Source organism: Actinophytocola sp., from assembly GCF_050699915.1.
GTDB lineage: Bacteria > Actinomycetota > Actinomycetes > Mycobacteriales > Pseudonocardiaceae > Actinophytocola.
The window spans coordinates 1-56197 of record NZ_JBOHGA010000013.1; the positions used below are offsets into that span (position 1 = coordinate 1).

Consider the following 56197-nt stretch of genomic DNA (forward strand, 5'->3'; position numbering starts at 1 on the left):
GGGCTGGGCGCCGGCGAGGGCCTCGGAGGCTCCGCGGTCTCCGGGGCCTGCGACGTGCACGACACGAGGAGCGCGCGCTGGCCGAGCGGGTGCGAGCCCGGTTCGATCGGGTCGACGTGGTGGTCAACAACGCGGCCACCACCTACCGAGCGGCGCACGAGGACCTCGACGCGCTGACCGACGAGGCGTTCCTCGGCGTGCTGGACGTCAACGTGCTCGGCCCGCTGCGGGTGGTGCGGGCGTTCGCCGACGACCTTCGCGCGGCCGGCGGCGCGGTGGTGAACATCGCGTCGATCTCCGGCTACCGGGCCGGCGGCTCGTCGATCGCGTACGGCGTCAGCAAGGCCGCACTGCTGCAGCTGACCCGCAACCTCGCGGTGGCGCTGGCGCCCGAGGTGCGGGTGAACGCGGTCGCGCCCGGCACGGTGGCCACCCGCTGGCAGACCGACCTGCACGGCGTCGACGGGTTCGCCGAGCGCGCCCGGGTCGAGCGCGAGTCCGTGCCGCTGCACCGAACCTCCGGCCCGGAGCACGTCGCCCAGGCCGTGCTCGGCGTCCTCGCCATGGACATGGTCACCGGCGAGGCGGTGATCGTCGACGGCGGCAAGCACGTCATGTACTAGCTCCCGACCCTCGGTAGGCTCGACGTTTCCCCGACCCTGGGAGGGCAGCGCATGTCGCAGCTCGCACCGATCGCGTTCGTGCTGTTGTTCGCAGCGGTGATCGGGCTCGTGGTCTGGCTCGTGGTGCGCACGGTCCGGCGCAACCACGCACCCCGCGACCCCGCGGTAGGCCAGGAGCTCGCCCGGCTGGCCGCCGCCAGAGGTTGGCGGTTCAGCCCGCGCGACGACGGCATCCTGGCGCGGTTCGACGGCTACCCGTTCGGCCGCGGCGGCCGGGCGCGGCCGGCGCTGGACCTGGTCACCGGGACGCACCGGGGCCGCACGTTCGCCTGCTTCCAGTACGTCCCGCCGCGGTCGCTGCCGGCCGGCGAGTACTCCGCGGAGATCGACTACGCCCGAGTGTTCGCGGTCGCGCTGCCGACGCCGGTGCCGACCGTGCTGGTGACCGACGCGCGCTCGGCGCCCCGCTGGACCCGCCGCTACGTCGTCGGCGACGACGACTTCGACCGGGCGTTCGCCGTGGGCACCGAGGACGAGCCGTACGCGAACCGGCTGCTGTCCGCGCCGGTCCGGCACTGGCTGCTGGCCAACCCGCCGGCCGGGTCGCTGCGCTTCGGCGGCCCCGACCTGATCACCTGGCACGCCGACGACGGCGGCTTCGAGGCGAGCATGGTCGAGCCGGCCGTGGACCGCCTGTGCGACCTGCTCGACCGCCTCCCGGCCGAGGCGCTGCGCTAGTCGGAGTCGGAGTCGGAGTCCGAGTCGGAGTCCGCGGCACGGACGCTGCGCACGAACTCCTGGAAGTCCTCGAACACCTCGTCGAGCTGGGCCGGCGTGCACGTCAACACCAGCTCCAGCACCGCACGCCGGTTCGGGTCGTCGACGTCGTGCATCGAGACGTAGACCTGGCACTGGACCAGCTGCTGGTCGGTGCCCACCTCGATGTCCAGCACCTGCGTGATGCCCGGCGCCGACTCGGAGCCGACCTCGACGCGCCGGCGGACCGACACCGAGCCGGCCGCCTCCGCGAGCCGGCGCACCGACTCGTCGGCGATGTCGGCCATCGTCAGCTGTGGCTCGCGGAACTGGCCGGCGATCGTGAGGTTCGCGGTGAAGCCGTTGGCCGAGCCCGGGTGCAGCGCGACGAACGCGACCCCGGGCGCGCCGACCTCGTCCGGCGGCGCGGCCTGCCATCCCCGCGGCAGCGAGAAGTCGATGCGCACGGGTAGCTGGGTGACCATCAGTGGCTCCATCCGCCGGTCAGAACGGGTTCAGCGCTCCGGCCGCGTCGACGACGGAGTCCTTCAGCTCGCCCGGGTCGACCGTGACCTCGAAGCCGACCTTACCGCCCACCCCGAGGCCGGCTCCGGCCTCCGCGCCGATAGTCCAGCCACCGTCCTCGTTCTTGCCGAAGGTCGCGTTGGCCTCGGCGCCGGCACCCGCCCACGCCTCGCCCGTCGCGCCCGCGCCGAGCCCGCCGAGGTCACCGTGGACCTCGCCGACGGCCTTGGCCCCGGCGAACGCGTCCGCGCCGACCCGGACCCCGTCCAGGCCGACCGAGCCGTGAGCGCCGGCCTCCGCCCCGACGAACCCCTTCGCCGAACCGCCGACCTCCGCAGGCCCGTAGTGCGCCGAGCCCTCCGCGCCCACCTGTGCCACGTACGCGTTGACCTTCGCCTGCGCGTTGATGCCGTCGCGGCTGATCCCCGCGTTCGCGGACGCCTCGGCGCCGAGGGCCTTGGCCTCGGCCTGCCCGCCGAGCGTGACGTCGCCGAACTGGGTGGCGCCCACGGCCCGTGAGGAGAACAGGCTGCCCTCGGCCTTCGCGCCCACCACGGTCGCGTTGACCCCGGGGCCCTGGCGCCGGTCGAACTCCTGGCCCCACTGGCCGTACCGGGCGAACCGGCTGCCCTCGGCCTGCTGGCGCTCGCCCTTCTCCAACCAGCTCTCGGTCTGCTTGATGTCGACGGCGACCTTCTGCGGGCCCTTCTCCTGCACGAACTGGGCTGGCCCGGTCAGCCAGGTCGGTGCGCCGTCGGCCTTGCCGGCCAGCTGCTCGATCGCGCTCGCGTGAGTGTCGCCGGCCTTGCGGAGCTGTTCGCGGGCGCGGTCGAGGAGGTCGACGGCCTGCCGGCGCAGCCCCGCGCCCGGGTCGGTCAGCCCCAGCATGCTCGGCTGGGCACCGAGGGGCTGCGCGCCGAACGGCTGACCGAACGGCATCCCGCCCGCCATCGCCTGCCGGGTGGCCTGCTCCCCCTGCTCCCACATCGCGATCGCCTCGGCCGCCTGTCCCTGGGCCCAGCCCAGCGACGAGGCGTGGCCGTCGAGCGAGCGGGCCGCGGCGGTCATCGCGTCCCGGCCGAGCCGCCAGTTGGCCGCCTCCGGACTGAACTGGTCCCAGAACGCGCTGCTCGCCGGGCCCTCCCAGTCGGGAATCCGGACGCCGGCGAGGCCGGCGGCGACGTCGTCCATGATGCGCGCGCGGGCTCGCAGGTCGTCGGCCGCGCCGGTAACCGCTTCGGGTTCGCCCGGGATGAGCGCCTTGGGGTCGTCGGTCTGGCCGAGCTCCGCCATCAGGGCGTCTCCCGCGGGGTCGGCGCCGGACCCGGCGTGGGCGAGGGCTGCGGGTGGGCCGGGTCGAACGTCGAGACGCCCCGGGCCTCCTGCTCCTCGTAGACGCGGGCGTCGTCGTCCAGCGCCGTACCGGCGTCGGCAGAGCGCTTCTGCAGGATCTGCTTGGCCAGCTCCCACGTGGTGCCGAAGGACTTCACGGCCGCGGACACCTTGTCGTGGCCGTAGGCCGCGCCCTTGCCGTGGATCTCCTCGAGGTTCGTGTCGTCCGCCGCACCGATGGCGTCGCCGATTCCGGTCGCCGCCGTGCGCAGCTGCTCGGGTTCTACGCGGTAGCCGTCCATCGTGACCGGACCGTAACGACAGAAGGCAACGGGTCGGCAGGGTAATTCGTCGGGTGTTCACCTGCCCTTTGTGTGAGCGGGGTCACGCAGGCTGGCCGGCGAAGGCCGGCATGACGTGGTCGTGGACCAGTTGCAGCTGCTCGCGCATGGTGGCCACGCCGGGCAGCTCCATCCCCGAGAACGCCTTGACCAGGGCCGCGTCGGTGATCGCGAGGATCAGATGGTTCACGCCGGTGGACGCGATCTCCGTCTTGATCTTCTCCGCGCACTCCTCGGGCGTGCCAGCCACCGAGAGCTTGTCGGCCAGCTCCGGCGGGGTCAGCTCGAACGCGCGGTCCACCCGGCCCTCGCCCACCGCGGCGATGATGTCGGTCAGCTCGGCCGGGTCCACGTCGTTGCGCTCCAGCTGCTCGACCGGCATCGACGACGCGTACAGGCCGACCATCGCCCGGGCGGCGTCCTTCGCCGCGCGGGAGTCCGGGCCGGTGGCGAACACGATCCAGGCGCCCAGGTCCAATGTGGACGCGTCCCGGCCGGCACGCTCCGCGCCGATCCGCACGTTCTCCACCATGTACTCATAGGCCCGCTTCGTATAGCTCAGCGCGTGGTGGACGCCGTCGGTCAGCTCGCCCGCGGCCTGGAACGACTTCGGCCCGCGCATCGCGCCGAGCTTGACCGGCACGTGCTCCTGGACCGGCCGGGCGAACGTGAACAGGCCGCTGTACTTGAAGAACTCGCCCTCGTAGTTGATCAGGCCCTCGTCCAGCAGCGTGCGCACCACGTGGTGCGCCTCCTTGAGGCGGGACAACGGCTTCGTCTTCGCCCAGTCGATGCCGTACTGCGCGAGCAGGCCGAAGTTGCCCGACCCGAGCACGCACTCCGCCCGACCGCCGGTCAGCTCGTCGAGTGTCGCGGTCGCCTGGGCGATCAGTGACGGCTCGCGCAGCGTGATCGCGGACAGGCTGGGGCCGAAACGGATGTTCTTCGTCTTGTCCGCGGCGGCGGCGAACAGCAGCCAGAGGTCCTTGTGCCACGTCTCGTCCGCCGCGTAGCAGCCGTAGTAGCCGAGCTCGTCGGCGAGCTTGATGGACTCGATCGTGTCGTCGAGCGGGTAGTCGGGCAACATCACGTAGCTGAAGCGCATGGCACTCACCTTCCTGGAGCGTCTACAGTGGACCTGACAGCGTCTCCTGAAACAGCGTGGCTGTGCCGGTACGGCCGTAGCGCGGCCATCAGCACCAGCCCCGCACCGACCACGACGACGCCGGAGAGCAGCACGAGATAGTTGTCGTACCAGGGCGCGTCCGGCGTGCGCGGCCACACCATGTTCACGATGGCCGCGACCCCGTAAACCAGGGCAGCGACGTTCACCGCGAAACCCCAGTGCCCCAACGTGAAGGTGCCGGCGGGCTGCCAGCCCCGCAGCCGTGCCCGCAGTGCCGCGAGCACGACCATCTGGAACGCCAGGTAGATGCCGAGCACGGCGAACGAGACGATCTTCACGATCGCGTCCTCGGAGAACCGCGAGACACCGACGACCAGCGCCGGCACGATCGCCGCGACCAGCAGCGTGTAGGGCGGCACGCCCCGGCTGCGCGAGAACCGGGCGAGCAGGCCGCTGCCCGGCAGCATCCGGTCCCGCGCGTAGGAGTACATCAGCCGGGACGCCGCGGCCTGGAGGCTCAGTGCGCAGGACAGGAACGACACGAGCACGACGGCCAGCACGACCTTCGCGCCGGTGTCGCCGAACGCTGTGGTGAGCACGCCGCCCACCGGGTCCGCGTTCTCGCCGGAGATGACCGCGCCGAAGTCCGGCACCGCGAGCACCAGCGCGAGGCACACGAACGTCGCCGCGGCACCGCCGACGTAGATCGTCATCCGCATCGCCTTGGGGATGCGCCTGCTGGCGTCAGGCACTTCCTCCGCGACGTCGCCGCAGGCCTCGAACCCGTAGTACTGGAAGATACCGATGAGGCTCGCGGCGAGGAAGGCGGCCAGGTAGGAACCCTCCGACGCGGCGCCGAAGCTGTCGAACAGCACACCCAGGCCGTGCTCCCGCTCGGCGAGCAGGAGCCACCCGCCGACCACGAGCGCACCGAGGATCTCCGTGGCGAACCCGAACAGCGCGGCGATCGCGAGCACCTTGGTGCCGCCGAGGTTGATCAGCGTCACGAGCACGATCATCACCAGCGCGCAGGCGATCGTGGTGTTCGTCGACACCGTGAGGTCCAGCAGCGACGCGACGAACGGTCCGGCGCCGTAGACCACCGAGGCGATCGTGACCAGCAACGCGATGGCGTACACCCAGCCTGTCAGCCACGCCCACCTCTGACCCCACAGCCGGCGCGCCCACGGGTAGATCCCGCCCGCGATCGGGTACTGCGACACGATCTCGCCGAACACCAGGGCGACGAGCAGCTGGCCGACGCCCACGAGGACGAGGCTCCAGATCATCGGCGGGCCGGCCACCGCGAGCGACACGGCGAACAGCGTGTACACACCCACGACCGGCGACAGGTACGTGAAGCCGAGCGAGAAGTTCGCCCACAGGCTCATGTCCCGGTGGAACTCGGAGGTGTAGCCGAGCTCGGCGAGGCGGCTGGCGTCCGGGTCGGTGTGACCGGGCGCGGCGGGGTCGACGGTATCGGTCATGTGGCTTCCCGCTCGATCTCGTCGAGCAGCTCCTGTCCGGAAAGGACGGAGTCCGCCCAGTGCCGGTGCATCCACTCGAGATGGTCCAGGCGGCCGGCGGCGATGCGCAGCGTGTCCCAGTTGGGGAACAGCTGTTGTGCCACGTGGACGGTCATCAGCCGCGGGTCGACCTCGAAGATGTGCTCGAACCGCTCCACCGCGACCTCGGAGACCTGCCGCGCGGGTGGCGGGTTGTGCTGCTCGTCGTACCGGAAGCTCATTCCGCCTCCCCGGAATTCACAGTGTTGGTTGCGTGAGGGAAAGCAGGTTCTGTTTGGTCACGTACTTGTGGCTGGCTTGCGTCACGTTCCCCTGAGGTGCGGTTGAGAATGCCCTCGCCTGAGGTGCACAGAAGGTGTCTCACAGCCCACCCTCCTCGTAGGCACGCTGCAGGCCGTACTTGCCGGGGTTCATGATGTTGTTGGGATCCAAGGACTTCTTGACGGCGAGCATCACGTCGTAGCCGCCGCCGAGCTCCTCCGGTACGAGGTCGACCTCGCCCTCACGGCACGACCCGTGGCAGGCGCTGATCGAGCCGCCGTGGCGCAGCGCGACGGCGGCGATCTCCCGCTTGGCGTCGACCCACGCGGCCCACGAGGCGTCGTCGAGCTCCTGTTCCCAGATGCCGACGTCGATCTCGGTGAGATAGTCCACGCCGGTGTCGGCGCTGGTGTAGAAGAACATCCCCCAGTCGTCGAAGATCGGGTGCTTTTCCTTGAGGCGGGCGACGATGTCGTGCCACGCGGTGCGGACCGCGGCCAGGTCGGTGTAGGCGATGGCCGCGTCCTCGCAGTGCCAGGACATCGGGGCGACCTGGCCCTGCGCGGTGCGCCCGTGCAGCGGCGTCGCGTAGCGGTCGTGCCGGGCGGCCCAGTCGCCCTGGGAGATCTCGTCGCCGAGGTATCTGGCACCCTGGTCGCGGGCGATGCGCATCAGCCGCTTGCCGCCGGCGCGCACCTCGTCGGAGTTGCCGTAGCAGACCGCGCACACCAGCGCCCGCACGTCGGCCGGCTGCGGGATGTACGCCTCGTCGTCGCGGCGCAGGTAGTCCACCTTCCACTCGTCGAACAGGACCGCGCCGGCGAACGTGGCGACTCCGGCGCGGGCCAGCTTCCCGACGCAGGCGTAGGCACTGTCGAAGTCGGCGAAGGCCCAGAACGGCGAGAACTCCGCCTCCGGCTTGGGATACAGCTTCAGCGTCGCCTCGGTGGCGATGCCAAGCGTGCCCTGGTGGCCCATGAACAGGTGCTTGAGCTGGTAGCCGCTGGAGCTCTTGGACACCTTGCGCCCGCCGCCGTCGCCGACGCGGATCACCCGGCCGGTCGGCAGCACGATCTCGAAGCTCAGCACCAGGTCCCGGGTGTGCCCGTACCGGGAGCCGACGAGCGACCAGCCGCTGGTGCCGATCCGCCCGCCGACGAGCGAGCACGGGTAGGACGCCGGGTTGTCGGGGTAGATCAGCCCGTGCCGGGCGAGCACCTCGTTGAGCTTCAGCATGTTGATGCCGGGACCGACCGTGCAGGTCCGGTTCTCGAGGTCGATCTCTTTGATGTCGTCCATCCGCTTGACGTCCACGACGATGCCGCGCCGCTCGGGCACCGCGCCGTCGGTCAGCCCGGTGCCGCCGTCGCGCGGCACGATCGGGATCCGGTTCGCGTTCGCGATCCGGACGACGCCGGCGACCTCCTCGGTGGTGGCCGGCATGACGACGAGGTCGGGCACCCGCTCGGGCCAGCGGTGTACCGGGAACGGCGCGGGCACGCGGGCCCGGTTCATCCGCGCGGTCTTCGACGTCAGCACGTAGTCCTTGCCGAGGATGTCCACCAGCTCGTCGAGGGTCCGGTCGCTCAGCTGCGTGGTCATTTGCCCGTGCTCCCGCCCACCTCGATGCCCACCGACTCGGCGAGCAGCTCATGGAGGTCGACGACGTCGATGTCGCGTGCCGCGCCGGCCTCCGACAGCGGCCGCTCCGACCACGGGCAGGCCGACACGAGCGTGTCGACCTCGAGCTCGGCCGCCTTGTCCAGCCGCGCGGCGCTGATCTTCGCGGTGAGCTCCGGCTTCTCCACCGGCAGCCCGCCGCCCGCACCGGAGCAGTAGGACCACTGCGTGACCCGGTCGACGTCGTGGAACGTGAGGCCGGGAATCGCGCGCAGGATCTGGCGTGGCTCCTGCCAGATCCCCTTGCGTTTGTTGAGCCGGCACGGGTCGTGGTAGGTGATCGTCCGTTCGATCGGGACGGTCGGCGTCAGCCTGCCGCCGGCGAGGAGCTGGGCCAGCAGCTCGACCACGAGCACGATCTCGATGTCGAAGTCCGCGCCGAAGTAGCCCGGGTAGTCCTCGGTGAAGGTGATGTAGTCGTGCGGGTCGAGCACGAGCACCCGCTTCACCCCGTGCGCCCGCCAGTCCGCGAGGTTGTGCTCGGCGAAGCGGCGGGACTGGTCGCGGTAGCCCATCTCGGCGGCCGGCCCGCCGCAGCACCACTGCTCGCCCATGAGGCCGAACTCGTAGCCCGCGTGCTGCAGCAGCTGAGCGACCGCGCGCGGCACTGAGGTCCGGTAGAAGGCCGCCTCGCAGTCGACGAACAGGATGGTCTCGCCACCGACGGGAATGCCGAGCCCGTCCGCCCAGTCGCGCACGTGCTCCTGGCTCACCGGGACGGCGTCGTCGGAAGTGCCGAGCACGGGCTCGTGCGTGCGCTCGTCGGTCAGCTCGTTCCACCGCTGGTAGCCCGGCTGGTGCACGCCGTTGTCCACGGCGAGGGCGCGCATCTGCTTGACCAGGTCCACGGTCCGGGTGCGGAAGCGGTAGAAGTCGCCGGTGAACAGGGTGTTGGGGCAGCGCAGCTCGCAGGCGCCGCACTGGGTGCAGTTGACGTAGTCCTCGGCGACGTCCTCGACCGTCAGCTCACCCTGCTCCATCGCGACGACGTTGGCGTGGAAGGCGGTCGGGGTCCACGACTCGTTGCGGGTCACCTGCATGACCGGGCACACCTCGCGGCAGAACTTGTGGCCGGAGGAGAAGCAGTTGTACGCCGCGTTTCGCCACTGTCCCAGGAACTCGACGGTGACCGGGGCGTGACCACCCCCGTTGGCGGAACCGTCCGTAGTGGGCTGGGTGTCAGTCATCGAGCCTCCATCATGTGACGGCGGTCACGTAAACTAAACATATGAGACCATATTTCAAATCGCAAGCTCCGCCCAACGCAACCTCAGGGGCACCGTGACGGCACCCAGCCACAAACCACCCCGCCACCCGCACCGTTCGCTGGAAAGGGACCCACACTTAGAAACGCGGGGAGGCGGGCTAGCTTCGGGCGCCGCGCGGCACGTCGTATTCGCGCCGTTGGCGGACGGCGGTCGGGTCGAGGTCGTCGCCCGCCGGATCGGCGAGGCCATCGGCCTGGGCCTGGTCGCCGACGGCGAGCAGTTGCCCAGCGAGCTGGAGCTGGCCGGCGCGCTGAACGTGTCGACCGTGACGCTTCGCGAGGCTCTCGCATTGCTGCGCCAGCGCGGGCTCGTGGAGACCCGGCGCGGGCGCGGCGGCGGTTCGTTCGTGCGGGCGCCGGTGGACGCCTCGGTGGAGCGGCTGCGCACGGTGTTGCGCGAGACCGGCGTGCACGAGCTGCGCGAGATCGGTGATCACCTGCTCGCGGTCACCGCCACCGCCGCCCGGCTCGCCGCGTCCCGGGCCTCGGCCGACCAGATCGAGCGGCTCACGGAGCTCGTCGACCAGCTGGCCGTCGCCGAGACGGTCGGCGAGCGAAGACGGGCGGACGGCCGGTTCCACATCGAGATCGCGGCCGCCGCCCAGTCGACCCGGCTGACCCGCCAGGAGATCGACCTGCAGGGCGAGATCGGCGAGCTGCTGTGGATCCCGTTCGGCGAGGCGATCGAGCGCGCCGAGCGGGTCGAACGGCACCGGGCGGTCCTCGCGGCCATCGCGAACGGTGACGGCGACCTCGCGCGCCGGCTCATCGAGGAGCATGTGGAGCTGGCCATCTCGCGGTTGATCGAGTTCCACCTACAACTCAGCCAGCATGAGCCTTAGAGTGAGCGAGGACGCCTACCGTGGAGCTGCCGTGAGTCCGTATGCCGGTGTCGCCGCCACGACGGTGGAGGGCCTGCTGCGGGACACCTTCGCCGGCATCGAGACGTTGCGCACCTTGACGATCGACGTGCACCGCCGCGCCGTGGCCGAGGGACGCGCGCCGACCACGACGGACCTGTCGACGATCCGCCCCACTGTCCTGGATCACCTCTCCGCCCACGCCCGGCTCGCCGGCACCGGGGTGATCGCCGCGCCGGGCATGCTCGCCGACCAGCCGCGCTGGCTCGAGTGGTGGCGTCGCCCGCCGGCCGGTTCGATACGCCATGACGCTCCGCTACCGCTCGCGGTCGACCTGGACACCGGCAACATCGGCAGCTACGACTACCCGCTCGCGCCGTGGTTCGAGGTGCCGTGCCGAACCGGCCGGCGCGTGGTGGTCGGCCCGTACGTGGACTACGCCGGCACCGACGAGTACATCCTGACCTTCGCCGCGCCGATCAGCTCGGACGCGGGCTTCTTCGGGGTCGCCGCCGCGGACATCCGCGCGAACGACCTCGAGCGCGCGATGCGGCCGATGCTCGACGCCGAGGGGCCCGCGACGTTGCTCGTCAACGCCACCGGCCGGGTGCTCGCGTCGAACACCCCGGCGACGATCGTCGGCTCGATGGTCCGCCCGGACCACGGCGACCGCCAGGAGCTGCTGCCCGGCGAGGACTGGGCCGACTGCGTCGGACTGCCGTGGTCGCTCGTGCGGTACCAGCCGACCGGGCGGGGCTAGTCGGTCGTCTCCGCCCGGGGTTCCCCGGCGGCTCGGGGTTTCTTGGCGGCGTCGGCGCAGCTCGCGGCCACCAAGAACACGAAGCCGACCGGGATGAACACCCACCAGGCGCCGAGGAACACGGTCAGCAGGATCGCGCCCGGGATGCCGAGGACGAAGGTCAGCCCGGCGACGGCTTCGAGCGCCTTGCTGGCCTCGGTCTCGACGAGCTCGTTCTTCTTCCTGCGCGAGCCGGTCGGGTCGGTGACGAGCTGACCCGCCTTCTGGATCAGCGGGGCGGGCGGGGTCGCCGAGCTGAGGTCGGGGTGTGGTGCGGGGAGGTCGCCGAACAGCGCCTCCAGCTCCCCGCGCGTGCGGGCCGCCGCGGCACGCGCGCAGCGCTCGTCGAACTCGTCCAGCTCGAGCCGGCCGGTGGACAGGTGCTCCCCGAGCGTCGAGACGGCCTCGTTCCGCTCGGCGTTGCTGATCCGGATCTCGGCGTCGCTGGCCTTCTCCATGGAGAAATTGTATGGGCGCGACAGCCCGTTTCGACCCCGCGTGAGCGGCCCGGTCGTACCGCGCCACGGGTCAGTCGCCGGAGAGGAGCCTCGGGGCGTGGCGGACCGGGTTCGCGGTCTCGAACTCGGCGGCGTACGCCAGCACCGTGGCGTCCTGCCAGCGGCCGGCGAAGAAGGAGACGCCGATCGGGAGCTCACCGGCGTAGCCGGCCGGCACGGCGATGTTCGGGTAGCCCGAGACCGCGGCCGGGGCGGAGGACTCCAGCAGGAAGCCCTCGTCGCCGTCACCGTAGGTCGTCTGCCAGGCCGGGCCGTTGGTGGGCGAGACGATCGCGTCCAGGTCGTGCTCGGCCATCGTCTCGTCGATCGACCGGCGGGCCAGCGACGTGGCGGTCGCCCGCTGCAGCAGGTACTCCGGGTCGTCGGTGCCCGGCGCGGTCAGCGCCTGCTCGAGGAGCTCCTGCCCGAACTTGCTCAGCTCCACCGGGTCGCGACGGTTGAACTCCACGATCTCGGCGATGGTCCTCGGCACCCCGCGCCGCCCCTTCAGGTAGGCGGGCAGGTCTCGGGCGAACTCGGTGACCAGGGCGGGCAGCTCGGCCGCGCCGATCTCGTCCCGGTAGGGCATGTCGACGTCGACCACGATCGCGCCCCGGGCGCGCAGCGTGGCGACCGACTCCTCGACGACCCGGTCCACGTCGGCGTCGAGGCCGGCCTGCCGCCAGACGCCGATCCGCGCGCCGTGCAACGCATCGGGCGACAGCAGTGCCGCGTAGTCGCGGGGCTGGTCCGCCGGGTACTCGCCGGTGGCCGGGTCCGCCGGGTCACGACTCTGCAGTGCGGACAGCGTGATCGCCGCGTCCACCACGTGCCGGGCCATCGGCCCGGCGGTGTCCTGCTCGGCGGAGATCGGCACGATCCCGGTGCGGCTGACCAGCCCGAGCGACGGCTTGTGCCCCACCACGCCGTTCGCGCCGGCCGGGCACACGATCGAGCCGTCGGTCTCGGTGCCGATCGCCACCTGCGCCAGCGACGCCGCCACGCCCGCGCCGGACCCGGACGACGAACCGCACGGGTTGCGGTCGAGCACGTAGGGGTTGTTGGTCTGCCCGCCGACGCCGGACCAGCCGGACGTGCCGTTGGTGGAGCGGAAGTTCGCCCACTCGGACAGGTTGGTCTTGCCCAGGATCACCGCGCCCGCCGCCCGCAGCCGGCGGACCAGCCAGGCGTCGTTCGCCGGCGGCTTGGCCCGCATCGCCCGCGAGCCGGCGGTCGTGGCCTGCCCCTTGGTGTCCACGTTGTCCTTGAGCAGCACCGGGATGCCGTCGAGCGGGCCGAGGGTGTCGCCGCGGTCGCGCCGCCGGTCGCTGGCCGCCGCCTGCGCCACCGCCGTCCGGTCCACCGCGAGCACCGCGTGGATCTTGCCGTCGAGTGCGCGGATCCGCGCCAGATAGGCCTTGGTCAGCCGCACCGAGCTGAGCCGGCCGCGATCCATCGACGCCTGCAGCTCGGGGATGGTGGCCGCGTCCAGGGCCACCCCCGTCCGGTCCTCCCCCACGCCCGACGCGCTGGCCGGCACCGGCCCGACCGCGAGCGCGAGCAACACCAGGATCGAGACCACCCGCAGAATCCGCACACCGCACCTAATCGCGTGCGCCGGGACGCCGTCAACCGAGCGCCGTTCGCGAGCCCTCCAGCTCCCCGAACAGGTCGCCGAGATCGCCGGCTCGGTCCAGCACGTCGTCCGCGGTGAACGTCAGCTGGTCGGGCCGCCGGCAGGCGCGGACCTCGTCCCAGGTCACCGGGGTGGACACGGTGGGCCGGTCGCGACCGCGCAGCGAGTACGGGGCGATCGTCGTCTTCGCCGGGTTGTTCTGGCTCCAGTCGATGAACACCTTGCCCCGCCGCAGGTTCTTGGCCATCTTCGCGACCGCCAGCTCGGGCGTCTCCTCCGCCAGCCGCTCGGCCAGGCCCTTGGCGTACGCGGACGGGCGCTCGCGACCGCGCGTCCGGATGCCCGCGTAGAGCTGCATGCCCTTGCTGCCGCTGGTCTTCGCGACCGGGGTGAGGCCGTCGCCGGCGAGGATGTCGTAGAGCCGCTCGGCGATCCGGCAGCACTCGACGACCGTGGTGTCCGGGCCGGGATCGAGGTCGAACACGAGCCGGTCCGGGGGCCGTGCGCCACCGTCCGGTTTGACTGTCCACTGTGGAACGTGCAGCTCGAGCGCGGCCAGGTTCGCCGCCCACACCAGCGTCGGCAGGTCGTCGATCACGACGTGGTCGATGTGGTCGCCGTGGCCGCCGCGCGAGCCGGAGCTGGGCAGCCGCACGGTGCGCACCCACTCCGGCGCGTGTGACGGGACGTTCTTCTCGAAGAACGCCTCGCCGCGCACGCCGTCCGGGTACCGGATGAACGTCACCGGACGGGCGGCCAGGTGCGGCAGCAGCACGGGTGCGACCCGGCTGTAGTAGTTGATCACCTCGCCCTTGCTGAACCCGTCCGGGTACAGCTCCTTGTCCAGGTTGGACAGCGACAGCTGCCGCTCCCCCACCCGCACCGCGACCCGCTTGCCCACAGCCCGCTCGCCCGCAGCCACGTCCGCACCTCCCGCGCGCCGGCCGAGTGTCGGTTCCGGCGCGGTGATCTCGTCGGGTACCCGGTCGGGCCGCAGGCCACGCCAGGCCGCGTGCCGCAGCCGCCGGTCGCTCCGGGTGAACTGGCGGTACACGACCTCGCCCACGAGCACCGGCTGGACCCAGCGCACGTGCCGGGCGTCCTCCCGCGACAGCTCGGTGGCGAACGGGCTGGCGTCGCGCTCGATCGTGTCCAGCCGCGCCCGCAGGTCGTGCAGCGCCCGTTCGGTGAACCCGGTGCCGACGTCGCCGAGGTAGACGAGGTCGCCGCTGCCGGGGTCGTGCGCGCCCAGCAGCAGCCCGCCGACCATCCCGTCGCGGCGGCCCTTGCCCGGGCGCCAGCCGCAGACGATGACCTCCTGGGTCTGGATCAGCGGGTGCTTCTGCCACTCCAGGGTGCGCCGGCCCGGGTAGTACCGCGACGCCAGCCGCTTCGCGATGAGGCCCTCGTAGCCGGCCTCGGCGGCGCGGGCCAGCAGGTCCTCCGGCGTCAGGCCGTCGGCCGCGAGGTCGGCGTGGGTGTACGCGGGCACGACCGAGATCGGCTCGGCGAGGTCGAGCTCGGCGAGCCGGCGCCGGCGCTGCTCGTAGGACTCGCCGGTCAGGTCCGCGTCGCCGAGCCGGAGCAGGTCGAACACCAGGAAACGCACGGGCAGCTCGGCGACCGACAGGCGCTGCTGGTAGCGGCCGCGACGCTCCTGCATCAGCGCGAACTCCGGCTGGCCGAACTCGTTCAGCACGACCAGCTCGCCGTCGAGCACCGCGGCGAGCCCGCCCAGCGCGTCGCCGAGCCCGTCGGCGACCGAGGCGAACTCCGCGGTGATATCGATGTCGTTTCGGCTGGTCAGCGCCATCGCGCCGGTAGCGGACACACGCATGACGGCCCGGTAGCCGTCGTACTTGTACTCGTAGCCGAACCGGGGATCGTCGGGCAGCCGGCCCCGGCCGGGCGAGGCCAGCATCGGCGCCACCGGCCGTGGGAGACCGCGCGCGGCGGCCGAGGCCGTCATGACCGCACCCGGACATTTAGCCGATGTTGAGCCATTCGGGTGGTTGACGGGGTAGCGTTCCAATTGGGACGGGCGTGGTGGGAGCGCCCGCCGGGGAGACGGGGGACCGCCATGGCGGACCAAAGCGTGATGGACACACCCATCTTCGATGCGCTGCTCGCCGAGCTCGGCCTCGAAGTGACGACTACTGACGAGCGCACACCGACATCGAACAGCACCGCCCGGCCGGACGCCAACCCGGTGCCGAAGGCCGGCTGACCAGGTCGGTCCCGACAAGACGAGCCCGCTAGTCGCGGGCGTCGGTGCTTGCCGCGCGGGTCAGGGCCGCCACCGTGCGCTCCAGGTCCGCCTGGACCTCGCCGCCCTCGGCGACGCGCACGCTGTGCAGCGAGACCGTGATGCGGCTGCGGTCCGGCGCGACCTCCTCGACCCGCAGCTCGCCGCGGTAGTCGTCGGGGCCCTCGGCGCCCCACTCGAGGCGGCGCGCCTGCTCGTCCGGGCGCACCCAGGCCTCCCCCTCGACGTGCTGGCCGTGCACGTCCGCCTCGACATGCACGGTCTCGCCGCCCTCGGGCTCGGCCGTGGTCATCTGCGGGAAGTACCGGGGCAGGTTGCGCGGATCGGCGAGGAAGCGGAACAGCGTGTCGGCCGCGAGGTTCGCCTCGGCGGAGTGCGTGTAGGTCGTCATGGCTCCCGCGTACCCCCTTCGGCGTAGCACAATCCGTCGCATGCCGGTACGGGAGTTGGTGGGACGGGCAAGCGAGCTGGCCGAGCTCGCCCGGGCGCTCGACACCGCCCGGGCCGGGCGGGGCTCGGTCGTGCTGGTCGGCGGGCCGGCCGGGATCGGCAAGAGTCGCCTCGTCGACGAGCTAGCCGACCTGGCCGGCGCGGCCGGCGTCCCGGTGCTGCGCGGCCGGGCGATGGCGGAGGAGGGCACGCCGGCGCTGTGGCCCTGGTGGCAGGCGCTGCGGCCGTACCCGGACCTGGCCGACGCCCTCGACGTGCACACCGGCCCGGCGGCCACGCTGACACCCGAGGTGCCGCGAGGCGAGCGGCTGCGCGCGTTCGAGCTGCTGCTGGCGGCGCTCGCCGAACGGGCGGCGGGCTCGGGGCTCGCCGTCGTCCTCGAGGACCTGCACTGGGCGGACGAGTCGTCGCTGCGGATGCTGGGGCTCAGCGCGGGGCGCGCCGGGCTCCTGGTCGTCGCCACCTACCGCGACGACGAGCAGACCGACGCCCTGCGCGCCACGCTCACCCAGCTGCGGCGGGACGGCTCGACGGCGGCGATCACGCTGCACCCGTGGGACGCCGCGGAGCTCGCGTCCGTCGTGGACGGTGCCGCCCACCCCTCCTGGCTGCCGCTGCTGGCCCGCGCCTCCGGCGGCAACCCGCTCTACGTGCAGGAGATGCTCGGCGCGCTGACCGACGCCGGCCTCGCCGACCGCCCCGCGCCGGAGTCCGCCGAGTGGCCGCTGGGCGTGCCCGAGCAGCTGCGCGGGATCGTCGCCGAACGCCTCGCCCGGCTGCCCGAGCCGGTCCGCGAGGTCGTCCGCGCGTGCGCGGTGATCGGCGCCGACTGGTCCGTGCCGGCGGTCGCCCTCCTGTGCGAGACCACGCCCGAGGCCGTGCTCGACCACGTCGACGCCGCGGCCGGGCTGCTCGTCCCCGGCCACGAGCTGGTCCGCGAGGCCGTCTACGCCACCGTCCCGACCGGGCGTGCGGTGGCCTGGCACCGCCGGCTCGCCGAGGCGATCGAGGCCGGCGAGCTGCCCGGCGAGGCGGTGACCCACCGGCTGCGGTCGATCACCGACGACGCCGGCCGCGACGCCGCCGTCGAGGCGTGCCGCACGGGCGCCGCGCTCGCGATGGGTCGGCTCGCCTTCGACCGCGCCGCCGGACTGCTCGACGCCGCGCTCGACGTGCTGGCCGGCCAAGAGCACCCGGACCGCCTCGTCCGCCGCTGCGAACTGCTGCTCGACGCGGCCGACGCCGACTACTCCGCCGGGCTCGTCGAGGCCGCCACCCGTCGCTGCCAGGCCGCGGCCGAGCTGGCGAGCCGCGCCGACCGTTCCGACCTGCTCGCCCGCGCCGCGCTCGTGGTGCGCGGGGTCGGCGGCCCGGTGTCCGCGCCGATCATGGTCCTGTGCGACCGCGCGCTGGCGGCGTTGCCGGAGTCGGCGCGGGCATGGCGCGCCCGGGTCCTGGCTCAGCGCGCGCTCGCCGTGGCCGACGCGCTGCGCCCGGCCGACGCCGACGAGCCCAGCCGGGAGGCCCTCGCGCTGGCCGAACAGACCGGTGACCCGCTCGCGATGGCCGACGCGCTGCGCGCCCGCCAGCAGGTGCTCAGCCACCCCGACGGGGTGACCGAGCGCCTCGAAGTGGTCCGCCGGATGCTGGAGCTCGGCGCCGCGGGGCCGCCGGACGGCGAGCTGTGGGCCCGGCTGTGGCGCATCGACGCCGCGCTGCAGCTCGGTGCGCTGTCCACTGTGGACGAGGAGCTGGCCAGGATCGGGCTGCTCGCCGATCGGCTGGGCTGGCCGATCGCGCACTGGCACCTGCACAAGCTGCGCACGGCCCGCGCGCTGCTGCTCGGCCACTTCGCGGAGGCCCAGCGGGAGACCGAGGAGATGCTGCGGGCGGCGGTGCGGACCGAGGACGCGTCCGCGCAGGCGCTGGTGCTCGCGCTGCGGTTCGAGCTGTGCGAGCTGCGGGGCGGCCACGCCGAGCTCGTCGACGCCGCCCAGATGTTCGCCGAGCTCTCCACCGAGCTGCTGGTCGCCCAGTCCTACGTCGGACTGTTCCTGCTCCACGCCGGCGACACCGACGGCGCGTGGCGATGCCACGGCCGGATCCGCCCGGCGCTGGCGGAGCAGCATCGCGACGCGCGGTGGCTGCCGACACTCGCGAACGCGGGCGTTCTCGCGGCCGGGCTGGGCGATCTCGACGTCGTCCGGCACTGCTACGACGAGCTGCTGCCGTGCGCCGGCTACTACCTCGCGTCCGGCTCGGGCACGCTGTTGTGCAGCGGCTCGGTCTCCCGCCTGCTCGGCACGATGGCGGTCGCGCTCGACCGGCCGGCCGACGCGGAGCGCCACCTCACCGAGGCGATCGCCATGGACGACCGGATCGGCGCGCTGCCCTACCGGACGCTCGCCGAGATCGAGCTGGCCGGCGTGCTGGCGGACGCCGACCCGGCCCGGGCCGGCACGCTGACGAGGAACGCGGCGACCTCGGCCCGGCGGCTCGGCATGGCGCCGGCGCTGCGGACGGCCGACGAGGTGCTGCGGCGGGTCGACCGCGCCCGCCGGGAGGCGGTGCCACTCACCGCGCGCGAGCGCGACGTCCTGGCCCGGCTGGCCCGCGGCGCGTCGAACCGCGAGATCGCCGAGGAGCTGGTGCTCTCCGAGCGCACCGTGGAGACCCACGTGCGCAACGTGCTGGCCAAGGTCGGCGTGGCCAACCGCGCCCAGGCCGCCGTCTGGGCGGTCGAACAGGGAATCGCGGCTCAGTAGCCGACTTCAGTAGCCGGGTTCGGTACTTCCCCGGATCCCGGACGCCTCCGCGGCGGCCAGTCTTGAGCCACCGAACGACATGGAGGTGAGCGCGATGTACGCGCGAATGGGAAGAACCGAAGACGGCACCGACAACGCGGCCGAGCTGTTCACGTTGCACCGGCTGGCGGGGTCCGACGAGATCGTGCTGAGCCTGTGGGAGACCGTCGAGCAGGCCGCCGCGGACCCGACCGCGGAGTGGTACCTCCTCGTCTCCGACCGGTCCGGCGGTTCCCGGGGCGAGGAGCCGAAGGTCGCCGCGCTGATGACCTTCGACGGGCCGGTGAGCGAGCCGGTGCGCGCGGCCGCGGAGCGGGCGGGCAACGAGCGGATCGGGCCGCGCATGGCGACCCACGAGGGCTCCGTGCGGACCTTCGGCCTGTGGCAGCCGGAACGGCGTGTCCTGCGGGTGATCCTGCTCGCCACGTCGGTCGAGGCGCTCGAGGACGCCCAGCGGGTGGTCATGTCCATGGAGCTGCTGCCGGACGAGGACCCGGCCCTGCTGCCCGGCCCGGACCACGTCGACCTGTACCGCGTCTTCGCCACGGCGGCCGTGAAATGAGCGCGCCGGCCATCCTGGAGCTGCCGGTTCGCGGCGCCTACCGCGTCGCCCCCACGCGCAGCGAGGCCAGGTTCCGCGCGCGCGGGCTGTTCGGGCACACCGTGCGCGGGACGATCCCCATCCGCTCCGGCTCGGTGACCATCCGGGACGGGCGGGCGGAGGTGACCGCCGAGCTCGACCTGGCAGCCGTCGCCACCGGTAACCGCCGGCGCGACAAGGACCTGCGCTCGCCGCGGCTGCTCGACGTGGCGCGGTTCCCGTCGATCACCTACACGGGCACGTTCGCCCAGGAGCGTTCCTCCGTGCGCGGCACGCTGACCGTGCACGGCGAGAGCGTGTCGACCACGCTGGACGTCCGCGAGGTGCACCGGCACCCGGGCGGTGTCGACGTCGTCGCGACCACCCGGGTGGACCGCCGCGAGTTCGGGGTCACCGCCGCGCCGTGGGTGATCCAGTCCTACATCGACGTCGAGCTGGCCGTCGCCTTCGTCCCCTACGAGGACTGAGGCCGGCGGCGGCTGAGGATGATCAGCAGGAGGACGCCGGCGGCGAGGAACACGCCGCCGGCGATCCACAGCACCACCGGCCAGAAGGTGAGCAGCTCGAGGCGGCCGGCGTTGTCGGTGGCCTGCTTGACGTTGTTGGCGACGGTCTCGTCGTCGAGGTTCATCGTGCCCTCGTAGACCGTGGTGCCCTCCCCCGGACTCTGGCCGGGCACCAACAGTTCCTGCCGGCCCTCGTCCGATACCGAGATCAGCACGCCGGTCGCCGGCTCGACCCACATGGTCCGCCGGGCCTCGTAGTACCGGTCCACGGTCACCGAGTTGTCGTCCACGCCGACCAGCGAGCCCGGCACCTCCTGCGTCTCGACCTTCGAGGGCTCGGACTCGGCGACGAAGCGGTACACGTCGACACCCTCGAGGGTCTCCTCGCCCTCGAAGCGCGCCTCGATCGCCTGTTCCAGCGTGGTGTCGTAGTACTCGTAGGTCCGCTTCTCGGTGCCGAACGGGAACTTGAAGCTCAGTCCGGGCTGCTGGACGATGTACGCGTCAGCGGTGACGCGCTTGCCCTCTTCCTTCGAGATGTACTGGCCCTCGCACGGCGCCACCGCCTCGCCGGTGAACCGGTCCAGGCACAGCTCCCGCAGCGACGCGTCCACGAGGATCCCGCTCTCGTCGTCGACCGTCCGCCGCGCCTCGACCCACGCCGCGACGTCGCCGCCCTCGACGACCTCCGGCTGGGTGAGGTCGCCGCTGACGTAGGTCGTCGACGTGAGGCTCAGGCCGTGCCGGATCTGCGGCGTCGGCACGTCGTCGACCTCGTCGATCACCACCGACGTGACGCCGTCGCCCCGTGCCACCGAGACGTTGTCCACGTTCAGCGGGATCTTCGCCAGCCGCGGGTAGGCGTAGAACCGCAGCAGCAGCCCGAGCGCGATCGCGAACACCCCCAGCCCGATGAGGACGTAGCTGACGACACGACGCATGGCTCACCTGCTTCCGGACGGCATTATCCGGCAGTCCGCCGACAGACCGATGATCGTCTCGGCAGGTGGGGCGGGAATACCGCCGAACGCCGTAGCGGTGCCGTCACCCGTCGTGCGCGGATGTGGTCTCCTCCGTTGCGTCCAGCCTGTCGGGGGCGTGCAGTGGCAGGCGGACCTGGAAGCGGGTGTCGCCGGGCTCGGAGTACACCTGCAGGTCGCCGCCGTGCCGGTTGGTGATCACCCGCCACGAGACGTCCAGGCCGAGGCCGGTGCCGCGGCCGACACCCTTGGTGGTGAAGAACGGCTCGAACACCCGGCGGCGCAGCTCCTCCGGCACGCCGGGCCCGGTGTCGACCACCTCGACGAGCGCGCTGTCGCCGTCGCGGCCGGTGCGGATCGTCAGCGTGCCCACGTCTCCCATCGCGTCCAGCGCGTTGTCGATGAGGTTCGTCCACACCTGGTTGAGCTCGGCCGGGTAGGCCGGCACCCGCGGCAGCGTCCGGTCGAAGTCCTTCACCACCCGCACGCCGGGCGGGATCTTGCCGGCCATCATGATCAGCGTGGCCTTCAGCCCCTCGTGCAGGTCGGTCTCCTGGTGCGGGGAGCGGTCCAGCTGCGAGTACATCTTGGCGGCGTTCACCAGCTTGGAGATCCGCGTGGTGCTGTCCTTGATCTCCGACAGCAGGTTCTCGGTCTCGACCGTGTACGCGAGCCAGCGCAGCGCCGGCTCGAAGAACCCGGGCTCGACCGCCTCCGCGATGTCGTCGAGGTCGCCGGTCGTGAGGCCGGCCCCCACGAACACCGGTGCGAGGTCCCAGCCGCCGGGCACCTCGCGCTCGTCGAGCCACTCCCCCAGCTCGTCCTCGAGGTCGGACTCCTGCATGGGCGTGAGCGGCTCCGCGGTGGCGATCCGGCCGACGAACTTCTCCTGCAGGATCGTCAGCTCGTGCAGCTGCTCGCCGTCGAACCGGCCGTCGGCCAGCATGGCCAGCTTGTGCCGCATGCCGGCGAAGCGCTCACGCAGCGTCTCCGACGCCCGGACCGCGGCGGCCGCCGGGTTGTTGAGCTCGTGGGTGAGTCCCGCGGTCAGCTTGCCGAGTGCCAGCAGCCGCTCCCGCTGGGCGATCAGCTCCTGGGTGTTGCGGAAGCCGACGAACATGCCGTCCAGCAGGTGCACCGCCATCGAGAACCACTGGCGGAACTTCGCGGCGAACTCGGCCACCGGCAGCGCGAGGAACTCGCAGTCGGTGACAGCGCGGACGGTCGCCGGATACTGCTGGTCGACCTGGTCGCCGAGGTAGAACTGGATGGCCCCGGAGTAGACGCCGCGCTGGTCGGTCCGCGTGGTCTCGACCTCGTCGCCGCGCACCGTCCGCACCATGCTCAACGTCCCGGACAGCAGCACGAAGAAGTACTCCGCCGGCTCGCCCTCGACCGACACGGCCGCCCCGCTCGGATAGGCGACCAGCTCGCCGGTGTCGGCGATCCAGTCCAGCTGCGCGTCGGTGAGGTCGGCGAACAGGAACAGCTCGCGCAGCTGTGCGCGCGTCAGGTGGTTGGTGCTCAACGCTCCTCCAGGTACCGATGCACGAGCGTCACGGCCATCGCGCCCTCGCCGACCGCGGAGGCCACCCGCTTCACCGACTGGGCGCGGACGTCGCCGGCCACGAACACGCCCGGCACGCTCGACTCGAGGTAGTACGGGTCGCGGCCGAGCACCCACCCGGGTGGGCGGCGACCGCCGTCGACGAGCAGGTCCGGCCCGGTCCACACGAACCCGCGCTCGTCCCGCTCGACCACACCGTCGAGCCACTCGGTCTTGGGCAGCGCGCCGATGAAGATGAACAGGTGGCTCGTGTCCACCTTCTCCGACGTGCCGTCGGACTGGTCCAGCCGCAGCCCTTCCAGGTGATCGTCGCCGTGCGCCTCGCCGACCGTCGTGCGCGTGCGGACATGGATGTTGTCGATGGTCTCGAGCTGCTGGATCAGGTAGTGCGACATGGACGACCGCAGCGACTCGCCGCGCACCACCAGCGTCACCGACCGCGCGTGCCTGGAGAAGAACACCGCCGCCTGGCCCGCCGAGTTCGCGCCGCCGACGATGTAGACGTCCCGGTTCGCGCACTCGGGCGCCTCGGTCATCGCCGACCCGTAGTACACGCCCCGCCCGGTCAGCTCGGCGCACCCGGTCGCGGCCAGGCTCCGGTACGACACGCCGGTCGCGAGGATCACCGCGTGCGCGGCGATGGTGCTGCCGTCGCCGAACCGCACCGCCCGCGCCGAGCCCTGCACCTCCAGCGCCGTCACGTCGCGTGCGGTGAGCATCTCGGCGCCGAACTTGATCGCCTGCCGCCGGGCCCGGTCGGTGAGCTGTGCGCCGGACACGCCGTCCGGGAAGCCGAGGTAGTTCTCGATGCGGGAGCTCTGCCCGGCCTGCCCGCCCGCGGCCTGCCGTTCGACGAGCAGCGTGCGCAGCCCCTCGGAGGCGCCGTACACCGCGGAGCCGAGTCCGGCCGGGCCGCCGCCGACGACGATCAGGTCGTAGAAGTCGGTGGCCGGGTCGACGGTGAGGCCGACCGCCGCCGCGATCTCCGCGTCCGTCGGTGCGAGCAGCGTGCGGCCGTCCGTGGTGATCACCACCGGTATCTCCGTCGGGTCCGCGGCGGCCGCGTCGAGCAGTCGCCGGCCCTCGGGCTCGTCGATGCTGTAGTACCGGTACGGCACGGCGTTGCGGGCGAGGAAGTCCCGTGCCTGGTACGTCGGCGCGGACCAGCGGTGGCCGACGATCTTGATCTCCTCGACCGCGGAGTCTGCGGAGCCGCGCCACATCTCGATCAGCGCGTCGACGACCGGGTAGAGCTTCTCCTCCGGCGGGTCCCATGGCTTGAGCAGGTAGTGGTCGACGTCGACCAGGTTGATCGCCTGGATCGCGGCGTCGGTGTCCGCGTAGGCGGTGAGCAGCGCGCGGCGCGCACGCGGGAACAGGTCCATGGCCTGCTCGAGGAACTCGATGCCGTTCATCTCCGGCATGCGGTAGTCGGCGAGCATCGCGGCCACCGGGTCGCCGCGCAGCTTGAGCTCCTTCAGCGCGTCGAGCGCCTCCTTGCCGGAGGACGCCCGCACCACGCGGTGCGCCTCGCCGTAGCGGCGGCGCAGGTCCCGGGCCACGGCGCGGGACACCCCGGGATCGTCGTCGACGGTGAGCAGGACCGGCTTGCCCATCACCACCTCACACCGCGGCCTGGTCGACGAAGCACCAGCGCCAGTCCTCGCCCGGCTCGAACGACCGCATCACCGGGTGCCGGGACTGCTCGTAGTGCGCGGTCGCATGCCGGTTCGGCGAGGAGTCACAGCAGCCGACGTGCCCGCACGTCAGGCACTCACGCAGGTGCACCCAGTGCCCGCCCGTCGCGAGGCAGTCCGTGCACCCTTCGGTCGAGCTCGCTGTCACGTCCTGGATCTGGTCGACGTGCGTACATCCATCCATGCCCCAATCTTGCACCTGAAACGCGCGAGACGGGGGCGCCGACTCAGCCGCGCGGCCGGCCGACGTCCGGCCGGCGGTAGTCGCACACGCCGGTCGGGAAGATCAGCTCCAGCCGGGTCCGCTCCGCGGCGGTCGGGCGCCACGAGCCGTAGACGCCGCGGGCGAGCGCCGTGCGGACCGGCTGCAGCGCGCACTTGTAGTGCTGCTCGTCGAACGGTCCACCCGCGACCGTGCGGGACGTCCCGCCGATGGCGAAGCGCTGCGTGCACGGGCCGGCCGGGCCGCGGTCGAGGATGCCGCGCCACGCGTCGCGGCCGCGGTGGATCAGCGTGCCGTCCGTCGCGAAGCAGCTGTCCACCGCCTCCGCGGGCTTGTTGCCCGCCACGCCGCGCGCCGGGTGGGCACGCAGGTTCGCCACCCACTGGTCCATCACCGCGAGCGCCATCGGCGTCTGGTCGAACGCCCGGGCCGGCCGCGCGTCGGTGAACCACACGACCTGGTTCGAGGCGTTGCCCTGGCGTTCGACGATCCGCTGCCGGGCGGCGAACGACTGCCGGGCGTTGTGCATGTCCAGCTCGGCGTCGAGGTAGTGGCGCCAGTCGATGACCGGGATGTCGATGCGGCCGTCGAACACAAGCCCGGACCGGTACGCCGCCCGCATCGCCTCGACGCTGCCCTCGGTGCGCGGGGCCACGCCGTCGGCACCCGGCGGGCTGATGTTCCGCGCGCTCCACACGTCGATGTCGCCGGGGCAGGCCGCCTGGATGAACGGGCAGCCCTCCTGCACCGCCTGGCTCGGGTCCTTCCAGCCGCCGACCGTGGCGTTGAGGTCGAGGAACTCCGCGGGCGGGAGGTTCCCGTCGACGAGCGCCTCGAGTCCGTACTGGACACCCACGTTGTCCCAGGTGGACCGGGCGAACCCGGTCACCGGGTCGCGGCCGTACACGTTCACCGCGTCGTTCCAGTGCGTCCACTCCACCCGCGCCTGCTCCTCGGGCGTGATGCCCGGCGCGGTGCCGAACTTCGGGTTGAGCGCCAGCGGCGAGAGCCCGCGCCAGCCGTTGACGCACTCGGTCGAGCCGGGCGTCGCGAGCCACGGCGTCAGCGGCTGGTACTGGTTCGCCGCGGTGTCCGACGACGCGAGCCCCTCCAGCTGCGAGCGGTTGGACCACTGGCGCCACTTCGAGGTCGGGTCGGCGCGCACCTTCAGGTCCATCCAGCGCTCGAGCAGCTCGCAGTCGCCGACGTGGATCGTCTGCGTGACCATGTCGGGATAGGAGTACTGCGGGACCGCGGCGTCCAGCAGGCCCTCGTGGTTCTGCCCGTAGACGTACTGCTGGATGCCGCCGCCGGAGCCGCCCAGGCCGACCGTGTACCGCGGGTCGCCGTACTCGGTCACGAATCGGGACTTGACCATGAGCGCGGTCTCGCCGCCCAGCACGAGGTTGTAGTGCGTGTTCGTCTTCGTGCCGGTCGACCAGGCGATCGCGTAGCCCTGCCCGAGGCCGTAGGCGTAGCGGGACTCGTTCTGGTTGTTCGAGCCCTGGTAGTGGCCGACCGCCACGCCGCCGCCGAAGTAGTAGATCAGCTTGCGGTTCCAGTTCGGCAGGTTCGCCGGCCCGCTCGCGGTCGGGTCGAGCACCGCGATCGTGTAGACGAAGCGGTTGATCGTGCCGCGTTCCCAGCGGATCACGAAGTCGACCGTGTCGCCCTCGCTCGTGGTGGTCGTCGTCATGTCGGGCGGGCGGGGCGCGGCCGGGTCGTACGGCTTCCAGGTGTTGTCGGCGGCCCGGTAGTAGTGGCCGACCCGGGTCTCGAGCGAGCAGTCGTCGTCGAGGAACGGCTCGGCGAGGTCGAAGCCGGCGAGGTGCTGTGGAGTGGAGCAGAAGAAGTCCGGCTGCCGCGGGCCGGAGAACATCGGCCCGGTGACCGGGTGGTTGACCAGCCGCAGGGTGGCCCGGTCGCGGCCGGGCACCCGCGCCCGCACGGTGCTCTCGCCGAGCGGCAGCCCGGTCAGCACGCCTTCGAGCGCGTGCGGAGCCTGGTCGTCGGGGACGAACGAGGAGCTGACGTCCTCGCCGTTCACGGCCACGGTCGCCGCGTCCAGCGGTACCGACCGCGGCACGACCACCCGTACCCGGGCCGACCCGCCACTGACGTAGCGCGCGGGTCCGGACAGCATCTCCAGCCGGAGCTTGTCATGCCCGCCGTTCCCGCTGGGCGGTGCCGCCGCGGCGACGGATCCGGCCAGTGAGCCGGCCACCAGGCCGGCGACGACCATCGCGGTAATGGTGATCCGACGCTTCATCGCGCCCTCCCGGACTCGCGCCACCCCAGCTGCGAGTGCCCGGCGACGTGCCCGGGTCACCGCCCCGGAAAACGCTAGGCCCGGCACGCGGCCACCGTCAACGCGGCCGTTCGGCGCATTCTCGACGACTGGCGCGGCCGTGCCCCACCCATGAGGTGCCTCTCGGGCCTGCTCGCGGGCTCCCTAGCATGACCGCGTGAGTACGACGTTGACGCAGGACACGCCTTCGGACTCGACGCCGGAGACGACCGCCACCGACACGCCGGAGCCGGCCGCCCGCCGGTTCCTCTCGAGCCGGTGGCTGCCCCGCCTCGTCGCGCTGCTCGCGGTGGTGCCGGTGCTCACGACGCTGCGGGACGTCGCCAACTCCGGCCGCCTGCAGCACCTGGACTACCTGTTCCAGCTGACCCGCATCACCAACCCGGACGGCTCGTTCCGGGCCTTCGACCTGCGGAACTACCTGTCGAACGAGCACATCCTCGGGCTGCCGTCGGTGCTGTACTGGATCAACATCAAGCTGTTCGAGGGCGACAACCGCACGCTCGGCGTGTTCGTCGTGGCCGTGGCGGTGGCCACGATCGTCGCGCTCGGCCTCGCGCTGCCGCGGACGCTGCCGCCGCTGGTGCGGGCCGGCCTCGTGGTGGCCGCCTCGGCGCTGATGTTCAGCCCGCACGGGCTGTGGAACTACACGCGGGCGATGAGCGGCACGGCGTGGCTCACCGCGAACCTGATCGTGGTCGTGGCGTTCGTGCTGGCGCTGCGCGGCAAGTGGTGGCCGGCGTGGGTGCTCGCGCTGGTGGGGAGCTTCTCCTACGCAACGGCGTTCGCGGCGTGGCCGGTGCTGGCGGCGATCGCGATCGCCCGGCGGGAGCCGTTGTGGAAGCGGCTGTTGCCGCTGGTCGTCGGCGGTTCGGTGGTCTTGCTGTGGATGACCTACCGGCCGTCCGCGCCGCTGGCCGGGAAGCCGACGAGTGACCCGGCCGGGATGCTGTACTACTTCCTCGCCATCGTCGGCAAGCTGTGGTCGGTCGACAGCGGCGCGGTGGCGGCGATCGCCGGCGTGGTCGTGCTCGGTGTCTACCTCGTGCTCGCGTCGAGCCCGGTCGCCCGGGACAGGTCGATGTGGTTCTGGTGGGCGCTCGCCGCCCACGGGCTGCTCGGCGCCGGGATGATCACCGCCGCTCGGGTCGACTACGGCGGCGAGATCGGCATGGACACGTCCCGGTACACGTCGGTGTCGGTGCTGCTGGCGCTCCCCGCGCTGGTGATGCTGGCGGTCGTGGTGCACCGGCGCCTGCCCGCGCGCGCCTACCAGCTCGCGGGCGCGATCGTCATGGTCGGGATGCTGGGCTTCGCACTCGGCGGGACCGCCGGCAAGGAGGAGCGGGCGAAGAACGAGGAGCACTTCGTCGAGGCGGTCGCCATCCGTGCCGGGTACAGCGACGCGTACCGCCGCTACCCGGCCGCGCGCGACCTGGTGCCGCGGCTTCGGTCGATGGGCCACTACCCGTTCACCGACGACTTCACCCTCGGCTGCGGCGGACCCGAGCTGGGCTCGAAGCTCGACGTCGACGCGATGACGGCCCTGCCGCCGGCGGACGGCAACAAGGTGCCGGACCACCCGGCGGGCGCCGTGGAGTGGACCGAGCCGGCCGACCCGGACCCGTTCTTCGACGGCAGGCGAGTCCCGATCTTTCACGGCTGGGCCGCGGACAACACCGACCCGGTCCGCTGCGTGGTGATCGTCGACCGCGAGGGCACGGTGGTCGGCGGCGGCGTGAGCGGCCAGCAACGCCCGGACATCGCGTTCCGCTACGCGGGCATCATCCCGAACTCGGGCTTCGCGGTGATCGGCCCCATCGACGAGGAGAGTCGGATCGTCGTGATCCACGAGAGCGAAACGATGCGGTGGCTCCCGGCCCAGATCCCCACGGAGGCCAGGCCGGGCTGACGGCTCAGAGGCGGTCCGGGCCTACGCGGACGATGCGCTTGCCCACGTTCTCGCCTGCCAGCAGCCCCATCAGGGCGCGCGGGGCGTTGTCCAGGCCCTCGACCACGTCGAGCAGCTCGATCAGCGAGCCGTTGCGGACCCACTCCGCCAGGCTGGCCAGGCCCTCCGCGTAGCGCTTGGCGTAGTCGAACACCAGGAAGCCCTCCATGCGCAGCCGCTTGGTCACCACCAGGCCGGGCACGCCGTCCGGCCCCGCCGCCGGAGCGGCGGTGTCGTACTGGGACACCACGCCGCAGCAGACGATCCGGCCGTGGGTGTTCATCCGGCGCAGCGCGGCATCCAGCACCGGGCCGCCGACGTTGTCGAAGTACACGTCGACCCCGTTCGGGCACGCCTCTCGCAGATCGTCGGCGAAGGTGGGGCTGCGGTGGTCGATCGCGGCGTCGAAGCCGAGCCGTGACGTGAGCACCTCGTTCTTCGCCGCCGAGCCGGTCACACCGACCACCCGGCAGCCGTGGATGCGTGCGAGCTGCCCGACGACACTTCCCGTCGCGCCGGCCGCCGCGGACACCAGGACCGTCTCCCCCGCCGCCGGTCGCCCGACGTCGAACAGTCCGAAGTAGGCGGTCAGTCCGGTCATCCCGAACACGCCGAGGTGATGGGTCAGGTCGCCGACGACCTCGACCGGCGCCACCCGCTTCGCCGGCAGTACCGCGTACTGCTGCCAGCCGCCGTCCGCGGTCACGTAGCCGCCGACCGGGATCCCGGCGCCGTTCTCCGCGACGACCTCCCCGAGGACCAACCCGGCCATCACGTCGCCGGGCCGCACCTGCTCGCGGTAGGTCCGCCCCTGCAGCCACGCACGGTTCGCCGGGTCGATCGACAGCAGCACCGAGCGGACCAGCACCTCGCCCGGCCCCGGCTCACCGGCCACCCCGTCCTCGGCGCGGAAGTGCGACTCGGACAGCTCCCCCTCAGGCGTCGCGGCCACCATGATCCGGCGGTTGGTCAGCTCGGCCATCGGTCATCACTCCTCGCTGTGGAACGGGCAGCACGAAGCTACCCGGTGGCTCGGAGGTGTGCGGCCGGGTGGACCTGTAGTACGCCGCGGTAGCTGGGTACGGTTTCTCCTGTTCGTAGGCTCAAACCACGCGAGGAGCAATCGATGGAAGCAAAACGCCGTGCCGTACTGATCGGCGGTCTTGCCGCGGCTGCGTCGGTAGTCGGCGCAGCCGGAGCCAGGGCATTTCCGCTGGGCGACGTTGCCGGACGGCACGGCAGCCCACCGTCTGGCCTGGACGGTGAGATCCGCTTCGACCAGGCGACACGCGACGCCGCCGCCGACGACTTCGGGCACATCGTGCACAGAACGCCCAGAGGCGTGCTGTTACCGGGGTCCGCCGACGACGTCGCGAAGACGATCCGCTGGACGAGAGCTGTCCGCGGGTCGTTCGCCCCGCAGGGCCAGAGCCACTCGCTGTGGGGCCGCTCGCAGACCCGCGACGGTCTCGTGGCGGACATGTCGACCCTGCGCACGATCCACAGCGTGCAGAGCGACCGGGTAGTCGTGGACGCCGGCGCCAAGTGGAGCGAGGTGCTGGCCGCGACCCTGCCGCAGGGCAAGACCCCGCCGGTGCTGACCGACTACCTCGAGCTCTCGGTCGGCGGCACGCTGGTCGTCGGCGGCGTGGGCGGCACGACCTCGCGCTACGGCCTGCAGAGCGACACGGTGCTCGAGATGGACGTAGTCACCGGCCGGGGCGACAAGGTCACCTGCTCGCCGAACCGGAACTCGGACCTGTTCAACGCGGTCCGGGCGGGCCTCGGCCAGGTCGCCGTGATCACCCGGGCGACGATCAAGCTCGTCGACGCGCCCACATCCGTGCGCCGGTACCAGCTCTCCTACCCCGACCTCGCGACGATGCTCCGCGACGCGCGGCTGGTCTCCGCCGACGACCGGTTCGACGTGGTGCAGGGCGCGGTCGCGCCGCTGCCCACCGGCGGGTTCGGCTTCCGGCTGGACGCGGTGAAGTACTTCACCACCACACCGCCGGACGACGCCGCCATGACCGCGGGGCTGTCGGACAACCAGGCCATGCGCCAAACCACCACGCTGGCCTACCTCGCCTATGTCAGCAGGCTCGCCGCGCTGGAGGCGGCGCTGCGGGCGAACGGCCAGTGGTTCTTCCCGCACCCGTGGCTGACGACGTTCATCGGCGACTCCCGGGTCGAGGCGGTCGTCGACGACGAGCTGTCCCGGATCAACCCGCCGGCGGACCTGGGTCAGTTCGGCCAGCTCGTGGTCTCCCCCATCAAGCGGAGCGCGATCAAGAGCCCACTTTTCCAGCTGCCGTCCGACGGTCTGTGCTACGCGTTCAACTTCCTCCGCATCCCCACCACCGACGACACGGCCAACGCCAACCGGCTCGTGGACGCCAACAAGGCGAGCTACGGCAGGATCCGGGCCGCCGGCGGCACGCTGTACCCGGTGAGCGCCATGCCGCTGGACCGCGGCGGCTGGCGCCAGCACTTCGGGTCCGACTACGGCCGGCTCGCGAGCGCCAAGCACCGGTACGACCCCAGTGAGGTCCTCACGCCGGGCTACGAGGTCTTCTAAGTCCACAGTGGACTCAACCCCCTCCGGGCGCGAAATTCGATCGCCAGCGCCGGTGTGGTCCGGCAGCATGGACGGACCGCGCTCGGAGGGGGTGACCCGCGGTGCCTGGACGCAAGTCGGCGGTTCTGCTGGCGCTGCGCTACTACCGGCGAGAGCTGGCCAGCCGCAAGCGGGTCGCCGTGCCCGCGCTGCTGCTGCCGGCGCTCGGCAACATCTGCCTGTTCTATCTCCCGCCGCTCGTCGTCGCCGACCTGGCCGGCCGGCTCGCGGACGGCGCCGAGGTCGGCGTCGCCACCGTGCTGCCGGCCGTGCTCACGTTCGCCGGGCTCATGCTGTTCGCCGAAGCCATGTGGCGGGTCGGCGTGCACTGTCTGAATAGGACAGATGGGCGCGGGATGGAGCACCTCTACGTGCTCGGCATGAACGAGCTGCTGGCGAAGGACGCCACGTTCTTCCACGACAACTTCGCCGGCGCGCTCACCAAGCGGGTGATCGGCTTCGCCCGGCGCTTCGAGGAGTTCGTCGACACGATGGCGTTCTCGGTGATCGCCAGCATCGTGCCGCTGGCGTTCGCTTCGGTCGTGCTCTGGCGCTACGACCCGCTCCTCGTGGTCGCGCTGCTGACGCTGATCGTGTTCACCGGATGCGTCGTCGCGCCGCTCATTCGGCGCCGGCAGGCACTGGTCAACCAGCGGGAGGCGGCCGTCGCGAGGGTAGCCGGCCACGTCGCGGACAGCCTCACGAACATGGCTACCGTCCGCGCGTTCGCCGCCGAGCACCGGGAGGCCGCCGAGCACCGGACCCGCGTCGCCGAGCAGCGGCGGCTCGCGATCCGGTCCTGGGACTACGCGAACCTGCGCATCGACACGGTCGTCGCGCCGATGTCGGTGCTCACCAACGCCCTCGGGCTGCTGCTCGCCATCGGACTGGGCGGCGGCCGGCTCGGCGTCGAGGCGATCGTGGTCACCTTCGCGTACTTCTCCAGTGCGACCCGGATCATGTTCGAGTTCAACCAGGTCTACCGGAGACTCGAGAGCTCGCTGACCGAGGCGGCCCAGTTCACCGAGCTGCTGCTGGAGGAGCCGACCGTGCTCGACCCCGACTCGCCCGAGCCGCTGCGGCCGGCGGCCGCGGACGTCCGGTTCGAGCGGGTCGGGTTCGCGCACGCGGGCGCGCCGGTGCTGTTCGCCGGCCTGGATCTCGTCGTCCCGAGCGGCACCAAGGTCGGGCTCGTCGGCCGTTCCGGCGGCGGCAAGACCACGATCACGCAGCTGCTGCTGCGGATGATGGACATCCAGTCGGGCACGATCCGCGTGGGCGGCCAGGACATCTCCCGGCTGCGCCAGGCGGACCTGCGCAGCCTGATCGCGTACGTGCCGCAGGAGCCGGCCATGTTCCACCGGACGCTGCGGGAGAACATCGCGTTCGCCCGGCCGGCCGCCACCGACGCCGAGATCGTCGCCGCGGCCGCGGCGGCGCACGTCACCGAGTTCGCCGAGACCCTGCCGGAAGGGTTCGACACGCTCGTCGGCGAGCGCGGGGTGAAGCTCTCCGGCGGGCAGCGTCAGCGGGTCGCGCTCGCCCGCGCGATCCTGCGCGACGCGCCGATCCTGCTGTTGGACGAGGCCACCAGCGCGCTGGACTCGGAGAGCGAGATCCTCGTCCAGCAGGCCCTGTGGCGGATCATGGAGGGTCGGACCGCGCTCGTGGTGGCACACCGGCTGAGCACGGTCGCCCGCATGGACCAGCTCGTCGTCCTCGACCACGGCGAGATCGTCGAGCAGGGCAGCCACGAGGAGCTGCTCCGCCTCGACGGCGCCTACGCCCGGCTCTGGCGGCACCAGTCGGGCGGGTTCCTCGACGAGGCCGTCGAGGAAGCCGAGGCCGCGGCCCGCTGAACGGTCAGCCGACCGTCAGCAGGGCCTGGACCGGAAGGTGGTCGGACGGAAACCGGCGGTCGCGGGCGAAGGTGTTGATGCCGGCGCACTCCACGACCGCTCCCCTGGTCAGGATCCAGTCGATCCGGGGACCGTCCGGCACAGGCCGGCGGTAACCGTGCCAGGTCGCGTACAGCGAGGTGGCGTGCTTGCGCGCGGCCGGCCAGGTGTCGGTCAGGCCGGCGCCGTCCACCAGCACCTCGTACGCGTCCGACTGCTCCGCCGGGGCGTTGAAGTCGCCGGTGACGATCACCGGGTGCTCGGGCGGTAGCGCGGCGACCCGGTCGCGGAGCAGCTCCGCGCTGCGCAGCCGCGAGTTCTTCGACATGTGGTCGAAGTGGGTGTTGAGGACCGTGAGCTCGGCGCCGGTGCCGCGGTCGGCGAAGCGGGCCCAGGTGACCATGCGGATGTTCCGGTTGCCCCACGACCGCGAGCCCGCCACGTCCGGGGTGTCCGACAGCCAGAAGTCGCCGGACTCCACCGGGTCGAGCCGGCGCGTGTCGAAGAAGATCGCGCAGTGCTCGTCGCGGGTGCCGCCCGCCCGACCCTGCCCGATCCGGTGGTAGTGGCCGGGCAGGTCGGCGGCGATGTCGAGCAGCTGGCCGTGCAGCCCCTCCTGGGTGCCGAGCACGGTCGGCTGCTCGACATCGAGCAGCTCGGCCAGCACCGGCCGCCGCCGCGGCCAGGCGTTCGGCCCGATTCGCATGGCGAACTTCAGGTTGAACGACATGACATGCAGCGAGTCGCCCGGCGCCGGGCCGATCATGGGAGCCGTCACGGCGCGACCCTACGGCCCGCCGGTCGTTGCCCTAGAGCCGAATGGCCTTCTTGTTCATGAACTCCTCGATGCCGGCCGGGCCGAGCTCGCGGCCGATGCCGGATCGCTTGACGCCGCCGAACGGCAGGTCTGCCTGCGAACCACCGGCGCTGTTGAGATAGACCATGCCGGCCTCGATCCGCTCGGCCACCCGGCGGTTGCGGGCCGCGTCGGTGCCCCACACGCTCGCGCCGAGTCCGAACGGGCTGTCGTTGGCGATCGCCACCGCCTCGTCGTCGTCCGCCGCGCGGAAGACCACGATCACCGGACCGAAGATCTCCTCGCGGTAGGCGTCCATCTCCGGCGTCACGTCGGTCAGCACCGTCGCCTCGAGGAAGGCGCCCGGGCCGTCGACCCGACTGCCGCCGGCCCGCAGCGTCGCGCCCTGCTCGACCGCCTTCGCCACCTGCGCGGCCACCTCGTCGGCGGCGGACGCGGACGACAGCGGGCCGAACTTCACCTTGGGGTCGGCCGGGTCGCCGGGCACGAACTGGTCGGGCACGAGCTTCGCGAGCCGGTCCACGAAGGCGTCGTAGATGTCGGCCAGCACGATCATCCGTTTCGGCGCGTTGCAGGACTGGCCGCAGTTGCGCATCCGGGAAGTGGCGGTGGCCTTGACAGTCTCGTCGATGTCGTCGGTGTCCAGCACGACCAGCGGGTCCGACCCGCCGAGCTCGAGCACCGTGCGCTTCAGGTTCCGGCCCGCCTCGGCCGCCACGGCGATGCCCGCCTGCTCGCTGCCGGTGAGCGACACCCCGACGACGCGGTCGTCGGCGATGACCGACGGGATCTGCTTGCTGGACGCGAAGACGTTCACGTACACGTCGTCGGGCACCCCGGCGTCGCGCAGCACCTGCTCGAAGGCGCCGGCCGACCGCGGGCAGATCGAGGCGTGCTTGAGCAGGATCGTGTTGCCCAGTACCAGGTTCGGCGCCACGAACCGGGCGACCTGGTAGCACGGGAAGTTCCACGGCATGACGCCGAGCAGCGGGCCGATCGGCTGCTTGACGATGACCGCCTCGCCGCCCTTGACCGACATCGGCTCGTCGGCCAGCAGCGTCGGGGCGTTGTCCGCGTAGTAGTTGAAGATGTCGACGACGATGCCGACCTCGCCGCGCCCCTCGTTGATCCGCTTGCCCATCTCCAGCGTCATGATCTCGGCCAGCTCGTCGGCCCGCTCGGCGAACAGCTCCGCCGCGCGCGACACGATCTTCGCGCGCTCCGCGACCGGGCGTTGCCGCCACGACGCGTACCCGCGGTGCACGCGGTCGACGGCCGCCCGGACCTCGTCGTCGGTCGCGTTGGGGATCTCTTCGATCAGGTCGCCTGTCGCCGGGTTGGTGAGTGTGTACATGGGGGCGTGAGCCTCCGTTTCTCTACGACACCGTGCCTGGTCCAGGGGCCCACTCTAGTGCATACCGTATACACGGCACAGGCCCGCGTTTCCGGGTGGCGGTTCAGGGTACGAGTCAGGGGTCTCACCGAGGTCGGGAGACATGCGCGAAGGGATGGTGGAGACATGACCACGATGACGATGAGCAGGCCCCGGACCGGCAAGGTGATCGCGGGCGTGTGCGCCGGGCTGGCGGACCGCTACGGCTGGAGCGCGGGCAAGGTGCGCCTGGTGTTCGTGCTGTCCTGCCTGCTGCCCGGCCCGCAGTTCGTGCTCTACCTGGTGCTCTGGGCGTTGATGCCGAAGCGTCCGTGACACCCGTTCTGGCTCACACAACTCACACGCCGTAGCGGTACGCGCCGCGACCCGGTGCCGGTGGGCGGCTGCCCGCGGCCGGGCGCGGCCGGCGCGGATGCGCGCTCGGATAGGCCGCCGGCCCGCGCACCTGGCGCCAGGACACGGACAGCTCGACCGGCTCGCCGCCGGCGCTCGACGCCACCGCCGCGGCCGATTCGGCGCGGGCCGGCCGACGCCGGTCGCCGACCAGGCAGGCCAGCGCGATCATGCTGATCGCGAGCCAGAGGTTCAACAGGTCGTCGGTCGTGCTGAGCTCGATCGGCGCGGCCGCGCCGAAGTGCCACAGGAAGAACACGACGCCGCCGACGAGCAGGAATACCCGACCGCCGCGGGGACTGCGTGCCGCCGCGAGCCCGATCAGCCCGAGCGCGAGATGGACGGCCTCGGTCGCGGCGATCGGTGCGCCGAGCCGATCCGAGGACACCCCGAGGACCCCCGCCACCACGAACAGCCCGGCGATGACCTCGACCGCCAGCCGGCCCGGATTCCAACGTGCCATGCGGGCATGATCCACTATTCGCGCACGATCGCGGTGGACCGACACGGGATCTCTCCCGATCTGGTTACCGAGTGTGTGGGGACTCACCAGCTTCGGCCGCCCTTGTTGTGCCACGATTTCCGTGTCGAAGGGAATCCATGAGCGCCTCGGGAACCGTGCCCGCCGTCCAGGTCGTCGACACCGACCGTTATCCCTTGTCAGATCCGGATGACCCGGCCTGGCACGCCGTCGTCGCCCGTACCCGCGACGAGCTGGCCGAGCTCGGCTGCTGCGTCCTCCCCGACTTCATCAGGCCGTCGCTGCGCGAGGCGCTCGAGCGCGAGTGCGCGGAGATCGCACCGATGGCCCACACCACGGTCGAGCGGGTCAACGCGTACAACATCGCGGTCGACACCCCGCTGCCCGAAGGCCACCCGGCCCGGGTGGTCATGGAGCGCGGCAACGCCTTCGTCGCCCGCGACCACGTCCCCGTGGACGCGATCATCCAGCAGCTCTACACCAGCCCGCTGTTCGTGCGTTTCGTCGCCGACTGCTTCGCGCTGCCGGAGCTGCACCAGCTCGCCGACCCACTGTCGGGCCTGTGCCTGAACGTGGTCGGGCCGGGCCGGGCACACCCGTGGCACTTCGACACCAACGAGTTCACCGTCAGCATGCTCACCCGCCAGGCCGACGAGGGCGGCGTGTTCGAGTACTGCCCGAACATCCGCTCGGCCGAGGCGGAGAACTTCGCCGACGTCGCCGACGTGCTGGCCGGCCGCGGCGAGCACCTGGTCCGCCGGCTCGAGCTGCGCCCCGGCGACCTGCAGCTGTTCCGCGGCCGCTTCTCACTGCACCGCGTCAGCACGGTTCGGGGCGAACGCGCCCGACACACTGCCATCTTCGCCTACAGCAAGCGCCCCGGTGTGGTCGGCAGCGCCGAGCGGACCCGCCAGCTCTTCGGCCGCGTCCTGCCCGAGCACCACGCCGCGGACGCCGTCCGGGGCGACCAGCTCCTCGACTAGACGGGACCGGCCTGTGCACCTGGATTCGACCGGCAAGCTCTCCTTGGACCACATCTACGCCGAACCGGATCCCCGGGCCTACTTCCGCACGCTGCGCGCGTTCGACTACCACCTGCCGCAGCTGGCCAAGCCGTACCTCGCGAAGCTGATCGACGAGCGCGGCACGCCGACCGTGCTCGACGTGGGCTGCTCCTACGGCGTCAACGCCGCGCTGTACCGGTGCGACACGACCATGGACGCCCTCTACGCGCACTACGCGACCGAGGAGGCCACCCGGCTCGACCGGGCCGGGCTCATCGAGCGCGACCGGGCGCTCGTCCGCTCCCGCGACGTGCGGTTCGTCGGGCTGGACGTGTCGGCACCGGCGCTGGAGTACGCGCACGCCGCCGGCTTCCTCGACGAGGCGATCCACGCGGACCTCGAACAGGACGCGCCGACGGAGCAGCAGAGCGCGGTGCTCGCCGAGGCGGACCTGGTGATCTCGACCGGCTGCATCGGCTACGTCACCGAGCGGACGATCGGCCGGCTCGCCGACCTGCCCGGCGGGCGGCGCCCGTCGATGGCGCACTTCGTGCTGCGGATGTTCTCCTACGAACCGGTCGCCGACGCCCTCGCCGGCCTCGGCTACGACACCGTCGCCGTCGCCGGGGTGTTTCGGCAGCGCCGGTTCGCGTCGACGGAGGAGCGGGAACGGATCCTGGACGCCCTGCGCACCGCCGGGGTCGAACCACACGAGCTCGAGACCGAGGGCTGGCTGTGTGCCGAGCTCTTCCTCTCCCAGCCAACCGAAACCGTCGAGACCCGAGGACAGGCGTGACCACCAGCTCCCACACGTTCGCCAACGAGGACCAGCTCCCCCGCGTCCCCGTGCCGACCCTGACGCAGACCTGCCAGCGGTTCCTCGAGTGGTCCGCGCCGTTGCTCACCGACGAGCAGCGGGCGACGACCGAGCGGGCGGTGGCGGAGTTCCTCGCACCGGAGAGCCCCGCGCACGAGCTGCAGGCCGCGCTGGAGAGCTACGACCGCCGGGCCGGGGTGGCGAGCTGGCTGGACGACTTCTGGGCGTACCGCTACCTCGGCCGGCGCGACCGGATCGCGCTCAACGCCAACTTCTTCTTCCTGTTCCGCGACTCCGGCGAGGACCAGGTCGCGCGCGCGGCCGGGCTCGTCGGCGCGGCCGTGGACTACAAGCTGCGGCTCGACGACGAGGAGATCCCGCAGGTCGAGCTGCGCGGGCGGCCGCAGTCGATGGTGCAGAACAAGTTCCTGTTCTCCAGCACCCGGATTCCCGGCGCCGTGCAGGACACCGTCCGCGCGCCCTACAGCGCGGACCACCCCGGGCCGGCGAGCGCGAGCCACATCGTGGTCTTCCACCGCAGCACGCCGTACCGGCTCGACGTGCTCGACCCGGACGGCCGGCTCTACGACCACGAGGACCTCGCCGGCGCGCTGCGGACGATCATGAAGACCGGCGCGGCGCTGGACGACCCGAGCGCCGCGCCCGGCCACCTCACCACGATGGCCCGCGCGGACTGGGCGGCGTCGCGGCAGGCGCTGCTCGACGGCGGACCCGGCAACGCCGCGGCGCTCGAGGAGATCGAGACCGCGCTGTTCTGCCTGTGCCTCGAGGACGTCTCCCCCGCCGGCACGCAGGAGGCGTGCGACCAGCTGTTGCACGGCGACAGCGGGAACCGGTGGTTCGACAAGTCGTTCTCGCTGATCGTGTTCGCCGACGGCACCGCGGGGATCAACGTCGAGCACTGCAAGCTGGACGGGACCACGATCCTCAGCTTCGTCGACGCGCTGCTCGGCGCTTCGCCGGTCCGACCCACCACCCGTGGGCTGCCCGAGATCACGCCGGTGGAGCTCGCGCTCGACGACGCGCTGCGGGGCACCGCCCGCGCCGCCGCGGAGTCGTTCGCCGACTACGCCCGCGCGACCGCGACCCGCACGGTGTCCTTCGCGGACTTCGGGTCGACCCGGGCCAAGCAGCTCGGCATGTCACCGGACGCGTTCGTGCAGCTGGCGTACCAGCTGGCGCACCGCCGCGCGAAGGGGATGACCGGCGCCACCTACGAGTCGATCGCCACCCGCCAGTACCGGCACGGCCGCACCGAGGCGATGCGCGTCGTGACGCCCGAGGCGCTGACCTTCGTGTCCATTATGGACGATCCGGCCGCCGACCGCGCGGCCCGCCGGGCGGCCTTCGAGGCGGCGGCCGCGGCGCACGTCGCGCGGGCCAAGGAGTGCCAGGCCGGCGACGCACCCGAGCAGCACCTGTGGGAGCTGCAGCTGATGGCGCAGCGCACCGGCATCGCCGAGCCGACGGCGTTGTACGAGAGTCCCGGCTGGCTCGTCATGCGCGACGACTACCTGAGCACGAGCTCGGCGCCGTCGAGGAACATCCAGTTCTTCGGGTTCGGGTCGACGAGCCCGCAGTGCATCGGAGTGGCCTACGTGCTGCTGCCCGACCACCTGAACCTCTACCTGAGTACGCCGTCGCACGTGGCCGGGCAGATGCACGACTTCGCCCGCGAGCTGACCGCCGCGATGGCGGAGCTGCAGGCGTTGTTGACGTAGTCGCCGCGCTGGACACCCGCGCTGGTCACCGCGAGATCGCGTCGATGGCCGCGATCTCGTCCGGGGTGAGCGCGAAGGTCGACGCCGCGAGGTTCGCCCGCCGGTGGTCCGGGTCGGCGGACCTCGGGATGACTACGACGTCGTGGTGCAGATGCCAGCGCAGCACGACCTGCGCCGGCGACACGCCGTGCGCTTCGGCGACCGCCGCGAGCGTCGGGTCGGCCAGGTCGGTGCGGCGCAGCGGGCCGTAGCCCATCACGACGACGTCCCGTTCCCGGCTCGCCGCCAGGGTTTCCGGGTCGTGCCGCCGCGGGCTCCACGGCACCTGGTTCACCGCCGGCACCGCGCCGGTCGCGGCGATGAGCTCGTCGACCTGGGCGAGGGAGTAGTTGCTGACGCCGACCGCGCGCGCCTTTCCGGACTCGCGCGCGGCCAGCAGCGCCTGCCAGGTCGGCACCGCCGCGGCTCCTCCGGGCGGCCAGTGGATCAGCCAGAGATCGACGTAGTCCAGGCCCAGCGCGCTCAGGCTGGCGTCGAGCACGGCCGACTCCCGGCCCGCCTCCTCCGGCGGCAGCTTGGTGGTGACGAAGACCGCCGACCGGTCGAGGCCGCTGTCCCGCACCGCCCGCCCCACCTCCGCCTCGTTGCGATAGCTGGTGGCGGTGTCGATCATCCGGTAGCCGGCGTCGAGTGCGTCTCGCACGCTCGCGTACCCGGAGGCGCCGAGCAGACCCGCGGTGCCGAGGCCGATCACCGGCAGCTGGACATCGTGCGGCAGTCGAACGGAAGGAATCTCCAACACGGCGGCCATTCTGCCCGACCGCTCGGTTGACTGACCGGTCAACTACTCACTAGCCTCGTGCCACATGCAGACACGGGACCGGATCGTCCGGTCCGCGGCCAGGTTGTTCCTCACCCGCAGCTACCAGTCCGTCGGTGTCGGGGATCTGTGTGCGGTGGCCGACGTCCGGAAGGGCAGCTTCTACCACTTCTTCCCGTCCAAGGCCGCTCTCGCGAAGGCCGTCGTCGACCTGCACGCGGACGAGCTCGCGCGCCGCCTCGCCGCGTCCACCGTCGACGGCCCGGCCGACCGGCTCCTCGCGGTCGCCGACGCGGTGACCATGATCCAGACGGCCTTCGAGAAGCAGTTCGGCCGGATCGTGGGCTGCCCGTTCGGCAACCTCGCCGCCGAACTGTCCACAACGGACGACGAGCTGCGTGCGCACGTGGCCGCCGTGTTCGCGCGCTGGGAGGCGCGGCTCGCCAAGGCCTGCCGGGACGCAGCCGCACACGGCGTATTGCGCGACGGCGTCGAGCCCGACCGTCTCGCCCACCTGATCCTGGCCCAGATCCAGGGACTGATCCTGCTCGCGAAGGTCTCCGGCGCACCGGCCGCCGAGATCGCCACCGATCTGCGCTCGATGATCACGACCCACCTCCGGGAGGACGCTTGAAGGTCGACTTCCACTTCGATCCGATGTGCCCGTTCGCGTACCAGACCTCGCTGTGGCTGAGAAACGTCCGCGACGAGGTCGGCGTTACCGTGGACTGGCGCTTCTTCAGCCTCGAGGAGGTCAACCGCTTCGAGGGCAAGAAGCATCCGTGGGAACGGCCGTGGTCCTATGGCTGGTCGCTGATGCGGATCGGCGCGCTGCTGCGCCGCCGCGGCATGGACGTGCTGGACTCCTGGTACGCGGCGGTCGGCCGGGAGCTGCACGAGCTCGGCGGCAAACCGCACGACCCGGAGGTCGCCCGCCGCCTGCTGGGCGACCTCGGCCTCGCGCCCGGCCTGCTCGACGAGGCACTGGCCGACGAGACGACGCACGACGAGATCCGGGCCGACCACCAGCGGGTGGTCGACGCGGGCGGGTACGGCGTGCCGACGCTGTTCTTCCCGGACGAGCAGTGCCTGTTCGGGCCGGTCCTCGTCGACCCGCCGGCCGGGGCGGACGCCGTGCGGCTGTGGCAGGTCGTGTCCGGCATGGCCGAGCTCCCGCACGTCTACGAGCTGCAGCGACCCAAGGCACCGGCCGACCAGGCGCTCATCGCGAAGCGGCTCGAGCCCTACGTACGAGGCCGGGACTGGGTGAGTGTCAACCGTGGAGAGATCATCGACCTCGGGAGTGTCTCTTGATCGCGAAGGATGCCGTCGTCCCCGTTCTCGTCGCCGAGTGGGCCGCGATCGACGAGCTGCTCGGCTCGCTGCGCCCGGACCAGTGGGCGATGCCGACAGCGTTGCCGGGATGGTCCGTGCAGGACAACGTCTCGCACATGATCGGCACCGAGTGCGCGCTCAGCGGGCAGGAGCCGCCGCCCTACGAGTTCGACGTGCGCGAGCTTCCGCACGTGCGCAACGACATCGGCGCGGCGAACGAGCTGTGGGTGCGGGGGCTGCGTAGCCAGAGCCCGGCCCGGATGCTGGCGCGCTTCCGCGAGATCACCGCCACCCGGGGCGAGGTGCTGGCGGCCATGACACAGGAGGAGTTCGACGCTCCCTCGTGGACACCGGCCGGCGAGGGCACGTTCGGCCGGTTCATGCGGATCCGGCTGTTCGACTGCTGGATGCACGAGCAGGACATCCGCGAGGCGACCGGCATTCCCGGCAACGACGACGGCGCGTGCGCGGAGCTCGCGCTGGCCGAGGTGAGCGGGGCGCTCGGCTACCTCGTCGGGAAGAAGGCCGGCGCGCCGGACGGTGCCGGTGTCACCATCGAGCTGACCGGCCCGGTGCACGCGACCCGGCACGTCGCGGTCGACGGCCGCGCCGCGGTCGTCGAAGCACTGCCCGCTCCCCCGACGGTGACCATGCGCCTGTCGTCGAACCTGTTCGCGCGGCTGGCGGGCGGCCGGGTGCCGGTCGCCGACCGGCTGGACGAGATCGCCTTCGAAGGCGACACCGAGTTGGGCCGGCGCGTCGCGCGCGCGCTGCCGTTCACGATCTGAGCCGTTGTCGATCTGACCGGCGGCCGTTCGTGTAGTTGGCATGAGCGAGATTCGAACCCTGGTCACCGGGCGCGGCCTGGTGGAGTCGCCGCGCTGGCACGGCGACCGGTTGTACTTCTCCGACTGGTCGGCGGGCGAGGTGCTCGCCGTCGACCCGGGTGGCCACACCGAGGTCGTCGCGCGGGTGCGGTCGCTGCCGCTGTGCACCGCGTGGCGGCCCGACGGGCGGCTGTTGATCGTGTCGTCGGCCGACGGGCTGCTGCTGCGCCGCGAGCCGGACGGTTCGCTGGCCACCGAGGCCGAGCTCGGCCCGCTGGCCTGGAACGACATCGTGGTCGACGGCCGCGGCAACGCCTACGTCGACAGCGTGAGCTTCGACGGCTCCGCGCCGGGGACCGTGCACCTGGTGACCCCGGCCGGCGCGGTGCGCGAGGTGACGAGCGAGCTCACCTTCCCCAACGGCATGGCGGCCACGCCGGACAACGGCACGCTGATCGTCGCGGACTCGTACGCGCACGCCTTGGTGGCGTTCGACATCGAGGCCGACGGCGACCTGGCGAACCGGCGGGTCTGGGCCGACCTCGGCGACGGCACCCCGGACGGCATCTGCGTCGACGCGGCGGGCGCGGTCTGGTACGCGGACGTGCCGAACGCGCGGTGTGTGCGCGTCGCCGAGGGCGGCGCGGTGCTGCGGACGGTCGACCTCGACCGCGGCGGTTTCGCGTGCGTGCTGGGCGGCACGACGTTGTTCGTCACCGCGGCGCAGTGGCGCGGCATGACCGAGGAGGAGATGGTGACGCCGGGCTCCGGTCAGGTGCTGGCGATCGAGGTGGACGTGCCCGGCGCCGGGTGGCCGTAGCCCGGTCACCGACCGCGGAAGACGGACTCCATGACGATCGTGAGGTCCCGGATCAGCTCGTCCACCAGCCACCGGACGTCGCGGGCGTCGTAGCCACGGCGCAGGTGCGGTGCCTGCAGGAGGGCGAGCTTCCTGATGTCCTCGGGGAGATCGCCCGGCACCAGCCGGCCTCGGGCACCGACCATGACGGGCACGAGGTGGACGCCATACGTCAGCGCGATGGCGATCTCACGGCGCACCCAGTCGGCGGGGTCGTGCAACAGGCGCAGCGCGTAGGGGTCGTCCCATCGCTCGCCGATGACCGAGACCATCACCTTGCACCGTGCGGCCCGGTCGACCAGCTCGCCGGGAAACTCCGTGCCGGCGGGCATCCTCGCGTCCCGGAAGACAGAGCCTGGCCCGAGCCGGCGGGTGAGCTCCGCCTCGATGTCGGCTGCCGCCCTCTCGTCCGGATACCGGTAGTTGACGAACACCAACGGCTCTCCCCACCGCGGTCCCGCCTCCTGCCAGCCAGGTGCCGCTCGCGTCGGTTCCGGCGGACCGGGTCCGTTGAACACGGCACCCACATTCTGCGCGCTGCCGTAGTTGATGTTGTCTCCGACATGAAATCCGCTCATCGGACGGTGCTGCCTACGTTCTGGGCGGTACCAAAGTTGATGTTGTCACCGGCGTGGATGTTCTCGACCTTCATCTGAAACTCCGCGTGCGGATTGTTGATGGCATCCGTGATTCGCCCAGCGATTTCGAACACCACCTCAGATCTGTCACTGACCAGGCCCCGGTGCGATCCCGCCGCGGTCTCGATGTTGAGCTCGTAGAGCACGATCTTCAGCAGTTCGACCAACCGCATCGTCTTCACCACGAGCCAGGCGAGCACGACGACATCGACAACGACCACCGCGGCGGTCGGGGCCACGCTCGACACGATGCCCGCGAACAGAACCCACAACAGTACGGAGAAGACATACTTCTTGATGGCCGCCCCACGGTCGGGCTCGATCTTGAGCGTCTTCGTCCGGGTTATGTTGAGCACCGGATAGGCCTCCGAGCCGAACCAGAGAATTCGCTGGCTGATTCGGACGTCGACGGTCTCGTGCTTGAGCGCCATACAGACAGATCTCCATTCATGACCGAAAATGATTTCCACGGCACGGTCTCGAGCGGGCCGGCCGGCGCGCGGATATTACCCCAAGCCGAACGACGCGCCAGAGGCAACGGTCAATCAGGAAGTAATTGTCACAAAAATGTCAACTATCAACCGGAACGTCCAAAGTGGATTGTCCGGGGTTACATGTTCTGTGCGCCCTTCTTGATCGCCGAGCGGATGCGGGAGTAGGTGCCGCAGCGGCAGATGTTGCGCAGCTGGTCGAGGTCCGCGTCGGTGATCTCGCGGCCCTCGGCCTGTACCTTCCGCACCAGGGCGACCGCGGCCATGATCTGGCCCGGCTGGCAGTAGCCGCACTGCGAGACGTCCTCCGCCAACCACGCTTCCTGCATGGGGTGCAGCTCGCGGTCGACGGTGGCTGGTAGGCCCTCGATCGTGGTGATCTCGTCGGTCTCCTTGATCTGGGAGACCGGCACCGAGCACGGGCTGAACGCCTTGCCGTTGATGTGCGAGGTACACGACTTGCAGACGTTGAGCCCGCAGCCGTACTTCGGGCCGGTTACGCCGAGGATGTCCCGCAGGACCCACAGCAGCCGAACGTCGTCGGCGACGTCCACGGTCACCGGGCGGCCATTGAGGACGAAGGTGTGTCGAGGCACGGAGGTCTCCTCAGAACGCGGTCTCGAGACCGTCGGTCGGCGACTGCGGGGTGGACGGCTGCAGCGGGTACGGCTCGAAGGACAGCGTGCCGTGGTTGATCGGGAAGCTCGTCGGCATCGCGCCGGTCGCGCGGGCGTAGGCACACGCGACCGCGGCGAAGCACGGCGCCACGGCGAGCTCGCCCGCCCCGCTCGGCTGGCCGGTCGTCGGCGGCATCACGACGACCTGCACCTCGGGCGGAGTGTTCCACTGCCGCGTGTAGAAGTAGTTGTCCCAGCTGCCTTCCAGCGGGATGCCGTCCTCGATGTGCAGGCTCGATGTGAGCGCCAGCGCGATCGCGTCGTTGAGGCCGCCGATCATCTGCGCCTCCAAGCCGCGCGGGTTCAGCGCGAGGCCGGCGTCGACGACGATCGTCGCCTTGTAGACCCGCGGGCCGGTGACTCCGTCCCGGATCGGCCGGTTCACCGTCTCCGGCGTGCAGTCGATCTCCACGAGCGTGGCGACCGCGCCGCGGTACTCGGAGTGCAGACCGATTCCCTGCGCCTTGCCCTTCGGCAGCGGCCTCCCCCACTGTCCCACCTGGACGGCCTTGTCCAACACCGCGCGCAGCCGCTCGTCCCGCAGGAACGAGCGGCGGAACGCCACCGGGTCCTTGCCCAGCTTCTTCGCCAGCTGGTCGACCACGAGCTCGCGCGCGCACGCGACGTTGGGCGAGTAGATGTTGCGCATGCTGCCGGTGTTGAACCGCAGCGGGACCTCGTTGAGCAGCTGGGTGACGACGCCGAAGTTGTAGGGCACGTTCTGCGTCAGCAGGAAGATCGACTCCGCGAAGCTGAGGTTGCCGGCGATCGGCAGCTCGGCCGCGAAGGAGGTGAGCATCTCGCCGAGGCCGTGGCCGAAGTCGGTCTCCGAGCTGACGTGCCGCTGCTCGTAGGTCAGCACGTTGCCCAACAGATGTGTGGCCCGGACCCGAGAGATCGACATCGGGTGCGTGCGGCCCTGCCGGAAGTCGTCGGTGCGCGACCAGGACAGCTTGACCGGCTTGCCCATCTTCTGCGAGATCTCCGCGGCCTCGGCGGCCACGTCGTGGAACAGGTGGCGGCCGAACGACCCGCCGCCGGTGACCACGTGCACGACGACCTTGTCCGCCGGCAGCCCGAGCTGGCGGGCGATGTCCTGCTTCGCGTCGATCGGCACCTTGAGCGTCGACCAGATCTCCGCGCGGTCGGCCCGCACGTCGGCGACCGCGTTGTCCGGCTCGAGCGGGGCGTTGCTGGCGAACGCGAAGGTGAACTCGGCGTCGACCGACAGCGCGCCGAGCGGCGGCACCGCGAGCGGCAGCTGCGCCCTCTTCAGCTTGGTGTGCACCGTCGAGTCGGACTCGCCGGCCACGGTGCCCGGATTCCAGTCGACGTCCAGCGCTCGCAGCCCGTCGATGCACTGGCCGAACGTGTCGGCCCGGACCGCGACGCCGTAGGTGATCGCCGCGACGTCGGTGACGCCGGGCATGGCCCGCACGGCGTCCGCGTTGCGTACCGTCCGCACCGTGCCGTTGATCGTCGGCGGCCGGCGCACCATGCACGGTTTGGCGTCGGGCACCTGCAGGTCCATGCCGAACTTCTTGCGCCCGGTGACGATGTCGAGCGCGTCGATCCGGTTGCGCGGCGTGCCGAGCACCCGGAACTGCGGCGCGGCCTTCAGCTCGGCGGACGCCCGCTCGGTTCGTGGGCTGGCCGCCGCCTTCGCGAGCGAGCCGTAGGTGGCGCTGCGTCCGCTGGGGTGGCGCAGTACGCCGTCGCGGGTGCCGACCTCCGCGGCCGGCACGCGCCACGACGCCGCGGCGGTGCGCACCAGCTGCGAGCGCGCGATGGCCGCCGCGGTCCGCACCGGGGTGTAGATGCTGCGCACCGTGTTGGAGCCGCCGGTGAGCTGGTTCATCAGCAGCTCCGGGCGGGCATCGGCGAGCGAGACGCGGACCTTGTCCAGCGGCAGGTCCAGCTCCTCGGCGATCATCATGGCGACCACGGTCGTGATGCCCTGGCCGACCTCGGTGCGGTGCAGTGCGAACGACGCGGTCCCGTCCTCGTGGACCTGCACGGCGATCAGACCCGAGGTGGGCAGCGCGGCCAGGTTCTGCAGGTCGCCCAGGTCGAAGATGTCCGACGGCTGCGGCAGCGTCGGGACGGCGGCCTCGGCGGTGTCCGAGCCCCCGACCAGCGTCGCGCCCGCGGCGAGCGTCGGCGCGGCGATCAGGTAGCCGAGGAACGTGCGGCGACTCGAACGGTTCTCTGCCATGGGGGCGGTCCTCTCACCCTCGCGGCGTGCGGGCACGCTCTGTGGCTGTCTGGTGGCGGTGCGGGAGCAGTCAGCCGGAGTGTGTCACGCGTCATACGTCGTCAGAAGGAGCGCCACGCCTACGTTTGGGCGTCCTCAGCTGTGCCGTGTGCACAGTTGGATGCCGTCAGTAGTCGCCTCGTGGGCGGCGGAACCACCGCATCGTGCCCGGGAGGAACATGCAGACCGTCGCCATCAGGGTCAGTGCCGTGTAGGCGAGCAGGCCCGCGGTGACCGGGGTGCGCAGGTCCTCGAGCATGGGGTGGGTCAGCGACGACGTGACCAGCGCGGTGTAGGCCACGCCGACCACCGCGGCCAGTGTGAGCACGACCCGGGCCCAGCCGCGGCCGGCGCGCATCGCGCCGGCGAGCGCCAGGCCCACGACCCCCAGCAGCACGCCGGTGCCCAGCACGACCAGCACGGACGCCGAGGCCACCTGGTCGATGGTCGCCTGCGTGGCGTCCGGGTCGCGTTCACCCGCGAGCCGGGCGAACTCCGTGCGCATCGGGTCGGTCCGCGTCGACGTCACCGCCACGATCGCGGCGATCAGCAGGCTGCCGGCCAGCCAGCACCAGAACGACACGGAGATCGCCCGCGGCCGCGGGACCTCCTCGAGGGCGGCCATCGGCGGCGTCGACAGCCGGGCCGTGCTCGGCCGCGGCGGCGGGGCACCGAGCTCGCTCACGACGACCCCTCGCAGGCTCGGTGCCGCGGCTCGCGGTCGCCCTGTGACATTGATTCGCTCGCAAGCTCGCTCATCACACGCTCCCGGTCGGCGGGTCGGCCGGCGGATCGCCCGCCGGCTCGTCAGCGGTCGGCTCGCCGCCCGTGGGCTCCCCTCCGGTGGGCTCCCCTCCGGTCGGCTCACCACCGGTCGGTTCCCCGCCCGTGGGCTCGCCACCGGTCGGCTCACCACCGGTCGGCTCACCACCCGTGGGCTCACCGCCGGTCGGCTCCCCACCCGTGGGTTCGCTCGTGGGCTCGCCGCCGGTCGGGCCGACTGTCGGCTCGCCGGTCGGTTCCTCCACCGGTGTCTCGCCGGGACCGCCGCCGTCGTCGCCGCCGGTGTTCGGGGCGGGTGGCGGCTTGGCGCCGTCGATCAGCGCGCCGCGGTCCTTGGCCTTCGTCGGCGTGGGGGCGATCGATGCCGGCGACGCCTCGGTGGGCTCGGCGTCCGAGCGCTCCGGGCCCGGCTCGGTCGTCTCCGTGTACGGCTTGCCGGTCCACGGGTCGACGCCGTCCTCCGGCGCCGCGCCGCCACCTTCGCCGCCGACCCGCGGTGCGGCGATGCCCTCCTGCGCGGGGACGTCCGCGAACGGCCGCACGTCGGTGCCCACGATGCCGGCCAGGCCGATCATCGCGGCGGCGAACGCGACCACCCCGACGACGGTGTACACGGCGCGCCGCCGCGGCCGGGCCGGCTCATCGTCGTCGGGCTCCGCGCCGACCGGCAGCATCGCCAGCGGCCTGCGGGCTGCCGGCACGAGCTCCTTGCGCGGCACGACGCACTGGGCCGCGCCGATCGCGACGACCGCCTTCGGGTCGGAGTCGACCGTGACCGGCAGGTCGAGCTCCGCCTCCACCCGTTGCGCCACGAGCGGGATCCGCGACGAGCCGCCGACGAGCAGTACCGCGGACAGGTCGGCCGGCGTCAGCCCGGCCGAGTAGATCGCCCGGCCCATGGCGTCCACCGTGGCGTCGACCGCGGGCGCGATCAGCTGCTCGAACTCCGCACGCACCAGGCGAACCCGAGTGCTCACGCCCGGCAGCATCACCGGGATCGTGACCTCGGTGTCCGACGACAGTGCCTTCTTCGCCTCGGTGCACTCCCGCCGCAGCGTCGCCGCCCCGGTGATCACCATCGGGTCGGCGAAGTCCAGCTCCGCCCAGACGTGGCCGAGGTACGCGCGCACCTGCTCGAAGACGGCCTCGTCGAAGTCGATCCCGCCGAGCGACTCGATGCCCTCCGGCCGGCCGGCGAGCTCGAACCCGCCGCCCTCCAGCTGGCGCACGATGGTCGCGTCGAAGGTGCCGCCGCCCAGGTCGTAGACGCCGATGGCGGCCCCGGGCTCGACGTGCTTGGAGGCGGTGTACGCCACCGCGGCGGCCTCGGGCTCGGTGACCAGCGTGACCGGGCAGTCGTCCTCGCCGACGCCGGCGAAGATCAGGGCGTCGGACAGCAGCATCCGCTTGTGCGGTCCCCAGGACGCGGGGTAGGTCACCCCGATCCCCGCGGGCGGGCCCCCTTCCCGCTCGCACGCGCGGTCGACCACCCAGCGGATGAACCACGCGGCGAGCGTGTGCGCGCCGATGGGCTCCCCGTCGACGAGCACCGGCGTCTGGTCACCGATGCGCCGCTTGACCTCCCGAACCACCCGGTCGGGGTCGGTCACCGCGCGCCGCACGGCGGCGTCGCCGACGATCAGCGAGCCCTCCGGCGCCACGAACACGACCGAGGGCGTGGACGGCCCGTTCTCCCCCAACGGGAGGAGTTCGGCTGATTGCTCTCCGTCACGAAGGACGGCGGCTGCGGTGAACGTCGTGCCGAAGTCGATCCCCAGCCAGTAACTCATGCCCGCCTCCAAGCGAAACGCTCGCATGTGAAGACGTCGCACGACCGCCAAACGTTACGAAATATCCTCCTAGGACGAAAAATGACGTAGCGGAAGGAATACTTGTGATCGCTCGTCTGCTGCCCGCCGCGGTGGCCATGTCCTGTCTCGTGGTGCTCGCCGGGTGTTCGTCCGACGAGCCCGAGGCGCCGTCGGTGCCCCCGATCGAGTCGCCGAAGGGCCTCGTCGGGCTCGACCCGTGCACGCTCGTCGACGGCGACGAGCGGCAGACCTTCGGGCTCGGACCCGGGGTGCCCGGCACCGACGAACTCGGCGCGAACTGCCGCTGGAACGGGCGAAAACCAATGAAGGTGCAGCTCACGTCATACACGAGCGGCGCTGGCCTGTCCGACCTGACCGACGAGGTCGACCCGGCGGCGAGCCGGGTCCGGCTGGAGGGCTACCCGGCGCTGGAGACCTTCACGACCGGTGGCGCGTTCTGCCGCTACGACGTCGGCGTCGCCCGGGAGCAGGCGATCGTGGCGACGATGGACGGCGGGCGGCCGGACTCGTGCACCGCGCTGCAGAAACTACTCACCGCTGTCCTCGCGCGACTTCCCGCATCGAACTAGGGGTGTTATCGATGCATCGGCGAATTAGGGGCGAATCCCCTAACGGGCCCGTCCGGACCAGCCGGCGATCCCCGGTGCCGCCGCCGCCGGGTTGCGGGCGGAACCCCGATTACCGTCCGTGGCAGGCGTCCTAGTTTCGTAGCCAGGCCGGGCGGAGGCCCGTCGGGGACCGGAATCACTAGACCGCCCCACTCTGAGGGAGCACGACAAGCATGGGTGACTTCAACTTCCAGCAGTACGTCGCACCGGTCCAGGACGTCGACGGCAACGCGGCCGGCGGTGCCGGCGGTGCCGGCGGCCACAGCGGCAGCCTCGCGTTCGGCTACGCCGACGCGGACGCCGACGGCGGCAAGGCCGAGGGCGGCGACGCCGAGGGGGGCAACGGCGGCGACGGCGACGGCGGCAAGGGCGGCAGCGCGTTCTCGGTCGGCGACGGCGGCCACGGCGGGCTGTTCGGCGACGGCGGCAAGGGCCTCGGCTTCTCCTTCGCCGGCGACGGTGGCGAGGGCGACGGCGGCGACGGTGGCGAGGCCGACGGCGGCAACGCCGATGCGGATGCCGACGCGGACGCCGACAACGACACCTCCTCCGGCCCGTCGAGCGCGAACGGCGGCGCGGGCGGCAACGGCGGCCCGGTGACCCAGACGTCGAGCCAGTCCACCAGCGTGTCGAACTCGTTCGAGAACGTGGGCAACGACTACAACGACTACACCTACATCAAGGACTCGTTCAACGAGGACAACGACGGCGTCGACAACAGCCACGGCCACATCACCGACAGCGTCGTGGCCGGCGACGACATCAAGGACTCGCTGAACACCCACGAGTCGGTGAACATCAACGACTCCTACAACGAGGTCTACAAGGAAACGAACATCGACGCGTCGCACGACACCACGTACGACCACTCGTTCAACGGCAACAAGTTCGACAACGACGGTCTGGACCTCGACATCGACGACGTCGAGCTGGACATCCACTGAGCACCACGCGGGCAAGCCGCCGGAGCGGAGAGGCTGGAGGTGATTGGCTGTGACGACAACGGCCGTCTCCTCGCTCATCGAGTTCCTGCTGGCGTTGCTCGGCGACGAGGAGCTGCAGGCGGATTTCCAGGACGACCCTGAGGGAACGCTCGCGAAGTACGGGCTGGACAGCACGTGCGGGCTGGACATCAGGGACGTGCAGCCGATGGTCGCCGACCACGTGGGTGTGCAGGCCACAGGAGGCCTGCCGCAGTTCGTGGACAGCGAGAGCGCGGTGCCGGAGATCTCCGTGATCACCAAGCACTACGTGGTGCACCACGGTCCGGACGTCAACAACTACAACTACTACTACGTCGACGACGAGGACATCATCATCACCGTCGACGACCGCGACACCGTCAACATCCACGCCGATGGCGACCTGACGATCACGGACTCGTTCAACGAGGACAACGACATCGTCGTCATCGACGACTCGTTCAACCAGGACAACGACGGCGTCGACAACAAGGGTGGCTCGATCGACGACAGCACCGTCGCGGGCGATGACATCGAGTCCTCGCTCAACGACGAGTCGAACACCACGGTGTCCGACTCGCACAACACGACGGAGACCGAGACGAACATCGACGCGTCCACGGACACGACGGTCGACGACTCGTACAACGACAACACCTCCGACAACGACCTCGTCGACACCGACGTGAGTGTCGAAAGTGTGTCGGGCCATCTGGATGCGGCACCCATCGCGGTCAACGAGCCGGCCGGCTTGTGGCCGACGGAGGACGCCGACGCGGCGGTCGGACTCGACCCCGCGGACGCGCTCTCCGGGTAACCCGCCACCGTCGTCCGCCCGTGGTGTCCAGTGCCCCGGACACCACGGGCGGACCATGTGGCGAGATCTCCTCGAGGAGGAACGGATGCGGCGGTCGGAGCCACTCGCGGCGCTCGAACAGGCCCTGCGGGCGATCGAGCCGTACGGGCGGACCGACCTCGAGGAGAGGTTGCGGCAGTCGAGCTACCGGCTGCGCACCGACCGCGTGCGGGTGCTGGTGGTCGGGGAGTTCAAGCAGGGCAAGAGCCTGCTGGTGAACGGGCTGGTGCGGGCGCCGGTCTGCCCGGTGTTCGACGACGTGGCGACCTCGGTGCCGACCGTGGTCCGGTACGCGGAGAAGCCGACCGCCGCCCTGGTCCGCGTGCTCGAGCCGGCGGAGGACGGCGACCCGGAGAAGGCGAAGACCGAGCGGGTCGAGCTGCCGATCGAGGAGCTGGCCCAGCACATCGCCGAGACCGGCAACCCGGGCAACCGGGAAGGCTGGCGGCAGGCGGAGATCGGCCTGCCGCGGGCGCTGCTCTCCGGTGGCCTGGAGATCGTGGACACGCCGGGCGTCGGCGGGCTGAACTCCGTGCACGGCGCCGCGACGATGGCCGAGCTGCCCGCCGCGGACGCGGTGCTCTTCGTGTCCGACGCCTCCCAGGAGTACACCGCGCCGGAGCTCGAGTTCCTCCGGCAGGCCACCAAGATGTGCCCCAATGTCCTCTGTGTACTCAGCAAGGCGGACCTGTACCCCGAGTGGGAGCGCATCGCCGACCTCGACCGCGGCCACCTCGCTGCGGAGAACATCGACGCCGACCTGCTGGTGGTGTCCTCGGCGCTGCGGGTGCACGCGATCCGCGGCGGCGACGACGTCGCGGACGCCGAGTCCGGCTTCCCGGTGCTGATCTCCTACCTGCGGGAACGGGTCGTCAGCCAGGCCGACCTGCTCGCCCGGCGCTCGACCGCGCACGACATCGTCGCGGTGTCCGAGCAGCTCGCCACCGCGCTGCTCGCCGAGCGGACCAGCTACACCGACCCGGAGCAGGCCGAGCTGGTGATCCGGGAGCTCACCGAGGCCAAGGCGCACGCGTCGGCGTTGAAGGAGCGCTCGGCCCGCTGGCAGCACACGCTCAGCGACGGTGTCGCGGACCTCAACGCCGACATCGACTACGACCTGCGCGACCGGATGCGCGACATCGTCCGCGAGGCCGAGGAGGAGGTCAACAAGAGCGGCGACCCCCGCAAGATCTGGGACCAGCTCTCCTCGTGGGTGGAGCAGGAGGTGGGCGCGGCGGTGTCGGCGAACTTCCTGTGGACGGCGCAACGCGCGCGCTGGCTCGCCGCACAGGTCGCCGAGCACTTCGCCGGCGGCCAGGCGCTGCTGCCCAAGATCCACACCCGGACCGAGGACCCGCTCGCCGCGGTGCAGGCGATGGAGCTGCGGTCGGGTGAGCCGTTCGGCGTCGGTCAGAAGGCGCTGTCTGGCCTGCGCGGCGGGTACGTCGGCGTGCTGATGTTCGGCATGCTCGGCACGATCGTCGGGCTCTCGCTGATCAACCCGTTCTCGATCGGCGCGGGCCTGCTGCTGGGTGCGAAGGGCCTGACCGACGACCGGCGGCGGATCTACGCCAAGCGGCAGAACGACGCGAAGTCCGCCATCCGCCGCTACGCCGACGACGTGATCTTCCAGGCGGGCAAGGAGTCCCGCGAACTGCTTCGCCGGGTGCAGCGCGACCTGCGCGACTACTACATCGACCGGGCCGAGGAGACGAACCGGTCACTGAAGGACTCGCTGACCGCGGCCGAGCAGTCGGCACGCAAGTCGCAGGATGAGCAACGCCGCCGGCTCGCCGAGATCCCCAAGGAGCTGGCGCGGTTGGAGTCGCTACACAAGCGGGCCATGAAGCTCATGCCGGGCGAGGTGGCCGAACCGCGCGAGCCCAAGCTGATCGAGGCCGCCAAGTGAGCGAGAGCGGAGACGCGTCCTGCGAGGACAACTCCCGACCTCGCCGGCACCTGCAACGCGAGCGGTCGCGTTTGGAGCCGGCTCGTCGCGAGTCGTCCTCGGTCAGGACTGACGAGCGCGCGCAGGCGCGCCAGCGCCGAGCACGTGAGGAGGGAAGACGGCGGGTAGCGGCGGAGCGGAGCGAACCATCCAACACAGTGAACCAAGGCGTGCCTTCGTCACACAGTCTCACCGCCGCCGTTCGAGGGGTGCTGCGCCGGGCAGTCCGGGTCTACGCCGACGATCCGGACGTCGCCGCCGAGCTGCGCACCCAGCTCGACCGGCTGGACGAGCCGCTGCGGGTGGCGATCGCCGGCAAGGTGAAGGCCGGCAAGTCGACCCTCCTCAATGGACTGGTCGGCGAGCTGATCGCGCCCACCGACGCGGGCGAGTGCACGAAGGTGGTCACCTGGTACCGCAACGGGCCGACGCCGAGGGTGGTGTCCTATCCGGACGAAGGCGAGCCCCGGCCGCTGCCGATCCGCCGCGACGACGGCGCACTCGCGGTCGAGCTGCGCGGGATGCCGGCCGAGCGGCTGCGCCGGATCGTGGTGGACTGGCCGTCGCGGAGCCTGCACGGCGTCACGCTGATCGACACGCCCGGCATCGGGTCGATGTCGGCGCGGAACTCGCGGCGGACGCTGGCCATGCTGACCCCCGACGACGACTCCCCCGCCGAGGCCGACGCGGTGATCTACCTGATGCGCCACCTGCACGCCACGGACGCGGAGTTCCTGGAGTCGTTCCGGGACCAGGGGGTCGCGCGGGCCAGCTCGGTGAACACGATCGCGGTGATCTCCCGCGCGGACGAGGTGGGCGGCGGTCGGATCGACGCGATGCTGTCCGCCCGCCGGATCGCCCGCCGCTACCGCACGGAACCCGCGCTGCGCGGCCTGTGCCAGACGGTCATCCCGGTGGCCGGCCTGCTCGCGGCGACCGGGCGGACGCTGCGGCAGGTGGAGTTCGACACGCTCGCCACGCTGGCCGCGGCGCCGCGCGAGGACATGGACGACGTGCTGCTCTCGACGCACCGGTTCCTGCGCTCGGACAGGGTGGCCGCGCTGGCGGCGCTGTCCTACGAGCGGCGCAAGGACCTGCTCGAGCGGTTCGGGATCTTCGGCCTCCGGCTGTCGATGATGTACATCCGGCAGGGCCGCGACTCCTCACCGGCGCTCGCGGCGGAGCTGGTGAACAGCAGCGGGCTGCACGAGCTGCAGGAGGTGCTGGCGGTGCAGTTCGCGCAGCGCCGGGACCTGCTGAAGGCACGCAGCGGACTGCTGGCGCTGGAGCGGGTGCTCATCGCCGGCCCCGGCGCCGCCGACCCCGACGAGGTCGCGAAGCTCACCGCCGAGGTCGAGCGCATCGGCTCGGGCGCACACGAGTTCGTCGAGCTGCGCGTGCTGTCCGCGCTCCGCAGCGGCGACGTCGCGCTGCCGGCGGACGAGTCGGTGGCCGCACAGCGGCTCCTCGGCGGCGACGGCGTGGCGCCCGCGCAACGGCTCGCGCTCCCGAGGAACGCCTCGGACGGCGCCGTGCGCGCGGCCGCCCTGCACGAGCTGGACC

General features: G+C 71.7%; 52 protein-coding genes. 24 read left to right on the forward strand and 28 right to left on the reverse strand.

Annotated features, from left to right (window positions below; genetic code table 11):
- Positions 1–623: SDR family NAD(P)-dependent oxidoreductase (locus ACRDSK_RS04095; RefSeq protein ID WP_431438526.1), on the forward strand; the 623-nt coding region annotated here is incomplete at its 5' end.
- 51 nt (positions 624–674) lie between these two features.
- Positions 675–1361, forward strand: coding sequence for a hypothetical protein (locus ACRDSK_RS04100; RefSeq protein WP_431438527.1), 687 nt, complete (start codon positions 675–677; stop codon positions 1359–1361).
- On the opposite strand, the gene ACRDSK_RS04105 is transcribed toward ACRDSK_RS04100, so the two are convergent.
- From ACRDSK_RS04105 to ACRDSK_RS04140, 8 genes are all read right to left on the reverse strand, one after another.
- Entirely contained in the window at positions 1358–1864 is a 507-nt protein-coding gene (locus ACRDSK_RS04105) for a hypothetical protein (protein ID WP_431438528.1), read from the reverse strand. The genes ACRDSK_RS04100 and ACRDSK_RS04105 overlap by 4 nt on opposite strands.
- A gap of 19 nt (positions 1865–1883) precedes the next feature.
- Entirely contained in the window at positions 1884–3197 is a 1314-nt protein-coding gene (locus tag ACRDSK_RS04110) for a putative T7SS-secreted protein (protein ID WP_431438529.1), read from the reverse strand.
- Complete coding sequence (locus tag ACRDSK_RS04115) at positions 3197–3538, reverse strand: hypothetical protein (protein WP_431438530.1); 342 nt, start codon at positions 3536–3538, stop codon at positions 3197–3199. Before ACRDSK_RS04115 ends, ACRDSK_RS04110 begins: the two co-directional genes overlap by 1 nt.
- Positions 3539–3620: 82 nt before the next feature.
- Positions 3621–4682 carry an LLM class flavin-dependent oxidoreductase gene (locus tag ACRDSK_RS04120; RefSeq protein WP_431438531.1) on the reverse strand — a complete coding sequence of 354 codons (1062 nt, stop codon included), beginning with the start codon at positions 4680–4682 and terminating at the stop codon, positions 3621–3623.
- Between the two features lie 5 nt (positions 4683–4687).
- Positions 4688–6190 (reverse strand): APC family permease, encoded by a 1503-nt coding sequence (locus ACRDSK_RS04125; protein WP_431438532.1) that lies wholly within the window; start codon positions 6188–6190, stop codon positions 4688–4690.
- Positions 6187–6450: a hypothetical protein gene (locus ACRDSK_RS04130; RefSeq protein WP_431438533.1), complete on the reverse strand. Its 264-nt coding sequence runs from the start codon at positions 6448–6450 to the stop codon at positions 6187–6189. The genes ACRDSK_RS04125 and ACRDSK_RS04130 overlap by 4 nt, the downstream gene beginning before the upstream one ends.
- 139 nt (positions 6451–6589) lie before the next feature.
- Complete coding sequence (locus ACRDSK_RS04135; protein ID WP_431438534.1) at positions 6590–8092, reverse strand: FAD-binding oxidoreductase; 1503 nt, start codon at positions 8090–8092, stop codon at positions 6590–6592.
- Positions 8089–9357, reverse strand: coding sequence for a (Fe-S)-binding protein (locus ACRDSK_RS04140; RefSeq protein WP_431438535.1), 1269 nt, complete (start codon positions 9355–9357; stop codon positions 8089–8091). The genes ACRDSK_RS04135 and ACRDSK_RS04140 overlap by 4 nt, the downstream gene beginning before the upstream one ends.
- Before the next feature lie 217 nt (positions 9358–9574).
- Between ACRDSK_RS04140 and ACRDSK_RS04145 the strand changes: the two genes are divergently transcribed.
- Positions 9575–10279, forward strand: coding sequence for a FadR/GntR family transcriptional regulator (locus tag ACRDSK_RS04145; RefSeq protein WP_431438536.1), 705 nt, complete (start codon positions 9575–9577; stop codon positions 10277–10279).
- A 31-nt stretch (positions 10280–10310) separates the two neighbouring features.
- Positions 10311–11057, forward strand: coding sequence for a cache domain-containing protein (locus tag ACRDSK_RS04150; protein ID WP_431438537.1), 747 nt, complete (start codon positions 10311–10313; stop codon positions 11055–11057).
- On the opposite strand, the gene ACRDSK_RS04155 is transcribed toward ACRDSK_RS04150, so the two are convergent.
- From ACRDSK_RS04155 to ligD, 3 genes are all read right to left on the reverse strand, one after another.
- A complete protein-coding gene (locus tag ACRDSK_RS04155; protein ID WP_431438538.1) occupies positions 11054–11554 on the reverse strand; it encodes a DUF1707 SHOCT-like domain-containing protein in 501 nt (166 codons plus the stop codon). The genes ACRDSK_RS04150 and ACRDSK_RS04155 overlap by 4 nt on opposite strands.
- Before the next feature lie 70 nt (positions 11555–11624).
- The gene (locus tag ACRDSK_RS04160) at positions 11625–13190 is read right to left on the reverse strand and encodes an amidase (protein ID WP_431438539.1); all 1566 of its coding nucleotides are present in this window, start codon (positions 13188–13190) and stop codon (positions 11625–11627) included.
- Between the two features lie 31 nt (positions 13191–13221).
- On the reverse strand, positions 13222–15198 hold the full coding sequence (gene ligD, locus ACRDSK_RS04165) for a DNA ligase D (protein WP_431438540.1): 1977 nt from the start codon (positions 15196–15198) through the stop codon (positions 13222–13224).
- 111 nt (positions 15199–15309) lie between these two features.
- Here ligD and ACRDSK_RS04170 point away from each other — a divergent pair, with 111 nt between their 5' ends.
- Positions 15310–15456, forward strand: coding sequence for a hypothetical protein (locus tag ACRDSK_RS04170; RefSeq protein WP_431438541.1), 147 nt, complete (start codon positions 15310–15312; stop codon positions 15454–15456).
- A gap of 28 nt (positions 15457–15484) precedes the next feature.
- On the opposite strand, the gene ACRDSK_RS04175 is transcribed toward ACRDSK_RS04170, so the two are convergent.
- Positions 15485–15886 carry an SRPBCC family protein gene (locus tag ACRDSK_RS04175; RefSeq protein ID WP_431438542.1) on the reverse strand — a complete coding sequence of 134 codons (402 nt, stop codon included), beginning with the start codon at positions 15884–15886 and terminating at the stop codon, positions 15485–15487.
- A gap of 40 nt (positions 15887–15926) precedes the next feature.
- On the opposite strand from ACRDSK_RS04175, the gene ACRDSK_RS04180 reads away from it, so the two are divergent.
- The 3 genes from ACRDSK_RS04180 (at position 15927) to ACRDSK_RS04190 (ending at position 19817) form a co-directional block, all read left to right on the forward strand.
- Positions 15927–18710 (forward strand): ATP-binding protein, encoded by a 2784-nt coding sequence (locus tag ACRDSK_RS04180; RefSeq protein ID WP_431438543.1) that lies wholly within the window; start codon positions 15927–15929, stop codon positions 18708–18710.
- A gap of 106 nt (positions 18711–18816) precedes the next feature.
- On the forward strand, positions 18817–19311 hold the full coding sequence (locus tag ACRDSK_RS04185; protein WP_431438544.1) for a hypothetical protein: 495 nt from the start codon (positions 18817–18819) through the stop codon (positions 19309–19311).
- Complete coding sequence (locus ACRDSK_RS04190; protein ID WP_431438545.1) at positions 19308–19817, forward strand: YceI family protein; 510 nt, start codon at positions 19308–19310, stop codon at positions 19815–19817. Before ACRDSK_RS04185 ends, ACRDSK_RS04190 begins: the two co-directional genes overlap by 4 nt.
- On the opposite strand, the gene ACRDSK_RS04195 is transcribed toward ACRDSK_RS04190, so the two are convergent.
- The 5 genes from ACRDSK_RS04195 to ACRDSK_RS04215 form a co-directional block, all read right to left on the reverse strand.
- On the reverse strand, positions 19805–20797 hold the full coding sequence (locus tag ACRDSK_RS04195) for a DUF3068 domain-containing protein (RefSeq protein WP_431438546.1): 993 nt from the start codon (positions 20795–20797) through the stop codon (positions 19805–19807). The two genes, ACRDSK_RS04190 and ACRDSK_RS04195, sit on opposite strands and share 13 nt — an antisense overlap.
- A 103-nt stretch (positions 20798–20900) precedes the next feature.
- Entirely contained in the window at positions 20901–22364 is a 1464-nt protein-coding gene (locus ACRDSK_RS04200; protein WP_431438547.1) for an ATP-binding protein, read from the reverse strand.
- On the reverse strand, positions 22361–24019 hold the full coding sequence (locus ACRDSK_RS04205) for an FAD-dependent oxidoreductase (protein WP_431438548.1): 1659 nt from the start codon (positions 24017–24019) through the stop codon (positions 22361–22363). Before ACRDSK_RS04205 ends, ACRDSK_RS04200 begins: the two co-directional genes overlap by 4 nt.
- Before the next feature lie 7 nt (positions 24020–24026).
- Entirely contained in the window at positions 24027–24284 is a 258-nt protein-coding gene (locus tag ACRDSK_RS04210; protein WP_431438549.1) for a ubiquitin carboxyl-terminal hydrolase 14, read from the reverse strand.
- A 43-nt stretch (positions 24285–24327) separates the two neighbouring features.
- Entirely contained in the window at positions 24328–26592 is a 2265-nt protein-coding gene (locus ACRDSK_RS04215; RefSeq protein ID WP_431438550.1) for a DUF6351 family protein, read from the reverse strand.
- A 196-nt stretch (positions 26593–26788) separates the two neighbouring features.
- Here ACRDSK_RS04215 and ACRDSK_RS04220 point away from each other — a divergent pair, with 196 nt between their 5' ends.
- The gene (locus ACRDSK_RS04220) at positions 26789–28543 is read left to right on the forward strand and encodes a hypothetical protein (RefSeq protein ID WP_431438551.1); all 1755 of its coding nucleotides are present in this window, start codon (positions 26789–26791) and stop codon (positions 28541–28543) included.
- Positions 28544–28547: 4 nt separating this feature from the next.
- Here the strand turns inward: ACRDSK_RS04220 and ACRDSK_RS04225 are convergent, their stop codons facing one another.
- Entirely contained in the window at positions 28548–29564 is a 1017-nt protein-coding gene (locus ACRDSK_RS04225; RefSeq protein WP_431438552.1) for an NADP-dependent oxidoreductase, read from the reverse strand.
- Positions 29565–29708: 144 nt separating this feature from the next.
- Here ACRDSK_RS04225 and ACRDSK_RS04230 point away from each other — a divergent pair, with 144 nt between their 5' ends.
- Positions 29709–31160 (forward strand): FAD-binding protein, encoded by a 1452-nt coding sequence (locus ACRDSK_RS04230; RefSeq protein WP_431438553.1) that lies wholly within the window; start codon positions 29709–29711, stop codon positions 31158–31160.
- A 101-nt stretch (positions 31161–31261) separates the two neighbouring features.
- Complete coding sequence (locus ACRDSK_RS04235; protein ID WP_431438554.1) at positions 31262–33058, forward strand: ABC transporter ATP-binding protein; 1797 nt, start codon at positions 31262–31264, stop codon at positions 33056–33058.
- Positions 33059–33062: 4 nt separating this feature from the next.
- On the opposite strand, the gene ACRDSK_RS04240 is transcribed toward ACRDSK_RS04235, so the two are convergent.
- Both ACRDSK_RS04240 and ACRDSK_RS04245 read right to left on the reverse strand, forming a co-directional pair.
- Positions 33063–33875: an endonuclease/exonuclease/phosphatase family protein gene (locus ACRDSK_RS04240; protein WP_431438555.1), complete on the reverse strand. Its 813-nt coding sequence runs from the start codon at positions 33873–33875 to the stop codon at positions 33063–33065.
- Positions 33876–33906: 31 nt separating this feature from the next.
- Entirely contained in the window at positions 33907–35268 is a 1362-nt protein-coding gene (locus tag ACRDSK_RS04245) for an NAD-dependent succinate-semialdehyde dehydrogenase (protein WP_431438556.1), read from the reverse strand.
- A gap of 165 nt (positions 35269–35433) precedes the next feature.
- Between ACRDSK_RS04245 and ACRDSK_RS04250 the strand changes: the two genes are divergently transcribed.
- Positions 35434–35622, forward strand: a complete 189-nt coding sequence (locus ACRDSK_RS04250; RefSeq protein ID WP_431438558.1) for a PspC domain-containing protein — start codon at positions 35434–35436, stop codon at positions 35620–35622.
- Positions 35623–35644: 22 nt separating this feature from the next.
- On the opposite strand, the gene ACRDSK_RS04255 is transcribed toward ACRDSK_RS04250, so the two are convergent.
- On the reverse strand, positions 35645–36163 hold the full coding sequence (locus ACRDSK_RS04255) for a DUF4383 domain-containing protein (protein WP_431438559.1): 519 nt from the start codon (positions 36161–36163) through the stop codon (positions 35645–35647).
- A gap of 137 nt (positions 36164–36300) precedes the next feature.
- Between ACRDSK_RS04255 and ACRDSK_RS04260 the strand changes: the two genes are divergently transcribed.
- From ACRDSK_RS04260 to ACRDSK_RS04270, 3 genes are read left to right on the forward strand one after another with little or no spacing between them, the layout of a single operon-like run.
- Positions 36301–37164 (forward strand): HalD/BesD family halogenase, encoded by an 864-nt coding sequence (locus ACRDSK_RS04260; RefSeq protein WP_431438561.1) that lies wholly within the window; start codon positions 36301–36303, stop codon positions 37162–37164.
- Between the two features lie 13 nt (positions 37165–37177).
- Positions 37178–37981, forward strand: a complete 804-nt coding sequence (locus ACRDSK_RS04265; protein WP_431438562.1) for a class I SAM-dependent methyltransferase — start codon at positions 37178–37180, stop codon at positions 37979–37981.
- Positions 37978–39744, forward strand: a complete 1767-nt coding sequence (locus ACRDSK_RS04270; RefSeq protein ID WP_431438563.1) for a choline/carnitine O-acyltransferase — start codon at positions 37978–37980, stop codon at positions 39742–39744. Before ACRDSK_RS04265 ends, ACRDSK_RS04270 begins: the two co-directional genes overlap by 4 nt.
- Positions 39745–39769: 25 nt before the next feature.
- Here ACRDSK_RS04270 and ACRDSK_RS04275 read toward each other — a convergent pair whose 3' ends face one another.
- Positions 39770–40546, reverse strand: a complete 777-nt coding sequence (locus ACRDSK_RS04275) for an aldo/keto reductase (RefSeq protein ID WP_431438565.1) — start codon at positions 40544–40546, stop codon at positions 39770–39772.
- A 64-nt stretch (positions 40547–40610) separates the two neighbouring features.
- On the opposite strand from ACRDSK_RS04275, the gene ACRDSK_RS04280 reads away from it, so the two are divergent.
- From ACRDSK_RS04280 to ACRDSK_RS04295, 4 genes are read left to right on the forward strand one after another with little or no spacing between them, the layout of a single operon-like run.
- Positions 40611–41198: a TetR/AcrR family transcriptional regulator gene (locus ACRDSK_RS04280; protein WP_431438566.1), complete on the forward strand. Its 588-nt coding sequence runs from the start codon at positions 40611–40613 to the stop codon at positions 41196–41198.
- Positions 41195–41878 carry a DsbA family oxidoreductase gene (locus ACRDSK_RS04285; protein ID WP_431438568.1) on the forward strand — a complete coding sequence of 228 codons (684 nt, stop codon included), beginning with the start codon at positions 41195–41197 and terminating at the stop codon, positions 41876–41878. Before ACRDSK_RS04280 ends, ACRDSK_RS04285 begins: the two co-directional genes overlap by 4 nt.
- Entirely contained in the window at positions 41875–42687 is an 813-nt protein-coding gene (locus ACRDSK_RS04290) for a maleylpyruvate isomerase family mycothiol-dependent enzyme (protein ID WP_431438569.1), read from the forward strand. The genes ACRDSK_RS04285 and ACRDSK_RS04290 overlap by 4 nt, the downstream gene beginning before the upstream one ends.
- A 40-nt stretch (positions 42688–42727) precedes the next feature.
- Complete coding sequence (locus ACRDSK_RS04295; RefSeq protein ID WP_431438570.1) at positions 42728–43546, forward strand: SMP-30/gluconolactonase/LRE family protein; 819 nt, start codon at positions 42728–42730, stop codon at positions 43544–43546.
- A gap of 5 nt (positions 43547–43551) precedes the next feature.
- On the opposite strand, the gene ACRDSK_RS04300 is transcribed toward ACRDSK_RS04295, so the two are convergent.
- The 6 genes from ACRDSK_RS04300 to ACRDSK_RS04325 form a co-directional block, all read right to left on the reverse strand.
- Positions 43552–44163: a TIR domain-containing protein gene (locus ACRDSK_RS04300; protein ID WP_431438571.1), complete on the reverse strand. Its 612-nt coding sequence runs from the start codon at positions 44161–44163 to the stop codon at positions 43552–43554.
- The gene (locus tag ACRDSK_RS04305; RefSeq protein ID WP_431438572.1) at positions 44160–44654 is read right to left on the reverse strand and encodes a DUF6232 family protein; all 495 of its coding nucleotides are present in this window, start codon (positions 44652–44654) and stop codon (positions 44160–44162) included. Before ACRDSK_RS04305 ends, ACRDSK_RS04300 begins: the two co-directional genes overlap by 4 nt.
- 179 nt (positions 44655–44833) lie before the next feature.
- Positions 44834–45310 carry a (2Fe-2S)-binding protein gene (locus tag ACRDSK_RS04310; RefSeq protein ID WP_431438573.1) on the reverse strand — a complete coding sequence of 159 codons (477 nt, stop codon included), beginning with the start codon at positions 45308–45310 and terminating at the stop codon, positions 44834–44836.
- 10 nt (positions 45311–45320) lie between these two features.
- The gene (locus tag ACRDSK_RS04315) at positions 45321–47606 is read right to left on the reverse strand and encodes a molybdopterin cofactor-binding domain-containing protein (RefSeq protein WP_431438574.1); all 2286 of its coding nucleotides are present in this window, start codon (positions 47604–47606) and stop codon (positions 45321–45323) included.
- 166 nt (positions 47607–47772) lie between these two features.
- Positions 47773–48330, reverse strand: coding sequence for a hypothetical protein (locus ACRDSK_RS04320; protein ID WP_431438575.1), 558 nt, complete (start codon positions 48328–48330; stop codon positions 47773–47775).
- Between the two features lie 73 nt (positions 48331–48403).
- A complete protein-coding gene (locus ACRDSK_RS04325; RefSeq protein WP_431438576.1) occupies positions 48404–50218 on the reverse strand; it encodes an Hsp70 family protein in 1815 nt (604 codons plus the stop codon).
- A gap of 104 nt (positions 50219–50322) precedes the next feature.
- Between ACRDSK_RS04325 and ACRDSK_RS04330 the strand changes: the two genes are divergently transcribed.
- The 5 genes from ACRDSK_RS04330 to ACRDSK_RS04350 all read left to right on the forward strand — a co-directional run.
- A complete protein-coding gene (locus ACRDSK_RS04330) occupies positions 50323–50829 on the forward strand; it encodes a DUF3558 domain-containing protein (protein ID WP_431438577.1) in 507 nt (168 codons plus the stop codon).
- Positions 50830–51041: 212 nt separating this feature from the next.
- On the forward strand, positions 51042–51812 hold the full coding sequence (locus ACRDSK_RS04335) for a hypothetical protein (protein ID WP_431438578.1): 771 nt from the start codon (positions 51042–51044) through the stop codon (positions 51810–51812).
- A gap of 49 nt (positions 51813–51861) precedes the next feature.
- Positions 51862–52647 carry an IniB N-terminal domain-containing protein gene (locus ACRDSK_RS04340; protein WP_431438579.1) on the forward strand — a complete coding sequence of 262 codons (786 nt, stop codon included), beginning with the start codon at positions 51862–51864 and terminating at the stop codon, positions 52645–52647.
- Positions 52648–52732: 85 nt separating this feature from the next.
- The gene (locus tag ACRDSK_RS04345; RefSeq protein WP_431438580.1) at positions 52733–54595 is read left to right on the forward strand and encodes a dynamin family protein; all 1863 of its coding nucleotides are present in this window, start codon (positions 52733–52735) and stop codon (positions 54593–54595) included.
- Positions 54596–54804: 209 nt separating this feature from the next.
- The coding region (locus ACRDSK_RS04350) for a dynamin family protein (protein WP_431438582.1) at positions 54805–56197 on the forward strand (1393 nt) is incomplete at its 3' end.

Bases quoted from the DNA above. Each gene is read 5' to 3' on its own strand.
- ACRDSK_RS04100 (WP_431438527.1), top strand. From the start codon at position 675: ATGTCGCAGCTCGCACCGATCGCGTTCGTGCTGTTGTTCGCAGCGGTG.
- ACRDSK_RS04105 (WP_431438528.1), bottom strand. From the start codon at position 1,864: ATGGTCACCCAGCTACCCGTGCGCATCGACTTCTCGCTGCCGCGGGGA.
- ACRDSK_RS04110 (WP_431438529.1), bottom strand. From the start codon at position 3,197: ATGGCGGAGCTCGGCCAGACCGACGACCCCAAGGCGCTCATCCCGGGC.
- ACRDSK_RS04115 (WP_431438530.1), bottom strand. From the start codon at position 3,538: ATGGACGGCTACCGCGTAGAACCCGAGCAGCTGCGCACGGCGGCGACC.
- ACRDSK_RS04120 (WP_431438531.1), bottom strand. From the start codon at position 4,682: ATGCGCTTCAGCTACGTGATGTTGCCCGACTACCCGCTCGACGACACG.
- ACRDSK_RS04125 (WP_431438532.1), bottom strand. From the start codon at position 6,190: ATGACCGATACCGTCGACCCCGCCGCGCCCGGTCACACCGACCCGGAC.
- ACRDSK_RS04130 (WP_431438533.1), bottom strand. From the start codon at position 6,450: ATGAGCTTCCGGTACGACGAGCAGCACAACCCGCCACCCGCGCGGCAG.
- ACRDSK_RS04135 (WP_431438534.1), bottom strand. From the start codon at position 8,092: ATGACCACGCAGCTGAGCGACCGGACCCTCGACGAGCTGGTGGACATC.
- ACRDSK_RS04140 (WP_431438535.1), bottom strand. From the start codon at position 9,357: ATGACTGACACCCAGCCCACTACGGACGGTTCCGCCAACGGGGGTGGT.
- ACRDSK_RS04155 (WP_431438538.1), bottom strand. From the start codon at position 11,554: ATGGAGAAGGCCAGCGACGCCGAGATCCGGATCAGCAACGCCGAGCGG.
- ligD (WP_431438540.1), bottom strand. From the start codon at position 15,198: ATGACGGCCTCGGCCGCCGCGCGCGGTCTCCCACGGCCGGTGGCGCCG.
- ACRDSK_RS04170 (WP_431438541.1), top strand. From the start codon at position 15,310: ATGGCGGACCAAAGCGTGATGGACACACCCATCTTCGATGCGCTGCTC.
- ACRDSK_RS04175 (WP_431438542.1), bottom strand. From the start codon at position 15,886: ATGACGACCTACACGCACTCCGCCGAGGCGAACCTCGCGGCCGACACG.
- ACRDSK_RS04180 (WP_431438543.1), top strand. From the start codon at position 15,927: ATGCCGGTACGGGAGTTGGTGGGACGGGCAAGCGAGCTGGCCGAGCTC.
- ACRDSK_RS04185 (WP_431438544.1), top strand. From the start codon at position 18,817: ATGGGAAGAACCGAAGACGGCACCGACAACGCGGCCGAGCTGTTCACG.
- ACRDSK_RS04190 (WP_431438545.1), top strand. From the start codon at position 19,308: ATGAGCGCGCCGGCCATCCTGGAGCTGCCGGTTCGCGGCGCCTACCGC.
- ACRDSK_RS04195 (WP_431438546.1), bottom strand. From the start codon at position 20,797: ATGCGTCGTGTCGTCAGCTACGTCCTCATCGGGCTGGGGGTGTTCGCG.
- ACRDSK_RS04205 (WP_431438548.1), bottom strand. From the start codon at position 24,019: ATGGGCAAGCCGGTCCTGCTCACCGTCGACGACGATCCCGGGGTGTCC.
- ACRDSK_RS04210 (WP_431438549.1), bottom strand. From the start codon at position 24,284: ATGGATGGATGTACGCACGTCGACCAGATCCAGGACGTGACAGCGAGC.
- ACRDSK_RS04215 (WP_431438550.1), bottom strand. From the start codon at position 26,592: ATGAAGCGTCGGATCACCATTACCGCGATGGTCGTCGCCGGCCTGGTG.
- ACRDSK_RS04225 (WP_431438552.1), bottom strand. From the start codon at position 29,564: ATGGCCGAGCTGACCAACCGCCGGATCATGGTGGCCGCGACGCCTGAG.
- ACRDSK_RS04230 (WP_431438553.1), top strand. From the start codon at position 29,709: ATGGAAGCAAAACGCCGTGCCGTACTGATCGGCGGTCTTGCCGCGGCT.
- ACRDSK_RS04245 (WP_431438556.1), bottom strand. From the start codon at position 35,268: ATGTACACACTCACCAACCCGGCGACAGGCGACCTGATCGAAGAGATC.
- ACRDSK_RS04250 (WP_431438558.1), top strand. From the start codon at position 35,434: ATGACCACGATGACGATGAGCAGGCCCCGGACCGGCAAGGTGATCGCG.
- ACRDSK_RS04255 (WP_431438559.1), bottom strand. From the start codon at position 36,163: ATGGCACGTTGGAATCCGGGCCGGCTGGCGGTCGAGGTCATCGCCGGG.
- ACRDSK_RS04260 (WP_431438561.1), top strand. From the start codon at position 36,301: ATGAGCGCCTCGGGAACCGTGCCCGCCGTCCAGGTCGTCGACACCGAC.
- ACRDSK_RS04280 (WP_431438566.1), top strand. From the start codon at position 40,611: ATGCAGACACGGGACCGGATCGTCCGGTCCGCGGCCAGGTTGTTCCTC.
- ACRDSK_RS04295 (WP_431438570.1), top strand. From the start codon at position 42,728: ATGAGCGAGATTCGAACCCTGGTCACCGGGCGCGGCCTGGTGGAGTCG.
- ACRDSK_RS04300 (WP_431438571.1), bottom strand. From the start codon at position 44,163: ATGAGCGGATTTCATGTCGGAGACAACATCAACTACGGCAGCGCGCAG.
- ACRDSK_RS04305 (WP_431438572.1), bottom strand. From the start codon at position 44,654: ATGGCGCTCAAGCACGAGACCGTCGACGTCCGAATCAGCCAGCGAATT.
- ACRDSK_RS04315 (WP_431438574.1), bottom strand. From the start codon at position 47,606: ATGGCAGAGAACCGTTCGAGTCGCCGCACGTTCCTCGGCTACCTGATC.
- ACRDSK_RS04325 (WP_431438576.1), bottom strand. From the start codon at position 50,218: ATGAGTTACTGGCTGGGGATCGACTTCGGCACGACGTTCACCGCAGCC.
- ACRDSK_RS04335 (WP_431438578.1), top strand. From the start codon at position 51,042: ATGGGTGACTTCAACTTCCAGCAGTACGTCGCACCGGTCCAGGACGTC.
- ACRDSK_RS04345 (WP_431438580.1), top strand. From the start codon at position 52,733: ATGCGGCGGTCGGAGCCACTCGCGGCGCTCGAACAGGCCCTGCGGGCG.